The following is a 57,671-nucleotide window of genomic DNA, read 5'->3' as shown; positions in this document are numbered from 1 at the left end:
CTGCCACTCTTCCTTGGTTATCTTACCCATCTCGGTCATGTCCTCGTAGCAGCGGCCGTACTCATCGGCCTTCAGTCTGACCGCGATGCGCACCTTGTCGAACCTTATCGGTATCAGCGGGCGCAGCTTGTCCAATACATGCTGCACCTGTAGGTCCACCGGCTTGAAGGCGTCGATGTGGACCTTGGCCTCCTCCATGGCCATCTCTATCCTGGCCGGGGTGTGCGGCCCCCCGGTCTGGGGGTTGATGGCGTTCCGGGCGATGGTGGCTATGATCTGTAGCCGTTTGCTCTCCAGCATCTCCTTTCGCTGCTGGGCGGTGAGCTGCACCTCGCCCTTGAGGATGATGACCTTAGCGATCTCCACCGCATCGATGGTGCCGAAGGCCTCCTTCATCTTATCCTCGGAGGCCTTGGTCCCCTTGTGGGCGTTCTTAAAGATCTCGTCGATGACCATGTAGTCTATCAGGTCGACCTCCTTGCCCTCCTTGAGGTGGTTGACCACCTTGGGGTCTATGAGGACCTCAAAAGTCTCGCCGTGGGATTCAAGGCGGGCTACGATCGCCTCTTCCAAGTCTACCATCTACTCTCCAGGTCACTCCTTGTTGACCTTGGCGATGAAGGTTTCCACCTCAGCCTCGTCCAGGCGGCGGAAGTTGTCTCCGTGTCGAACCACGCCGATCTCCACGCCTTTGGGGTTGAGCTTTTCCTCTTCGGTGGCCTTCTTCAGGGCCTTGAGGCCCAGGGTCACGGCTTCCTCCATGGTCATACCTTCCTTGTAGTCCTCCTCGAAGACCTCCATGACCACGTTGCGTCCGGCTCCGATGCTCCCGGCCTTGTAGGACACGAGCGCCCCGCTGGGGTCGGTCTCGAAGAGATGTTCGCCTTGATCGTCGACCCCGGCGACCAGGAGCGCGGTCCCGAAGGGGCGCACTCCGCCGTATTGAGTGTAATTCTGCTTGTAGTCGCAGATCCTCTTCACCAAATCCTCGACCCCGGCCCTCTCATCGTAGGTGATCTTGTTGATCTGGGCCAGGACGCGGGCCTGGTCCACTAGGATGCGGGCATCAGCGACCAGACCGGAGGTAGCGCAACCGATGTGGTGGTCTATCTTGAATATCTTCTCGATGGATTTGGGCTCCATCAGTCGGCTGGCGATCCTCTTGTCCACGATGAGGACCACGCCATCCTTGAACTTCAAGCCGACGGTGGTGGTGCCGCGCTTGACCGCTTCTCGGGCGTACTCCACTTGGAAAAGGCGCCCGTCAGGAGAAAAAACCGTTATGGCCCTGTCATATGCCATCTGTCCTGGTTGCATCTAATCACTCTCCAATTATCCTCGATTCACGCCACCTAAGTTATCAAGACCTATATATTTCTTGGGGATTATTCGAAAAAATCTGTGAGCGGTCCAGTCATCCCCGCCGTTGCTCATCGGGGAAATATTTTTCCCGAAGGGTCCTCAGGGTCCCGGATGTGCTCAAGGTAACGATGGTGAATGGGGTGCCGGGCCTTGGTCCCAACGCCTTCAGTATAGAGTCCTTATCCACAGGAGGACAACGGAATATCCCCTTTCTTCCGTCGAACTGAATCATCTTGGGAGCTTTGATCCCTCGGGGGAATAGGGCGGATATTATGAACGACAGCAGCTCCTCGTCGGAGACGCGGTGGTCTGTCTCAAAGGCGATGTAACGGCGGCGTCCCCGTTTCTCCTTGACAACCATCAGGCCGTCCTCATCTGCCCTTGAACGATTCCACGATGCTATTGAACTTGACCCCGGTGAGCACGACCAGCACCCTCATGTCGCCCTTTATGTTGGGGTCGACGGCGCAGCCCCAGATGATGCGGGCGCGCGGGTCCACGGCCTCACTGACCAACAGGGCGGACTTCTCGGCCTCGGTGACGGTCACGTCCTCCCCTCCGACCACTCGGACCAGGGCACCCTTGGCCTGCTTGACGTCCACGTCGCCCAGCATGGGCGAGCCCAAGGCGTCCTCGATGCAGCGCTCGGCCCTCACACCGTATTCGTTGGACTCGCCGATCCCGATGAGGGCCATGCCCCCGTTCCTCATGATGGTCAGGAGATCGTTGAAATCGATGTTGACTAGGCCGGGTTTGGTCAGGGCGTCGGTGATGCCCCGGATGCTCTGCATGAGCACCTCGTCAGTGACCCGGAACGCCGCGTCGAGGGGAAGCTTGGGCACAAGTTCCAGCAACCGGTCGTTCTGCAGGACGATGGTGGTGTCACACTTCTCCTTCAATCTCTCCAGGCCCTTTATGGCGTTGTTCATGCGCACCGCGCCCTCCGCCTTGAAGGGCAGAGTTACCACGCCGATGGTGAGGGCCCCGGCCCTCTTGGCCATGTCCGCCACCACGGGTGCGGAACCGGTGCCGGTGCCGCCACCCAATCCGGCGACCACGAAGACTATGTTCTGCCCGTCCACGTACTTCCAGAGCTCGTTCTCCGACTCCTCGGCCGCTTTCTGACCCACCTCGGGGATGGCTCCGGAGCCCAATCCCTTGGTCATGCTCCGACCCATCAGGACCTTGTGGGGTGCTTGAATGGAAAGAAGGTGTCTGGCGTCAGTATTGCAGGCCACCAGGTTCACGCCCTCGACGTTGCCCTGGTACATCCGTCGTATGGTGTTGGAGCCGCCGCCTCCGCAGCCTATAATGGAGATCTTGATCTTGAGGGACTCCACCAACCTCGTCAGTTCATCATCATCGGCACAGGCCTGGCTCAGAGGCTTTTCCTCGGTCTCCGGTTTGAACAGATCATCGAATAAAGGGTAAATGGCATCCACCCGTTGATGAATATTCTATAAAGTATAAAAAGACAAGGAATACCAGTCGAAGGGCTATTCCCCATCGACCACTTCGAAGGTCACGCCGCAGGACGGACAGGTCCGGTCCTCTGGTTCAATATGCACCCCGCACTCGGGGCACACCTCTCCCAAGAATGTGCCGCACTCACACGAACCCCGGCTCTCGTCGAACACTTTTCCGCAAAACGGGCACTGTACCAGGTGCACATCCTCGAAGCTTTCATGACAATAAGGGCACTGTTTCTCTCCATTATCAATCTGAGTGCCGCAGCCGGGACAATAAAACTTCCCGTCCTCGTCGGCGATGATAGCGCCGCACTCGCAGCTGCTAGAATCCTTGTATACCAAACGGCCGCACATGGGGCATTCCATGCTCTCCATGTCTGGGTAGGTAGCGTTCACTTCAACCTCCTCGGGAGTGTACACCTTTTGACAGTAAGGGCAGAAACCTGTGCGCTTTAAACAAGTGATATGGAACACCTTACCGCATCCACATTTGATGTGAGGGAGCCCGGACTTCAGCTTGCCCATGCATATCTGGCAGACCACGCCTTCGGCCCTTACCGGGCGGATCTTCACCTTGGTGTCCGCCCGACTCAACGGTTCTAGGCGGTCCTCGTGAAAAGTCCAGTTACCCCTCGCATCCCTCCCTTTTTTTACTCCTTTTTTTACTATTATATAATACAGTGGGAACAAGGCGGAAACCCCCAGCGATCCCAGGAATAAGGTCAGGAGCACTTTGAATCGCATTACCTTACGATTTATATAACTTACCCTCTCATTATTTGTATCGGACATGTACAGGGAGTGGACATCCGCCGATGGCATTCTCCGTTTCCAATACACGCAATCTTTTTCTTCCGAAAGCCTTGTTGTAAAATTCAACCTTAAACTATGTTAGCCTAAGTAATTTTAATAATTATTAAATTATATTGTTAAAAATATTGTTTACAAAATATTTAAGTGCAATCCAATCCATTCATCAGCTGGCAATGACCAGGATGTCCCGGTCATTTTAATTTTGCATCAAGGCCTTCTTTTATTAACGTCCCAATTCGGACTCATCCAAAATCAATACAATCATTCACATGCATGATTTCCATAGGACTTGAGCACTTCACTTGTGATCCTAAAGCCCCAGTCTATTCGCCAAATATGTAATGTAATCCTCCATCGGGATATCTATGAGGGATTTGTCCACAGCTGTCTGCTTCGATACTGCGCAGTCGAGATGAATCCTGCACTTGGGGCAAGTTGTTAGGAGTCTCCTTGCGCCCGTCCCCTTCGCTTCTGTAAGCTTCTCAATCTGCATCTGTTTCGCTACATTCCCGCAAGAAAGCCAGGCACTAACTCCGCAACACGCTGACTTGTCTCTATTGTTTGCCATCTCTTTGATTTCCACTCCTGTCATCTTCAGCAGGTCTCTAGGAGCATCATAGACCCCCAGGTGTCTCCCTAGTCTGCAGGGATCGTGATAGGTGACAGTATCAGTGTCCTTCCCTTTAGTTTCAAGATTAATCTTACCCTCTTTCGCTTGTTCAGTTAAGAGCTCTGTAATGTGCATCATCTCATAATCCAAATCACCTGCAATGTCTTGGTAATCGATCTTCCATGTCCTGTAACATTCTGGACAAGCAAAGACTATTCTCTTGGCTCCAGACATCTTGACGGCTTCAAGGTTCCTGTCCATGAGCTTCTCGAAATTATCATTGTCCCCCGCCCAGTTCAAGTCATGCCCACAACACACCTCCTGATTTGAGACAACAGGAACTATGCCTGCATGATTCAGTAGCTTTATCGTGGAGATGCTTGATTGAATCAAGTTCAGATTTCTATCATAGAAAATGGCATCAAGATGCTGAGCGCATCCAACGAAAAATAACGTATCCCCCTTCTCTGCTATCTTAACATTCTCAGGCACCCATCCGAGCCGATCCTGCTTCTCCGTATTCGCCATTATTCTCATCATGCTATTGAGCAACCCTCCCTGTGAACACTCCGGTTGGTTGCCCAATCGAACTGCTTCCGCCCTAATTCCTTGAATGAACCCAGAATAATCCACCTCATATGGGCACATCGAATTGCACATTTCGCAGGTGATGCATTCCCAGATGTCCTTATCATTAGCCAGGTTGTCAGATATGCCCTCCAAAGCTCTTAATACGATGATCCTTGGGGAAAAATCCTTGTTGATTTTCGCAACAGGACAGACGCTAGTGCACTTCCCGCACTCAACACAATTATGTGCTTTCATGTCTGCAACAATGTTGTCGATTGCCCTTTTGCTAAACTGATTTTTTTCCCCTTCGATTATTTTCGGCATGGGGCTCGGCCCCATCGAGCTCAAATCCAGCGACATCGACTGCTCAAAAATGCGAAACTTGGACGTCTCGGAAGCGGAAATCCATTCGGTCCTTAATCTTCCCTCCCCTAGTCCAATGTACCTTAAGACCTTCTGCAGCGCCTCAACCCTCTCTTTGGCCTTCTTGTTGCCGTCGATGTATCGACAGTCATCCATCCTACAGCCAACCACGGCCACACCATCGGCTCCGTATTCAAATGTCTTCATTATAAAAGCGGGATCGACTCTTCCTGTGCATGGGACCCGCACGATTTTCACACTGGGAGGATAAGAGAGATGATGTAATCCTATTAGAGAAAGCGCAGGGTAGCTACACGAGTTACAAAGGAAAGCAATGATGGTCGGTTCGTATCGTCCAGAATCCATCATTCCATCTCCAAAACTAAAGAACGGACTGATGGCATTATCTGGTCCGAAACATAGTTAGTTACTTCGACCGCTTTGTTGCAACATGTAACGGCACAGACACCGCACCCCCTGCAAAGGATCTCATTTACCTTAGCTACTTTTTTGCCGCTCTTCTCGACGATCTCAATCGCTTTGAATGTGCATGCCTCTGCGCATCTCCCACATCCACGGCACCGCTCCTCGTTCACGAATGCCACATTTCTGTCCATCATGATATATCCAGTTTTCAGAATATCGATAACTTCGGCGGCGGCGCTCTTCGCATCTTCGATTGAATATCGAATACCCTTTGGACCCATGGCACATCCAGCGATGTATATACCCCTCCTTATGTCCGCTGGTAGCATCGGATTTACATCCTTGTAGAACATATCGATGTCGGTCGGGATATGGAGCATCTTGGACAGTTTCTCGGAGCCCACGCTCGGTTCTTGACCGACCGCAAGAATCACAAGATCGCTCTTGATGTTGAGGAGGCAACCGGCATCGGTGTCTTCTGCCCTGACGAAAAGTTGTCCATCCTCGTTTACGATCTCTGCAACCTTACCCCGAACGAATTGGATACCTATCTCCTTGGCTTCATTATATAATCTTTCAAATCCTCTATATGGACCGCGAAGATCAATATAATGGATATATACTGTTGTTTTGGGGTTGATCTGCTTGATTTCTTTTGCAGTCCCTATGGCATAAGTGCAACATACCAACGAACAATTAAGGCTCCCACGTACTAGGTCCCTAGAGCCGACACATAAGACAATATCAACAGTCTGTGGTTCTTTGCCATCTGAGGGTCTTTTAATACCCGTATTATATGCATCCTTCATCAATTTGACAAACTCCATCGTTGTCACGACGTCTTTGTTTGTATCATAATTATACTCTGGAATCTTGTTAGGATCAAAGGTTTTTGATCCGGTGGCAACGATAATAATGCCGACATCGAACTCCTTAATATTACCATTTTGGCTCACTCTGATTTGTCGATTACCAAAACAACCTGTGATTTGATCGATCTCCGAATTGAGTAGTAGCTCAATGTTAGGATTTTCTATAATTTCATCGATTTTCGGAGTAAAAATGCACCCCTTGCAGTACGCCATACAACAAATTCCACAGTTGTGAGTCGGGAAGGTGGTCTCAAGTTGATATGCTCTGCCACCAAGTTGCTGCGTTCTTTCTACAAGGTATACTTTAAAACCAGCGCTTGCTACATGAAGGGCTGCCGCCATTCCCGCCACCCCGCCTCCAATCACAAGCACGCTGTCTTTCACTGGAACTTTGATATCCTCGAGCGGTTCAAGCCTTCTGACTCTCTCTAGACCGGCCAGCATAATAGATTTGGCCTTTATAGTCGCTTCCTTCTTATCAGGAGTAACCCAAGCGCACTGCTCTTTAAGATTGACCATTTCGAATAGGTACTTATTCATACCTGCAAGAGTAAGACCATGTTGGATATACACACCCTGAATCGCTGGAACCCCTCCACCGATGAGAATGCGATCAAACTTCTTTTCAAGATATCTCCCGATGAGATATTCCAGACCTTCCTTTGATGAAAGCTCTTGATATATGCCAACATCTACAACATCCTCATATTGGCTAATGAACTTCGCTAAGGACTCGAGATCGATTCTTCTACTGATCTCGCCACGCCCACAGCACAAGAAGACACCGATTCTCTTACTTTTCTCCGGATTCATGCAATCCAACCTTTTTGTCAAGGAAAATTAAAACATCGCATTTCTTCGATAGTGATTTGAGTCATCAGGGAACTATTTCATCCCTAGCCTTACGCTCATTATCACTAACAGTCATACATACAAATTTCACTTATATTTTAGTCTTACTCCCTCCGAGAGGCGCCGATAATATATAATCAGCCTTGTATAAAATTCAACCTTACACTTTGTCGGCCTAAGTGATTTTAATAATTATTAAATTATATTGTTATAAATATTATTAATAAAATATTTAAATTTGGTCTAATCTATTCTCCAGCTGTTCAAGGAAGATGACTGGATTGGTTGCCACAGTCATTGAAGTCACGAGTCAGCAGTGAAAAATCGAAGTAATTATATGCGATAATGAGAAACGAGTAATCCGATGTTTATATTAAAATCATCGAAAAGAATTATAAAATGTCAAAATATAAACATTCTTATCGAGAACAAAATCGTTAATCATATATATGGTAAGGTTTCCTACCCCGGGTAAGCCGGTATTTCATGGTGAAGCAGATGATGTTTAAGACCAAAGTGCCCTTTGTATGCGAAGGAAATGGGGTATGGCGTTGGGCAAGCTCACATTATTTGCGACTGGATGAATTGTGGGGGGAGAAAAAGCTGATCCATGAAGGAAATGATTTAATGAACCAAAGGGTCGCAGAGAAAGGTTGTGCCCCATCGTTCCTTTTAAGGATACCACAGATAGAATTGCTTTCTATGGATCAAGACCAGAGAGGGAGGGAAGTGGAATGACCAATCAAGAAGGTGCAGTGATGGTGGTCGGCGGAGGCATCTCCGGCGTCCAGTCTGCCTTGGATTTAGCCGAATCTGGATTTAAGGTATATTTAATAGAAAGCAAAGCGAGCATAGGGGGAATCATGTCTCAGCTGGACAAGACGTTCCCGACGAATGACTGTTCCTTGTGCATCCTTTCTCCTAAGCTTGTCGAGGCCGGAAGGAACCCAATGATTAAGATGATGACGCTGACGGATGTGATCGCCGTCGAGGGGGAGGCGCCCAACTTCGTCGTCACATTAAGAAGGAACCCTCGTTATGTTCGTGAGGACCGATGCGTGGGTTGTGGGCTGTGTGTCGAGAAATGCCCGTCGAAAGTAGACAACGAGTACGATGTAGGCATGGTCCAGAGAAAGGCGATTTATGTCCCTTACGCGCAAGCCGTGCCGATGAAATATTCCATCGACGCCAAGAAGTGCTTTTACCTTATAAATAAAAAATGCGGCAACTGCAAGAAGGTATGCCCGGCGGACGCGGTCGATTTCGAGCAGAAAGAAACAATAGAGAAGATCCAAGTCGGGGCGATCGTCCTTGCTCCGGGCGGTGAGGTCTTCAACGCTAAGCTGAAGAAGGAGTACGGCTACGGTGAGTACAAGAACGTCGTCACCTCCCTCGAGTTTGAAAGGATTCTCTCGGCCACCGGTCCCTACCAGGGACATATTATCAGACCGTCGGACAACAAGACCCCCGCCAAGGTGGCGTTCCTGCAATGCGTCGGGTCGAGGGACGCGAAAGTGGGGAACAACTACTGCTCAAGTATTTGCTGCATGTCCGCCATCAAGCAGAGCATCATCGCCGGCGAGCACACCGCAGGCCTTAAGCCCACCATATTCTTCATGGACATTCGCGCCTACGGCAAGGAGTTCGAGGACTACCGGAACAGTGCGGAGAACGATTATGGCATAAGGATGCTGCGCAGCTCCAGGGTCGCCTCGGTCGAGGAGGTTCCCGAGACTAAGAACCTCATCGTCCACTACTCTCACGGCACGGAGAAGATATCAGAGGAGTTCGATTTGGTAGTGCTGTCCGTCGGCTTCAAACCGCCAGCTTCAGCGCAAGAGCTGTCCAAGGTCATGGGCATCAAACTGAACAAATACGGCTTCGCGGAGACCAGCGTCTCCAACCCCTTGGCCACTTCCCGGAAGGGTGTCTATGTGACCGGGACATTCGGTGCCCCGAAGGACATCCCTCAGTCAGTCGCTGAAGCTTCGGGCGCCGCTTCCAAGGCAGGAGCACACGTTTGCACGAATCGTGTCCACCATAAAAAGACCGAGATCGCTCAAATATCGGTTGAGGGAAAGGAACCAAGGATCGGCGTCTTTGTTTGCGATTGTGGTATTAACATCCTCGCCACAGTCGACGTACCAAGGGTGGTGGAATATGCCAAGACCCTGCCCAATGTCGTTCATGCGGAGGAAGGTAGGTACACCTGTTCCGCCGACTTCCAGGAGAGGATTAAGCAGAGGATCAAGGAGCTAAACTTGAACAGAGTGGTAGTCGCTTCCTGCACCCCCAGAACGCACGAGCCGTTGTTCCAGAGCACTATCGAGGAAGCGGGTCTGAACCCGTATTTGTTCGAGATGGCGAACATCCGGGACCATTGTTCTTGGGTGCACCGAAACGAACCGGAGAAGGCCACTCAGAAATCTATGGACCTGGTAAGAATGGCCGTGGCAAAATCCCGGCTCATCGGCCCTCTGAGTCGTTCTAAGTTCAATGTCGGACATACCGCAACGATCATCGGAGGGGGAATCGCTGGACTCACAGCGGCTTTGGACATCGCTGCCCAAGGTTTCAAAGTGGATCTTCTGGAGAGATCCGATGCCCTTGGTGGGAACGCCAAAAGACTGTACCTGGAGGAAGACGGAAAGACAGGCAGAATGATCGCAGAGGAGTTAATATCAAAAGTGACTTCGAACGATAAGATCACGGTCCATCTTGGCGCCAAGATTGATGACATTACAGGTTTCGTGGGTAACTTTAAGATCAAGATGCCAAGCGGAGAGATCGACACGGGCGCCATTGTAGTTGCCACTGGGGGAGAGGAGTACAAGCCAACTGAGTACTTGTACGGTCAGGACGAGCGAGTCATGACCCAGCTGGAGTTGGCAAAGCGTATGGCGGAGAAACCCCTGGATGCCAAGACCGTGGTCATGATCCAGTGCGTCGGTTCGAGGAACGAGCAAGTTCCTTACTGCAGCAGGGTTTGTTGCACGACGGCGATCAAGAACGCGATAAACATCAAGAAGAAAAGTCCTGGAACGGCAGTCTACATTCTCCACAAGGATATCCGAACTTACGGATTCAAAGAAGATTACTACACTATGGCTGGCAAGATGGGAGTGAAATTCATTCGTTTCCCTGAGGAAGGATACCCGCATGTGGAGAAACACGATAATACACTCTGTGTGCAGGTCAAGGACGTTATCCTAGGAGAAAAAGTCCAGTTGCATCCCGATGTGGTGGTACTGAGCACAGGTATCGGACAGCCAGATGGCAACATAGAACTGGCCAGGATACTCAAAATCCCCCTCAGCAAGGATAAGTTCTTCTTGGAAGCTCATATGAAGCTCAGGCCCGTGGACTTCGCCAAACAAGGAGTCTTCCTGGCTGGTCTGGCACACTGGCCCAAGTTCATGGAAGAGAGTATTGCCCAGGCGTCCGGAGCAGCTGCGAGAGCAATGACGGTGATATCCAAGGATGTCATGGAAAGCATAGCACACGTAAGCACGGTGGACGAGTCCAAGTGCAGGGGATGTGGCAGATGCGAGGCAGTGTGTAAGTTCTCGGCGGCAACAGTGCAGGAGGTCGCCCCTGGGGTTTTCAAATCAAGAATCAATCCAGCGCTGTGCAAGGGCTGTGGCGCCTGCGCCGTGGCTTGCTGTAACGGAGCAATCAGTTGTCAGAATTTCACCGACAAGCAGATTCTTGCAATGGTCGAGACCTGTCTCGTGGAGGCGGTAAAGTGATAACCGAAGTGGAACCGAAGATAGTCGCGTTCTGTTGTAATTGGTGCTCCTATGCCGGGGCCGACTTGGCTGGAGTGAGCAGGTTGCAATATCCTCCAAACGCAAGGATCATAAGGGTCATGTGCACCGGCAGGCTGGAGCCTGAGTTCGTATTGAGAGCGTTCGAGCTTGGCGCCGATGGAGTGCTCATAGCTGGATGTCACATTGGATGCTGTCACTACATTTCGGGAAACGAGAGGGCACAAGAAAAGGTCGCCATGACGAGCGAACTCCTGGACGTCCTGGGGATTGAGAAAAAGAGATTGAGATTGGAATGGATCTCTGCTTCCGAGGGACGAAAGTTCGCCGAGACCATGCATGAGTTCGTAAAGGAACTCAAGGCGATAGGCCCAAGTCCTCTGATGGGGGGAGCCAAATGACCAAGATTGAAACGATCATCGAGGACGCAGGTGCATTTGATTGTGTAGAGTGTGGAAAATGCACCAGCCTCTGCCCCGTGGCGAAGCTGAACCCCAACTTCGCGCCAAGACTAATCGTGGTCAAGGCTCAGGCGGGCATGGAAGCAGAGGTCAAGTCCGATAAGGACATCTGGTCCTGCATCACCTGTGAAATCTGCAATGACATGTGCCCGTATAAGGTGGACTTCTCAGGCTTCATCCAGAGGATGAGGGCAGAAGCTATCGAAATGGACAATATTCCGCTCTGCAGTGAGGCTGGGGCGATTCATACGATGCAACGCCTGACCGGGAAAGGGCAGAAGCAGAACAGGCTGGTCTGGCTGACGGATGATCTGAAGGTGAAGGACAAGGGAGAAGTCTATTACTTCACAGGGTGCACGTACCAGCTGGGTATCCAGTTCAAAGACAAGGCCGCGGAGCTGAAGAAGGTCCCGGCGAGCGTGGTCAAGATCCTCAATGCCGCAGGAATCGAGCCGGTGGTCAGCAATGACGAGGTCTGCTGCGGTCACGACCTTATATGGTCTGGTAATGAGGCCGTCTTCAAAGAACTAATGAAAAAGAATGTTGAGACGATAAGGGCGACGGGAGCAAAGACCGTGGTGTTCTCCTGTGCTGAGGGCTTCCGAACTTTCAGCATAGATTATAAGGACTTTTTAGGGGACTTGGGCTTCGAGGTCAAACATATTTCTGAATACCTGCTCGATTTGATTGAACAAGGTAAGCTGGATTTCAAGGAGTCCAATGTGAAGGTCACATATCACGATTCATGCAGGATGGGAAGGCACATGGGCTACTATGATGAGCCTCGGGAACTTCTCAAGGCAATGAACGTTGAACTTGTGGAAATGCCCAGCATCAGAGAAAAGGCAATCTGTTGCGGAGTCAGTGCCTTCGCGAGTTGCAGTGAAGTCTCCAGAAAAATGCAACTGGAAAGGCTGATAGAGGCCAAGGGTACGAATACTGGTGTAATGCTCACCTTCTGCCCGAAATGCCTCATTCACTACAATTGCATGCTATCGATGGAAAAGAAGCCTGCGGAACTCGAGAACGTCGAGTTAGTCGTTAGAGATTTCAATAATTTTATAGCCGAGCAACTGAAAGGGGCTACGGAGAAAATGTCCGTAGGACAAAATATAAGTCAAGTAGTTGGGAATCTCAGCAAAACGGAGAATATTAAGGGAGGCGAATAAAATGGGCGAAAAGATGATGAGTTCTGTACTAGTGATTGGAGGAGGAGTGGCAGGCATACAAGCCTCTTTGGACCTGGCGGACAAGGGTATAACTGTCTACTTGGTCGAGAAGGAGCCCAGCATCGGCGGCCGCATGGCCCAGCTGGACAAGACCTTTCCTACCAATGATTGTTCGATTTGCATCCTGGCCCCAAAGATGGCCGATTGCTTCGGTCATCCCAATATCAACGTCTTGACAATGTCAGAGTTGGTGGAGCTGGAGGGTTCCAGAGGGGATTTCAAAGCCAAGGTCCGCAAGAAGGCGAGATACGTCATTGAGGACAAATGCACCGGATGTGGGGATTGTCTAGAGAAGTGCCCCACTAAAGGGCTCACCAACACTTGGGAGCAGGGATTGACCACCCGGAGAGCGATATACATGCCCTTCATGCAAGCCGTTCCAAGGGTGGCCGTCATTGATCCTAATAACTGCAAATTCCTCACGGAGGGCAAATGCGGGGTCTGCAAGAAGATCTGCAAGCGCGAGGCCATCGATTATGAGATGAAGGACATCACGATGGAGCTCGACGTGGGCGCGGTCGTGGTGGCCACCGGGTTCGACGTATGGGACCCCACGCCATCGACAGAATACGGCTACGGGAAGTTCCCGAACGTGTTCACCGCCATGCAGTACGAGAGGATCATCAATGCAGCGGGCCCGACCCACGGGCACATCCAGAGGAGATCGGACAGTAAGGAACCCAAGACCATCGCCTATATCCAATGTGTGGGTTCCAGAAACCTGCAGACCGGGCATCCCTACTGCTGTTCCGTATGCTGCATGCATTCCACCAAGGAGTCCATGTTGGCCAGGGAGCACATCGAAGGGATAAAGTGCACGATTTTCTACAAGGACATGAGGGCCTGCGCCAAAGGATTCAACGAGTATGTGGAAAGGGCGAAGAAGGACTACGGCGTCGAATACGTCAACTCCGATGCCACTGTTCAAAGCCAGACCGAGGGCGGGAACCCAATAGTCTCTTTCGATATCGGAGGCAAATCGCAACAGAGGGAGGTCGACATGGTGGTGCTTGCCACTTCCCTGGTGCCTTCCGATAAGAACGTACCGTTGGCTAAAACTTTAGGAGTGGAACTAGACGAGTTCGGGTTCTTCAAGGTGCAGGACCACACCTTCAACCCTGTCAACTCATCCCGACCGGGAGTATATTTGGCCGGGTATTGCGCGGGTCCGATGGACATACCAGAATCAGTGACCACAGGCTCGGCCGCGGCGGCTAAAGCAACCGAAGATCTAATACAAAGGAAGGTAACCGCATGAACGACGAAGAGAAGCGAATCGGAGTATTCGTCTGCCACTGTGGCTCGAACATCGCCGGATTCGTAGATGTTCCAGCTATAGTGGAGTATGCCAAAACCCTGCCGGATGTGGTCTTCGCCACCCGCAATCTGTTTACTTGCGCAGAGGACGGTCTGAGTTGCATCAGGGATTCGATCAAGGAGCATAACCTGAATCGCGTAATAGTTGCGGCCTGCACCCCCAGGACGCATGCCCCCTTGTTCCAAGGCGTCTGTGAAGAGGCAGGCCTCAACAAGTATCTATTCACCTTCGTGAACATCCGGGACCAGTGCTCCTGGGTTCACATGAAGGAGAAGGATAAGGCTACGGAGAAGGCCAAGGACCTCATTAGAATGGGCGTGGCCAGGGCGGGCCTTCTGCAGAGTCAGAATGAGATTAAGGTCCCAGTCACACAATCCGCAGTAGTTATAGGGGGCGGAGTTGCAGGCCTATCGGCAGCCGCCGCCATAGCTGACCAGGGCTTCCCAGTAACATTAGTGGAGAAGCAGAACGAACTGGGAGGATTCGTCAAGAACTTGAGCTGCGTCTATCAGGGCAGGCAGGAAGCAGATGCGATGCTGAAGCCCATGATCGACCGGGTGAAGGGCAACCCGAACGTACAGGTGCTCACGAATTCGGAGGTCGTCAATGTGGAAGGGTTCGTAGGGAACTACGAGATCACCATCGACACCAAGGGCAAGTTGAAAAAGGAGGCCGTGGGAACCATCGTATTGGCATCGGGTGCACAGGAATACATCCCGGAAGGCCTTTACGGCTACAAAAAGTACGACAATGTGATAACCCTCACCGAGTTCGAGAAGTTGGCAAAGAGCAAGAAATTGCCCAAGATGAGCAGCGTTGCCTTCATTCAATGCGTGGGGTCCAGGGGACAGGTCAAATCCTACTGCTCCAGGATCTGCTGCAATGTGGCCATCAAGACTGCCTTGAACCTTGCTGAGAACCACGGGAACATTCTGGGCCTACCTGAGACTGGCAAGGTTGAGGAGGATCATGCCGAGAAGGTCGTCCCCGCCGAGGCTGGGGAGAAAAGACGTGGTAGGAGGGGAAGGCGCGGTGCTGAGGAGGAAGAGGGAGAGTCCGCTTCCGCCGGACCGAAGATGGATATCGTGATCTTCAACCGTGACATCATGTCCTATGGTGTGGAACACGAACTGATGTTCAACAAGACCAGGGAAAAGAAGGTCCGTTTCGTCAGATACACGCCTCAGAACATGCCCCAGGTGGGCATGGAGGACGGGAAGCTAACAATAGATTACTGGCACGAGACCTTACAGCTGCGAAGAAAGATGCCGGTGGACCTGATAGTGCTCTCCACACCACTGGTCGCCCAGTCCGACGCCTCTAAAATCTCCAAGATGCTCAAAGTACCTCTGGGGCAGGAAGGCTTCTTCCTGGAAGCGCATGTCAAACTAAGGCCGGTGGATTTCGCCACCGATGGTATCTATGTGGCCGGAACCTGCAAAGGACCAGCGGACATACCTGAAGCGGTTTGCCAAGGCATGGCAGCGGCATCAAGGGCATCCATCCCATTGATGCGTGGATTCGTCCAGCCTGAGGCCTTGGTCTCTTATGTCAATCCCGACAAGTGCAGCGGCTGCGGGACATGCATAGAGATCTGTCCCTACAGTGCCATAAGGAAGAACGAGTCAGGTAAGGCCGAAGTGACGTTGGCCGCCTGCAAAGGCTGCGGCAATTGCGGAGCTAGCTGTCCGGAGAACGCCATTTTCATGAACCACTACTCAGACGAGCAACTGCTGGCTGAAGGTAAGGCCGCCATCATGCAGGAGGTAAAAGGATGAGCGAATTCGAGCCGAAGATACTAGTCTTCCTATGTAACTGGTGTTCCTATGCCGGCGCCGATCTGGCCGGCGTTAGCAGATATCAATATCCGACCAACACCAGGGCCATACGGGTAATGTGCAGCACCAGGGTGTCCCCGCACATCGTGCTGGAGATGTTCAAGGAAGGGATCGACGGAGTGATAGTCTCCGGATGCCATATCGGTGACTGCCACTACATCAACGGCAATTACTATACCCAGAAGAGGTTCAATATGGCCAAGAAGCTGGTCGAGCTAGCGGGCATAGAACCCGAGCGGTTGGAACTTCAATGGGTCTCGGCCTCGGAGGGAGAGAAGTACTCCCACGTCATAACCGATTTTGTCAACAAGGTGAAGAATCTGGGCCCGACCCCGGTCAAGTCCAACCCCGACCTCGTCACCCGACTTGTAGCCGCTGTGGAGGCGGCCAAGCTCTTCAGATTGAAGGTCCTGACGAGCAAGGAGGTCAAGATCCTGGGCAAGGGCAATGTGTACGGGGATGTCCCGGATGAAGCCGCATACGAAAAGATGTTGGAGACGGCGGTTGAGGACGAGTACCAGAAATGCCTTCTCCTACAGTTGACCACTGGCAACGCGCGATCGGTGAAGGAATTGGCCCAAATGACCGGTCTCCCCACCGACAAGACGCTGGAGCAAGTGGTGAACCTCAGGTCCAAGAACCTACTGGCCCTGGACCATATCGAGGGCAAGAGTCCAAAATATAAAGCAATCGTGATCGGAGGTGCTTAAATGGCAGATGTTATCGGAGCTGTAATGGTCGTGGGAGCTGGAATTTCCGGCGTCCAGACCTCATTGGATCTTGCTGATTCCGGCTTCAAGGTGTATTTGGTAGAGAAGAAGCCCAGCATCGGCGGGGCCATGGCTCAGTTGGACAAGACCTTCCCGACCAACGACTGTTCTATGTGCATCATGGCACCAAAACTGGTCGAAGCGGGAAGGCATCGGAACATCAAGCTCATAACCAACGCCGAGGTCGAATCGATCGATGGCAAACCGGGCAACTTCATGGTCAAACTTAAGAAGAACACTCTTAGGGTGGATGACAAGAAGTGTACTGGCTGTGGTGAGTGCGCCATCAAATGCCCCGTAGAGACCAAGGACGAATATAACGAAGGATTGGCAAAGCGCAAGGCCATATTCGTCATGTATCCGCAGGCCGTTCCATTGGTGTACTCCATCGACAAGAACATCTGCATCGGCTGCGGCATCTGTTACGAGGAATGCAAGGCCAAGGCAGTAGTATACGACAAGAAAGATGAGTCCATGGACATCCAGGTAGGAGCCGTAGTGCTCTGCCCCGGGTTCGATGAGTTCAATGCCAAGCTGAAGAGGGAGTACGGCTACGGAGAGTTCAAGAACGTGGTGACGAGCATCGAGTTCGAGAGGATACTGAGCTCCACTGGCCCCTACTTCGGCACGGTGCTACGCCCCTCCGACGGTGAGGTGCCCCAGAAGGTGGCCTTCATCCAGTGCGTAGGCTCTAGGGACGAGAAGGTGGGCAACACCTATTGTTCCTCCGTTTGCTGCATGTATTCCATCAAGGAGGCCATAATCGCCGGGGAGCACACTGCTGGGCTTAAGCCCACCATATTCTTCATGGACGTCAGGGCCGTGGGAAAGGAGTTCGAGGACTATGTCAAGAGGGCCGAGGGTGAGTACGGTATCAAGATGCACCGCGGGACCCGCATAGCCTCCGTGGATGAGGTCGAGGGCAACAACCTGCTGCTACGCTACAGCGAAGGCGGCAACGTCAAGGCCGAGGAGTTCGACATGGTCGTCCTGGCCGTAGGACTGAAGCCGCCACAGGATGCGGGTAAATTGGCTGAACGGCTGGGCATCAAACTGAACAAGCACGGATTCTGCGACACCTCGATCTACGACCCGCTGAGCACCTCCCGTCCTGGCATATTCGTGAGCGGCGCCTTTGCTGCCCCCAAGGACATTCCCACGTCGGTGGCGGAGGCCTCCGGAGTAGCCTCGAAGGCCGGAACGATTATAGCTACCGCGAGGAACACCCTGGTCACTAAGGAAGATTATCCCAAGGAGCTGGAGGTTTTAGGACAGGAGCCGCGCATCGGAGTCTTCGTCTGCCACTGCGGCATCAATATAGGAGGTATAGTCGACGTACCATCCGTGGTGGAGTACGTCAAGACCTTGCCCAACGTGGTGTATTCCGAGGATAACAAGTACACCTGCTCCGCCGATACCCAGGAACGGATCAAGAAGATGATCAAGGAGCACAACCTGAACCGCGTGGTCGTAGCTTCCTGCACTCCCAGGACCCATGAGCCTCTGTTCCAGAACACCATCAGGGAAGCCGGGCTGAACCCCTTCCTCTTCGAGCTGGCCAACATCCGGGACCAGTGCTCTTGGATCCACATGCACGAGCCGGAGAAGGCTACCGTGAAGGCCAAGGACCTGACCCGCATGGCCGTCGCCAAGTCCAGGTTCCTGGAGCCACTGACCAAGGCACAGCTCAACGTCAATCATACTGCCACTGTCATAGGTGGCGGGCTGGCCGGGATGACCGCCGCCCTGGACATAGCCTTGCAAGGGTTCAAGGTAGACCTGTTAGAGGTAACCGGGGCCATGGGCGGACAGATGAACAACCTGTACACCGACGAGGGAGGTAAGTCCCCAAGGCAGTTCATCAAAGACCTAGAGGCCAAGGTGCGCGCCAACGACAAGATCACCGTGCACATGAACACCAAGGTGGAGGACGTTTCCGGCTTCGTCGGCAACTTCAAGGTGAAGGTGACCGGCGGCAAGGAGATAGAGACCGGCGTCATCGTGGTGGCCACCGGGGCCAAGCCCTACGAGCCCAAGGAGTACATGTACGGCAAGGCCAAGGGCGTCGTCACCCAGAACGAGCTGGAGAAGGCCTTGGTCGAGGGACACGTCCACGCCAAGACCGTGGTCATGATACAGTGCGTCGGGTCAAGGAACGACGAGGCGCCCTACTGCAGCAGGGTGTGCTGCGCCAAGGCGGTCAAGAACGCCATCGAGATCAAGAAGAAGGACCCCAAAACCCAGGTCTACATCCTGCACAAGGATATCAGGACCTACGGCTTCCGGGAGACCTTGTATAAAGAGGCCGGCGAGCTGGGCGTCAAGTTCATCCGCTTCCCGGAGAACAAGATGCCCGAGATGACCATGGACGGCAGCGCCATGAAGGTCCTGGTGGACGACACGGTGCTGAACGCCCCGGTGCAACTATCGCCGGACCTGCTGGTGCTCAGCGTGGGCATACGCCCCAACGAGGACAACGAAGAATTGGCCAAGATGTGCAAGGTGCCCCTGAGCAAGGACAAGTACTTCCTGGAGGCGCACATGAAGCTGCGGCCGGTGGACTTCGCCACCAGCGGAATATACCTGGCCGGACTGGCTCACTGGCCAAAGTTCATCGACGAGACCATCGGGCAGGCCTCCGGTGCTGCGGCCCGGGCCATGACCATAATATCGAAGCAGTACCTCGAGACCCAGGGCATCATCGCCGCGGTGAACGAGATGGTGTGCAACGGCTGCGGCATATGCGAGCCGGTCTGTGAGTACAAGGCCATCACCATCGTCGGTGACCCAGCCAACGCCGAGAAGCGCAAGGCCGTCATCAACGAGGGCCTGTGCATGGGTTGCGGAACCTGTGTGGCCGCTTGCCCGTCCGGCGCGCTAGAACAGAAAGGCTTCAAGAACAACCAGATCCTGGCGCAGATCGATGCCGCTCTTCTGGTCGGAGGTGGTAAGTGATGTCCAACCAAGCGCATGCCGAGAGCGCTCCTGCCACAGAGGCAGGGGTCTGGGAACCCAGCCTGCTGGTGTTCTGCTGCAACTGGTGCTCCTATGCCGGGGCTGACCTGGCCGGAGTGTCCCGCTTGCAGATGCCTACCAATTTCCGGGTCATCAGGACCATGTGCTCCGCCAGGGTGGACCCCGAGTTCGTCCTGAGGGCCTTCGCCAAGGGGGCCGATGGAGTGCTCGTCCTGGGCTGCCACCCCGCTGACTGCCATTATATCGGTGGCAACTACCGCACCAGGAGAAGAATCGCCCTGCTCCGCGTGCTGTTGGAGCAATACGGCTTTAACCCGGACCGCCTTCGATTGGAATGGGTTTCCGCATCTGAGGGTATGAAATTCCAGGAAACGATAAAGGGATTCGACCGCACCGTAAGGGAGCTTGGACCGAACCCGATCAAGGAGGAGTAAAATCCCCGTCCCCATTGGAGGTAAAGAAATGTCAAAGATAAAAATCGCACAATATTGGGGTGCCGGATGCGGAGGCTGTGACGTTGCCCTATTGGACATCGACGAGAAGATCCTCGGGGTGGCCGAAATGGCCGACATCGTCTTCTGGCCCATCGCCGTGGACGTCAAGCTCAAGGACGTCGAGGCCATGCCCGACGGATATATCACCGCCACCCTGTTCAACGGTGCCGTGAGGAACAGCGAGAACGAACACGTGGCCAAGCTGCTGAGGCAGAAGTCCCAGATTCTGGTCTCTTTCGGTTCTTGCGCCTGCTTCGGGGGAATTCCCGGACTGGCCAACATGACCAACAGGAAGGACATATTGGAATATGTCTACATCAAGACCCCCACCTCGGACAACGTGGAGAGGGTCTTCCCCACCCCGCACTACCAGGCACCCGAAGGGCTCATAGATCTGCCAGTGCTATATGACCAGGTGTTCACCTTGGACCAGGTCGTCGACGTCGACTACTACATGCCCGGATGCCCGCCCACCACCAACCTGATCAACGAGTTCCTCGGCATAGTCGAGAAGCATGTCAAGGAAGGCGCCCCGCTGCCCCCCAAGGGCTCCGTGATCGCCTCCAACAAGGCCCTCTGCGACGAGTGCCCCAGGACCAGGGCCGTCAAGAAGGTGGACAGGATATACATGCCTTACGAGATCGACATCGACCCCAAGAAGTGCATGCTGGAACAGGGAGTCATATGCCTCGGACCGTCCACCAGGGCGGGCTGCGGCGCCAAGTGCTTGGAAGGTAACCAGCCTTGCCGCGGATGCATGGGACCGACCGCCGAGGTGCTGGACCAAGGCGGCAGCATGCTGAGCGCGCTGGCTTCGATATTCTCCATTGGCACTGGTGAAAGCCAACTGTCCGAAGATAACATATTGGAGCTGATGGCGCAGGTCAAGGACCCCCTTGGAACCTTCTATGCGTTCACCATGCCTTCCTCGATCATCAAGCGGAAGGTTAAAGAGAAGAAAGCTACCACTGCTTCCAAGGAGGCCTGAACAAAATGTGTCCAATATTAATGGGTCAAGGTGCCGATAAACTGGTAAAGACCACCGAGAAGCGCATACCCATCGACCCCATCACCCGTTTGGAAGGCCATGGCAAGATCGAAATCTTCCTGGACGACAACGGCAACGTGGCCAACGCCTATTGGCAGGTGCCCGAGCTTAGAGGGTTCGAGAAGTTCTGCATCGGCAGGTCCGTCGACGAGCTCAACAAGCTGACCTCCAGGCTCTGCGGCGTTTGCCCCGGGGCGCACCACCTCTGCTCGACCAAGGCATTGGACGGTGTGTTCGGGGTCGAACCGCCAGAGACCGCCAAGAAGCTCCGTGAGCTCTTCTACATGGCGCACTACATACACAGCCACATCGCCCACTTCTACGCCCTGGCCGCCGCGGACTTCGTCCTCGGCCCCGGTGCCCCGAAGGCCGAGAGGAACATCCTCGGCGTCGTCGCCGCAGTCGGTGTGGAGATCGGCGGAGAAGTCATAAAGCACCGCTCCTACGCCCAGAAGATCCAAGAGATGCTGGGCGGAAAGGCCACGCACCCAGTGTGCGGCATTCCCGGCGGTTTCGCCAAGAGCATCAACGAGGAGGAGAGGGCCAAGATCGAGGCCATGGCCAAGTCCTGTGTGGAGTTCAGCAAGTTCACCAACCAACTGTTCGCCGATGTAGTGCTGAAGAACCAGGACTACCTGAACCTGATCGTGGACAAGAACATCTACTACAACGAGACCTACTACCTCGGTACCGTCGACAAGAACGACAAGATAAACTTCTACGACGGAACCCAGAAGATGATCTCGCCCACCGGGAAAGAGGTCGCCAGGTACACCGGGAAGGACTACCTGAAGTACATCTCCGAGCACACCCTGCCCTGGTCCTACGAGAAGTTCTGCTACTTCAAGCCGGTCGGCTGGAAGGGACTGGTGGACGGGAAGGACAGCGGCATATACCGCGCCACCCCGCTTTCCAGGCTGAACGTCTCCAAGGGCTTCACCACCCCGCTGGCGCAGGCCGAGTTCGAGAAGTACCACGGCACATTCCGCAGTCTGGGTGTCAAAGGACCGGTGCACTTCACCATGGCCACTCACTGGGCCAGGGTGATCGAGATGCTGTACGCTTCGGAGAAGCTGCTGGAACTGTCCCAGGACCCGGAGATAACCGGCAAGGACATACGCAACCCGAAGCTGCAGACCCCTGACGAGGGCGTGGGAATACTGGAGGCTCCTCGTGGAACCCTGGTGCACCACTACAGATCGGACAAGAACGGCATCACCACCGACGTGAACCTGGTCGTGGGTACCACCAACAACAACGCCCCCATGAACCTCAGCGTCCGCAAGGCCGCCACCGCTCTCATCAAGAACTGGATGGTGTCCGACGGTCTGCTCAACGCCGTGGAGATGGCCTACCGCGCCTACGACCCGTGCAACAGCTGCGCCACGCACACCCTGCCTGGCCAGATGCCTATGGACGCGGTCATCAGGAACCCGGATGGCTCGGTCTACAAGACCCTGTCCCGGAACTACTAAACCCCCTCGGTCCAACCTTTTTCCTTTTATTTTCTATTTTTATAAACAAGCCGAAGGGCTGCCCTGCCGAAGTTGAGGGCTTCCGAGCGACGATCAGTCTTCCAGGCGGAAGTAGCCCCTTCTCTTGACCCGTAAAGAAGATACCGTACCAAGGAAAAGCCCGTCCATGAGGTACACCTGTCCGTTCTCCAGGTCCAGCAGATCGTTGGAGAGCAACGGGCCCAGCATGCGCGGCCCTTCGAGGTTCACCGGGCCTCCGCCCAGCGTACGATTAAAAGCCGGGAGCATGATGGCCTCCTCCGGCATTTTGGTATAACGGGCGCTCGACCCCTTGAAGCGGCAGCGCAGCCAGCATCTTTCCACCTGGTTCTGGTGCAGACCGTCCTCGAATATGACGGCCGGATGATTGTGCCCCATGACCAGCAACCGGGCTTCCATGACCTCCGCGGACGGCCAGGCATGGCCGTGGGCGAATCCCACGTCCCCGAGGGTCATTCCCCCCTGTTCGTGGACGGTCACCCGGGAGGGCAGCATCCTTTCGATGTCCGTGTCGTGGTTGCCCTTGACCAGGTCTATACGGGGATAGAAGTTCAGCAGGCTGTTGAAGAAGCGAGGGACCTCCAGGTGTTCCTGCCTGGTGGAGCCAGGGGCCTGATGCTTGACGTCCCCCACGATGACCAGGCGGTCCACGCCCTTGGCCAGGTCCAGGAGCTCGCTCTCCATGCGATGGGTCTGCGAGGGTACGACGATGCCCCGGTAGCGCAGGTCCGCCTCGATCCCTATGTGCAGGTCGCCGACGCACAGCACCGTCTCCTCCCCCTCCAGGCGCAGCACCGGGCGGTCTGGTATGGGGTTGGCCTGAAAGGACATTCATGACCCCCGGAGCAGACGCTGCGCCAGCATCTCCGGCAATCCGTTCTTGGTGATACCTTTCATCACCGTCTCGACATCGTACTTCACCCGGACGATATGGAAGTTCTGCTCTGACGTGTCCAAGAGGGCATAGGAGGCCCTGGTGTCGCCGTCCCTCGGCTGACCGACGGAACCGGGGTTGACGACCGTCCCGCTGGGGAACTGCACCAGGTAGGGCATGTGCGTATGACCCAGTACCAGAAGCTTGGCCCCGGCGATGTCCAGCAGTTCGCTGCTCACGTGCTCCTCGAAGACGTATTCCGATACGAAGCGGGGGGAGCCGTGATGCACCGCGGTCATCACCCCTTCCACCGGCCGGTGCAGGGAGTTGGGCAGCTCCCTGATGTACTCGTAGGCCGAGGGCGAGAGGACGTCCCGCGTCCAGCTGATGGCCGCGGCGGCGATGCTGTTCATGTTCTTTACCCCTACCAGCACCGCCCGGTCGTGGTTCCCGGCGATGCAGTTGACGTTCTTCGCCCTGAGCATGTCCACGGTCTCGTTGGGGAAGGTGTAGTAGCCCAATATGTCCCCGGCGCAGAAAACGGTCCGGACCCCGCGGTCGGACATGTCGTCCATGACCGCTTCCAGCGCCGGAAGGTTCGAGTGCACATCGGATATGAACGCGATCAGCATCTTTCTCTCCTCAGCGGGTGCGCGAAAGGCTCTTCCTCAACACCTGCGGTATCCTATCCAGAAGGTCGGTGGCCATCAGCCCGTAGCTGAACTTCTCGAATGCCAGGTCCCCGGCCGCCCCGTTCACGAAGGTGGCCATCCTGGCGGCGTTGTAAGGCGAGGCGCCCTTGGCCAACAGCCCGGCGGTGATGCCGGCCAGGACATCGCCGGTCCCGCCCACGGTCATCCCGGCGTTGCCGGTGCGGTTGAGCTTGATATTGTTACCGTCCGTCACCAGGTCCACCCGTCCCTTGACCACCACGGTCCAGCCGCTGGCCGCGGCCATGTTCGCCGCTGCCTCGCTGAGCCCCTTGGTCTCCTCAGGGACCGCCGAGCCCACGATGACCTCCATCTCACGATGATGCGGTGTCAGCACTCCCTTCTTTCCCCGCAGCAGGTCCAGGCGGCCGGCCACGGCCTTCAGTCCGTCGGCGTCCAGCACCATGGGTCTGGAGCATCTCTCTATCAACACCCGGACCGCTCGGAGCGTTCCAGGGTCATCGCCTAGGCCTGGTCCGATGAGCACGGTGTCCACCTTCTCCATTAGCGGCAAGACCCTCTCCACCGAAGCCTCGGTGAGGCGGTCGCCCGGGTAGGGTATGGTGATCAGATTGGGGGAGTATGAGGCGATGGTGCTGCGGACGCTTTCCGGGCAGGCCACGAAGACCAGGTCCGCCCCGATGCGATAGGAGGCTAGCCCGGCCAGGGCCGGCGCCCCGGTATAAGGGCCTCCGCCGACCACCAGCACCCGGCCGTTCTGTCCCTTGTGGGTGTCCGGGGCGGGAATGGGATAGTGCAACAGATCACCGGGGCCCAGATAGTTCTCGGCGTCCGCCGGTATGCCGATGTCCTTCACCACGATCTCCCCGCAGCTGTCCGCGCTCATCCCGGCCTTCAGGGCGTGGAAGGTGACGGTGACCATCGGGCGCACCGCGGTCTTGCTACCCAATCCCGAGGGGACGTCCACAGATACCACGGGACGGCCGCTCTCGTTGATAGCCGCGATCATGTCGGCCAAGCGCCCTTTCGGCTCCCCCTGGGAACCGATGCCGATCAGGGCGTCCACCAGGAGGTCATAGGTCTTCAGATCGTCCTCGGCGTAGACCCGGTGCAGCTCCTCCACCTTTTCGAAATTAACCCTGGCCTCCGGCGTCCTGATGTCTGCTGGGGGCGATGCCAATAATATCCTCACCCGATTGCTCTTGGTCAAGACCCTGGCGGCCACGAAACCGTCACCACCATTGTTGCCCGAGCCGCAGAGCATGGCCACATGCAACCCCTCTCCATAGCGGGAAGTAATCTCCTGGGCCAACGCCCAGCCGGCATTTTCCATGAGCGTCTCGGTCGGAACCCCCAGGTATTTCGCGTTCACGTCGAGCACCCGGACCTCTTCCCATTTCATCATGAAAACCATATGCCCCTGGATGTGAATAATGGTTTCCAGGCACCAACAAGCAATTTATACCAGGAGTCCATTTTAACGGTGGAACCTATAATGTCCGAGATCAAGAGGCTCGTCCTGGACGTGCTCAAGCCCCATCACCCTTCCATCATCGACCTGGCAGGTCGATTGAGCGTGGTCGAAGGCGTCTCCGGCGTCAACTGCACCCTAAACGAGGTGGACCAGGAGACGGAGAGCATCAAGATAACCATCGAAGGCGTCGCCATCAACTATGAGGATGTCGAAGAAGTGATAATCGAATCCGGCGCCGTCATCCATTCCGTCGACAGCGTCTCCGCCGGCAAGAAGCTGGTTGAAGAAGTGGAGACCCCTCAAGACCGCTGATTCTTGCTCAGGGCGTCCCCGACCGTCTGCATCAATTTGGTCTTGGGCATGGTCTTGGCGACCAGCACCCGACCGCCCTTGGAGGACCAGTTCGCGGGATAGCTCTTGTCCCGCTCCACCTTGTGCTCCAGCCCCATCTGTTTAAGGATGCTGGAGATGAGGTCCACGTCGGGACCTATTATGGTTTGCGCCTTTTTCACCTTGCGGCCTTGGGACCGGGGCCTAGCCCGGTCAAAATACTCCGGCCAGAGAACCCAAGCGGTGTCCTCATCCAAGGCCATGGCAAGCCCTTCCGGCCTACTCTTTCATAAGGATGGCGTTGATGGCGCCGTCCTGTCCGGGCCTGGAGGTGACCTTGGCCAGCCCCAGCTCGGTCTGGATGACCGCTCCCTTGGTTATGATGTTGCGCTGAACGTAGTTGGGGTTGGAGGGGCTCTCTTTGACAGTGATGATCTTGGCCTTCTGGGCCTTGTTGGTGGCAGGGTCGACCACGTTGGCGAACTGGGCCTTAAGCAGGCGCACCTTGACGTTTGCGCCGCGCACCCTGGATACCTGGCGCTTCTCGCTGCCGACGAAGGTGTAGACCGGCTCCTTCCCGATCTCGAACCTGCGCTTCTTCCTAGACAGCGTCAACCTTCCGCCAGTGGGCTTTCTCTTAGACCTTCCTTGCCATAATGCCATAGCTATCCTTTGGCACCTAATTGGCCATGTGTATAAAAACCTTAGCTTCAGACCTAGAGGTCCAGTAGGCTGAGCGAGACGCCGTCCCCCAGCTCCATGAGCCCGGCGTAGTGGTCCTTGGCCGCCCCCGGATTCATGTACCAGACCCCGTCCACATGGGATATACCGCGGTCCTCGTGGATGTGACCGGAGAGAACCACCAGCGGTCTCGTCCTCAAGATCAGGTTCCGCACGGCGGTGCTGCCGACATGCTGCCCAGTGTACGTGGCGTCCCAGGTCCCGTGCGGTGGGCAGTGCAGGACCAGAACCATCCCCGGTTCCATCAGCGGGGCCAGGATCTTTTCGATATCCTTCTCCGGCATCTCGAAGGGCGTCTGGAAGATGGTGGGGTTCGAACCGCCCAGTCCGGCCCAGGTCATACCGTCCACCTGCACCTTTCGGCCGTGCAGGGAAACAGCGCTCTTTTCGATGAAGGCCAGAGTGCCCGGCGGATCGCAGTTGCCAGGAACGACGTAGCACTTGACCCCCAGGTCCCCAATGAACTTCTCGGCGAACTGCGGGGGGCCAAAGTGGGTGATGTCACCGAGCAGAACGACCCCGTCCATGGCATGCTCTTTTACAAGGTCTCTGGCCCGCTCGGCCACCCATGCGCGGCGATGCACGTCCGATAGCACAAGGTACTTTGCGCCCACGTCCGGCGATTATGAAGGGAGGGATACTATTATTTTGCCCTCAACCGAAACCGAACCCCAGGTCCTGATACACTAGAAAGTAGGACATAGCGAATCCGATTATGGCCGAACCGTTCAGGAAGGGCAGCCCAGCCTGGGGGCGCCCCTTGGCTATGAGGAACATGAGAGAGAGGAAACCGATCAGTATGGCGAGCAGGGTCATCACCGCCACCAGCATAGCCGGCTGCGGCCAGCCAGTGGAGCTCAGCGCCGGCAGGTTGGCGGCGGCGGAGATGACCAGCACCGAGGGGATTATGGTGTCGCCCAGGCCCATCAGCATGACCTCGCGGTCCTGGTCCTTGCTGCGGTCCTTCAGGTCCAGCTTCTTCCTCTCCGCCCCCTTGTTTCCGGGGACCACCAGCACTATGGGTAGGCCCAGGTCGCTGACCCCTTCGGCCAGGGTGAGCATGTGCTTGGTGACGTAGACCGAGAGGGCGTCATAAACCGCCAGGGCGGTCAGCAGTATGAGGGAGGGCAGTATGCCTAGGGACAGGCCCAGTATCAGGGCGGCGCCGACCCCGATCACCAGCCCCGCGCCGTTCACCACGTACCATCTAGGATATTTAACGAGCAGGTAGAGAAGTGATCCGGAAATAATCGCTCCCAGCACCATCGACACCAGCTCTTCGGTGCTGGCGAGCATGAGGAACAATGAGACCACGGAGAAGAGCCCCAAACCCATGGCCCCGAATATCACTGCCTTCAGCAGGCCCAGGCGGGAGCGCTTGATGAGCACCAGCAGCACGGCGGTGGTGACCAGGACCAGGACGACGTACAGCAAAGGGTTCGTCGGGTCGTTCTGGTCCGAGAAGGCCCGGTAACCAGAGGGGACCGTTGGCACCAAGGTCAGAGCGGCCAGGGGAACGGCCAGGAACATGACCGTGAGGACCAGGTACTGCCGGGCGGTGCGCATGCCGGTCGATGGGCACCAGGGCATAAATCGTTGCCGATTCGAACATCGGAAGCGATATCAAAAGAAAAATGAAAAAATGCCGGGCTGAGCGGACCCGGAAAGTGAGCTAATTAAGGTGATTCGATGAATACGTTCCCGTAGGCCACCTTACCGGTTATCTTGGCCACCTTCACCTTCACCCGGGAGCCCTTGGCGGTCCCCGGGATGTAGATGATGTAGTCAAACATGCGGGCCACTCCGTCACCTTTCTTACCCACGTCCTCAATCATCATCTCATAGACGTTTCCCTCACGCAACCCTTCCTCGGAGGGCTTCTGCATCTTGCGAACATTGACGGGGCGGTGCGCACCGCAGGCCTCACACTCTAGAATCATCACGCGGCCCTCTTTGTTTATGTGGGTGTCAGGGCGGCCGCACTCCGAGCACAGGACGAAGGTGTCGATGTAGTTCTGCAGCTTGTCAGAGACCTGGGTGGGGGTCAGCCTGGTCTTGAACACCACGCGCCTGCCCTCCATGGTGCCGGGTGTACCCAGCTCTCTGAGCATGTACTGCAGGATGTGCTCGGGTTCTCGCCTCAGGGTGTCGACGATGTCCCCGAAGTTACGGAACACGGTGGTCTTCCCTTCCTGGAACACATCCGGATCGGGGACCACGAAACGTTCGTGCTTCTCGATGGTCTCCGGCAACTGCATCTTGGCCCGGTCCAGGAGTGAAAGGTAATCGTCATTGGACATGTCTATCGGCCCTCCAAGTCCACCATGCCTTATAAACCTTATTGGCTCCCGTACTTGCGCTTGACCGCCGCCCTAACCAGACCCAGGTGCAGTGGGGATGGCTTGGTGGGCCGGGACTTGAACTCCGGATGGAACTGGGAGGCCACATAGTATTCGTATCCTTTCAGTTCCCCGATCTCCATCTTCACGCCGTCCGCGGAGCGTCCAGTAAACTTCCAGCCGCCCTCCTCCAGCGCTTCGATGTGCTTGGGATTGACCTCGTAGCGGTGCCGGTGCCTTTCCATGATCAGGGCCTTGCCGTATAGCTCGAAGGCCTTGGAGCCTTCCTCCACCATGACCGGCTGTGCTCCCAGTCTCATAGTGGCGCCCATCTTCTTGACCGTCTTCTGTTCCGGCAGCAGATCGACGACGGGGAAGGGCGTCTCTGGGTCGAACTCAGTGCTGTTGGCCTTGTCCATCCCCAGGACGTTCCTGGCGAACTCGATGGTGGCGATTTGGAATCCCAGGCATACGCCCAGGAACGGTATGTGGTTCTCCCGGGCGAACTTGGCCGTGGCTATCTTGCCTTCGATACCACGCACCCCGAACCCTCCCGGAATGAGTATGCCGTCGGCGTTCAGCAGCTCCTCGGTGATGCCATACTGCTGCACCACCTCCGAATCGACGAAGACCAACTGGACCTTGGTGCCGGCCTCGGCCCCGGCATGATGGAAGGCTTCGAAATGGGAGATGTAGGAATCGGCCAGGTTGGTGTACTTGCCCACGCAGGCGATGCGCACGGTCCGCTCCTGATCGTTTATGCGGCTGGCGAAGGCCTTCCAGCCCTCAAGGTCGTGAGCCTTCTCCGTGAATCCCAAACGCTGCATGACGTATTCGGTGAGCCCCTGCGCCTCCAAGGCCATCGGCACGTCGTAGATGGAACGGGCGTCCGCGGCCGTGACCACCGCTTCTATGGGAACGTCGCAGAACAGGGAGATCTTTCGTTTTATCGACTCCTCAAGCGGGTCCTTGGACCTGGCTACAATGATATCGGGCTGAATGCCTATGGCCCTGAGCTCCTTGACCGAGTGCTGGGTGGGCTTAGTCTTCTGCTCCCCCACCGTGCCCATGACCGGGACCAGAGTAGTGTGCACGAAAAGGCAATTACGCCCTTTTCCCAGCTCCATGTTCATCTGACGAACCGCTTCGAGGAAGGGCATGGACTCGATGTCACCGACGGTCCCCCCCAGCTCGACGATGCAAACGTCGGCCCCGGTGGCCTCGGCCACGTTGACGATGTGGGCCTTGATCTCGTTGGTGATGTGGGGGATGATCTGAACGGTCTTACCGAGGTACTCCCCGGTGCGCTCCTTCTCGATGACCGACTTGTAGACCTTGCCGGTGGTGATGTTGTGGGCGCTGGTAAGGCTGATGTCCAGGAACCTCTCGTAGTTGCCAAGGTCCAAGTCCACCTCCCCTCCGTCTTCGAGAACGTAAACTTCCCCATGTTCGAAGGGGTTCATGGTCCCGGCGTCGACGTTCAGGTAGGGGTCGATTTTAATGGCCGTGACCTTGATCCCCCGCGACTTGAGAAGACGACCGATGGAGGACGCGGTTATTCCCTTGCCCAACCCAGAAATGACTCCGCCCGTGACAAAAATATATTTCATGCCTTCACGGGAACTCTCCATATCCTGGGATGATATTTATGATTTATGATTATGTCCGCTAGAGAAAGCTTTCGCCTTTTGTAGAGTTCATTGAAAAAAATATAAGCTAGAATGGGGGCGCTCGATGTTGTTTTTAGTGCTTGGTAACCCTGCCGGAATTGGTGGAGGAAACACACGTAATGCCATAAGCTTCACAGTGTTTCCCCTTGCGTAGGAGGTGATCCATCTGCAGGTTCCCCTACAGATACCTTGTTACGACTTAACCCTCCTTGCTGAATCTCAGTTCGAAGACCCCAAAATGAGATATCCTTACTGAAACCCAACTCGGGTGGTTTGACGGGCGGTGTGTGCAAGGAGCAGGGGCATATTCACCGCGGATTGTTGATCCGCGATTACTACGGAATCCAGCTTCATGAGGGTGAGTTACAACCCTCAATCCGAACTACGATTGGGTTTCGAGATTACCTTCACCTTTCGATGTCGGAGCCCATTGTCCCAACCTTTGTAGCGCGCGTGTAGCCCAGGAGATTCGGGGCATACGGACCTACCGTTGACCTCTCCTTCCTCTGTCTTAGCGACAGCGGTCCCGTTAATGTGCGTGCCCTCCGGAGAGAACACTAGCAATTAGCGGTGAGGGTCTCGTTCGTTATCTCACTTAAGAGAACGCCTTACGGTACGAACTGACGACGGCCATGCACCACCTCTCGGAAAATCAGGCAAGGTCATCAGCCTGGCCTTCATGTAACCGTCGCTCCTGGTGAGTTGTCCGGTGTTGAATCCAATTGAACCGCACGCTCCTCCCGTTGCGGTGCTCCCCCGCCAATTCCTTTAAGTTTCATCCTTGCGGACGTACTCCCCAAGCAGCAGGCTTAACAACTTCTCTCCGGCACTGGGCGCCCTCAAAGGACCCCCAACACCAAGCCCGCAGCGTTTACACCCTGGACTACCGGGGTATCTAATCCCGTTTGCGCCCCAGGGCTTCGTCCCTCACCGTCGGATTCGTTCTAGTCAGACGCCTTCGCCACCGGTGGTCCTTCTAGGATTACAGGATTTTACCCCTACCCCAGAAGTACCTCTGACCTCTCCCGATCCCAAGTTTTGCAGTCTCCCCGGACTTCGAACAGTTAAGCTGGTCGATTTACCCAAGGATTTACAAAACCGGCTACGGACGTTTTAGGCTCAATAATATCGACCACCACTCGGGCCGCGGGTATTACCGCGGCGGCTGGCACCCGTCTTACCCGGCCCTTACTTCTCCGGTTTTTTAGACCAGAGAACAGCCAACACAATGTGCTGGCACTTGGAATTCCCTCATCGGGGTTTCCCCCATTGTGAAGTTTTCGCGACTGCTGCGCCCCGTAGGGCCTGGACTCATGTCTCAGAGTCCATCTCAGGGCTCCCTCTCTCAAGGCCCTTACGCGTCATAGGCTAGGGGGTACGTTACACCCACTACAACCTGATACGCCGCAGACCAATCCTTGGGCACCGGAGTTTTCGACCACGAAGCATTCCAGCTTTCAAGGTCTATGGGGTATTATTCTCAGTTTCCCGAGGTTATCCCCCACCCAAGGGCATGTTATCCGCGTGTTACTGAGCGGTCCGCCGAGTCCTTGCGACTCTCGACTCGCATGTCTTAATCGAATTCCAATAGCGGTGGCCGCCGGCAGGATCAACCGGAATTGATCCTTCGACGACTCATTATTAATTGATCGCCTAGGATGTGTATTTAAGAAATTGGCAGAGTTACCAAGTTTCACCAGCAGTACCATTTCGTTAGAAACAGTAACTGCCATCGAGCGTCAGAACCAAGAGAGCACGTCGACGCCTTTCGACGGAGATCTCGGTTCTCCATTCTAAACGCCGCCGAATGCAAGCATCCAGTTTGGCGTTTTTGTCGCTGTGTTTCAGCGCAGAATCCCCTTAACTTCGGTCTTATATATAACCGTTTCGGGGGGTTCTTTGCCCGAAAACATGACTACCTCTCTATTTGGCACCCCCCTATATGACCTTTGCTGTGACACATCATATCATGTTACCGTCCACCGAAGCAGATAATGTCAAGGGCCGATCGCATTTTTCCAATGCTGGTATAGGCGTTGACGTCCATATTACGAAACATTTAATAGAGATTGTCCATTAAGCAACGGAAAAGCGGAGGTGGCCCAGCCCGGCAAGGCGATGGATTGCTAATCCATTGTCCGCAAGGACCCGGGGGTTCAAATCCCCCCCTTCGCGCCATTCTCTTATTTATTCAATATTGAACTATTTGCTGGAACCTATGTTATTTGATGATTTCAAGCTCGATAGCCACTTTGATCTACTAGAATTTTTATTCGTCAGAACATTGATCATTTCCATTTTATAACTCAAAATATCCTTAAAAAGTAACTTATAATCCCCTCTACTTTCGAATCTCAATTCATAATGTACGTTCAAGCGGACCGAACGGATTTACAAACTATCAACAAAGATGAGACAATGGCGCTTTACATCAACATGAAGGTCTTTGAGAACGAGGGTGGCAGTGGCAAGCTCGAACTCTGGAAAAGAGGATCCATCACTTGCACGCATATCATGGGAACGCTCGAGTATGACAACAAGGAAGAGCGCGACGTCCTATTGGACATGCTGATGAAAGGTCATCCGGAGGTCAGCTTCATGGAGAAGGACTACCCCACCGGATGCTTCGTTGATAACTATTACAAATGGCCTCAAAGGAAATCGACGGTGGAATGATGAAATGCTGATCACCCTGACGGTCAAGAACGAAGCCGAAGACGGGCACATCCACCTGAAGAAGGTGGACATGAACGGCGAGAAGGAGATCGGGGAGATCCATTATGAGAACAACCAGGACAAGGACTGGTTGCTCATGGTGCTCATGGAAGGTCACCCGAACGTTACGTTGATGGGCGGCAATGAAAAGAGCAATGAGGCAGCCGAACAGGAGTACAAGCCCTGCTGCTTCTTCGGGGCGATGATCGACGCCCTGGCCGAACAGGAAGCAAAGAAAAGCTCCTGATACCGTCTAAGCAGCGATCGGTCATACTTGCTCCATGGAGCCCGCTTGTTCATGATACGAGATAGGCCGATCCATCAAGCACTAGCGACATATCCATCATCAACGGGTCAGGGCCCCAAACCTTCCTGACTATCTATAATAAATAGATGACCTATCACGCGGCGTGAAGTTCTTCGTCGAGACCTATGGCTGCACCATGAACCAGGGCGAGTCAGCTGAGCTGAGCTCGTACCTGAGGCGCATGGGACATCAACAGGTCGAGGACGAGAAGGACGCCACCGTGGCCCTCATAAACACTTGCGTGGTGATCGCCCCTACAGAAAGGAAGATCTGGCGCCGTCTCGTCTCCCTTCGCGATTCCGGCAAGAAGCTCATCATCGTCGGATGCATGGCCTCGGTGGACCGCGAGCGGCTCATCAAGGAGTTTCCCGGGGCCATGGTCTGCGGGACGGCCGACTATCCACGCTTCCATCTAATACTCAATGGGGCATTTCCAGGTAAGGCCGTTCCAATCGTACCATTCTCACGGGATGTACCTTTCGTCCTGCCGATCGCCCAAGGGTGCAACGGTTCCTGCACCTATTGCATAACCAAGCTTGCCCGGGGCGACCTAATCAGTTATCCTATCAATGAGCTGATAGAAAGGTCCAAGAAGGCCCTTGAGCAAGGTGTAAAGGAGATACTGGTCACCTCCCAGGACACCGCCGCCTACGGCATGGATGGCAAGGACCGCCTTCCCGATCTGCTAAAGGCGATCTGCGATATTCCCGGTGATTTCCGCATACGCGTCGGCATGATGAACCCTGACAATCTTAAGGAGATAATGGATGGGATGGCAGAAGCGTACCAGCATTCCAAGGTCTACCGTTTCCTCCATCTTCCGGTGCAGAGCGGCAGCGACCGCGTAATTCGTGATATGGGCCGGGCTTACTCGATCAAGGATTACCTCCGTATGGTCGGAAGGATGCGGGAAGCGGTTCCAGAGCTAACGCTCTCCACGGATGTCATCACCGGTTTCCCTGGAGAGACCATAGATGATCACATGTCCACCGTGGCGCTCATGAAGGAGCTACGGCCGAACATAATCAACGTCACCAGGTTCTCTCCCCGCCCGGGGACGGTAGCAGAAAAGATGAAGAAGCAGATTCCGGGCTGGATGTCCAAGGAACGGTCCCGCGAGCTCACTTCCCTGCGCTTCCAGATATCCTCGGACATCAACTCGTCGAAGATAGGCCGACAGTACTCGGTCCTTATCGACGAGAAAGGGAAGGGGAACAGCGTCATGGCTCGCACCGATGATTATCTGCCAGTGGTAATTATTGGGGACCACGCCCTTTGGCAGAGGGTGGACGTGAAGATCACGGCCGCCGCCCGCACCCATCTCTACGGAGTCATCGCTCAGGACATGGAAAATTAAATAGGGGATACCGCATCGAGGTTTCCGATAGCCCCGTAGTGTAGTGGTCAATCATGCTGGCCTTTGGAGCCGGTGACTCCAGTTCGAATCTGGACGGGGCTACCATCCCTCTTTTCATTTTTATCCATTAAACACGAGCAAAGAGGTTTTATCCACCCGCGGTCATAGGCCGCTCGTGCAAGCTAGCTGCTTTCTTGAGCTGGACATGGGTACGGCGGATAGGGCCAAGAACGTCAACCGCTCCCTCGAGCTGGACCACGGCGACCATGCCAAATCCTGGGTGGAAGGTTCCATCATAAAGGTCGAGTGCGAGGCCAAGAGCCTGATGTCATTATTGCACACCATCGAGGACCTCATGGCCTGCCTGAAGGTGGCCAACGACATCACCGATCTGGAATCGGACTAGGCGCCTTCCCGGACCTTCACCGCAATGCCCTTCTTGAAGACCAGCATCTCCTCACGGACCAGCTGGGCGCGGCCGATCGCTACCAGAGCATCGTTCTTGTCCACCACCATCACCTCGTCATGCAGGCGGATGTCCGGGTCGGCGTCGGTGACAAAGGTGCAGAAGACGTTCTTGCCCTGCTTGTTGAACTCCACTGCATCGTCGCTGACGGTCACCCTCATGCGCGGCGCCGGCAGTCCCTTCAGCAATCTCCGCGCCCCGGCCGGCCTCAAGGTGAAGAAACCGTCCTCAGCCCTCACGGAAATGACGTGCTCGCCGTCCACCAGGACGTTGCGGATGCGGTCCACGTTCTTGGACTTGACCAGGGAGACGCTCCCGCTGAACAAAGCCTCGGCGGCACCCTTGCCGAACTGGTAGTCGGCGACCGCCCTAATCCTGGCCTGGTCGATGTCGAACGTGCCCTTGCCCTGGGAGAACATCTTGAGGAACTCGATGGTCTCGTCACCGTCCCACATGGCCCCCATTTTGTAGGTGTGGCGATGGGCCAGGTCCTCCATCAATCGGGTGGTCCTCTCCTTGGTCTGCTGGTCGCGTTCCTTGGGGAACAGGGATTGGGATATGGGATAGATCTCGTCCAACTCGATGGGCACCGGGCCGAAGGGGGAAACCACTTGGAAGTGGGCGTCGCTCACTGCCAGCACCGCGTCCATGGCCGGGTGCATCGTACGGGAATAGGGCTTTTCCGGCTCGTCGAAGATGATGCCGACCTCCGTACTCGGGTGGACGTAACGCTCCTCCAGGCGCCTCTGGTACCTCAGGAAGGCCGGACGGTTCAAGGACTCCGCGCTTGTGTAGAACAGGGCGTGCTCCCTGGACAACGGCTCGTACCTCTCCAGGAACTCCTGGTGCTTGCCCAAGGTTCGCAGGGCGTCCAGCAGGGCGGGGTGGGAACGGCAGCGCCTCTCCACTAGCTCCCAGAGGTCGCCCTCCAGTATGGCCCGCTTGACTCGCTCCAGCTCCATCTTGGATATCCAGAGGTTGTGCCGGGCGATGAGCTCGGTCCTCTGGCCGTCCGGCATCTTGCGTATCTCCTCCAGATCATGCCCCAGGCAGGCGGGGCAGTTGCATTCCAAGGCCTTCATGTCCTGCAGGCGAAACGTCCCTTCCAGGAACATGAAGCGGTCGTCCCGGGCGAACTTGGCATAGGAGGCGGAATCGAACATGTCGCACCCCAACAGCACCGCCAGGGCGAAGAGCATGGGATGGCCGGCGCCGAACAGGTGCACTGGCCGGTCCGGTCTCAGCCCTTTCTTGACCGCCACGATCACGTCCACCAGCTCAGCGAAACGATACGTCTCCATCAGCGGCACCACGCCTCCGACGGGGCTCACGTCCACGCCCATCTCGGATAGGCGGCGGGCGCAGTTCTCCCGGAGATCGGGGTAGATGGACCCTTGCACCACACCGGCCAGCAGCATCTCGCCCTTGAGCGAGGCAGCCTCCTCCGTCCGGCTTAAAGTAACTTCGATGGACTCCGCGGTGCGCTCCTTGCTCCAGTCCGGCTCGGCGAATATGTCCAGCACGGTGCCAATATCGGAACCGATGTCCCGCTGGAACTCCACTATCTCCCGGTTGACCAGGTCCACCTCGCCGTACATGTGCGACTGGAAGGTCCCGGAGTCGGTCATGATGACCCCGGGGAAATCCAAAAGCTCGTGCAACCCCTTGCTCAAGGCCATCTCCTTTATCTTCGGGTCGTTGCGGATGATGTATGAATTGGTGATGAGAGCGCGGAACCCGAACACGTCATAGAGCTCCCGCGGCCTGATGGTCACCAGGCGGGGGTTGATCACTGGCAGGAGGCAGGGGGTCTCCAGCTCTCCTCGACGGGTATGCAGACGGCAGATTCGTGCCAGGCCGTCCCGGCGTACGAGTTCCAACATAATCGCCTCATTTCCTCTCGCTATATTAAAGGTGATATGCGCAGGCGACGGGAAAGGGATATATTGCCGACAGGAAATGGTGGAACGCTGTTCCCATGGAATCACTTATCATGTGTTGCCCGCTCTGCGAAATACTCATAACGGTCAAGGTGCAGGAATGCGCCGAGGGAAGGGAGTTCCCCTGCCCCATATGCGGAAAAGAGATCTGCTTCAAGTTCACCCCTGAGGAATTGGAGAGGTTGATCGACATAGCCAAGAAGAACCAAGAGCGGGCGTTCCGCCGGCAGTTCCCCATGGCGTTCGGGGATGTGTGAGGCCCTTATCATGGAATTCGACAACAAGATGGTCATCGTGGTGCGCAAGGACCTGAAGCTCTCCCCGGGGAAATTGGCCGCCCAGGTGGCCCACGCCGCGGTGAACTGTGCGTTGGCGAGCAAGAAGCGCAAACCGGTGCAGTTCGACCGCTGGTACAACGAAGGACAGAAGAAGGTGGTGGTCAAGGTGCAGGACCTGAACGAGCTCTATGTCATCAAGCAGGCGGCCGAGGACGCCGGTCTGGTCACCTCGCTGATAACCGACGCCGGGATGACCGAGCTGCCGCCGAACACCACCACCTGCCTGGGCATCGGCCCGGCCCCCAACGCCGAGGTGGACCGGGTAACCGGACACCTGGGGCTGATGTGAGTGAAGGACCAGGCCCGCGTGCTCGGCATCGACGATGGTCCGTTCGTCAAAGGGCAGAGCACCGTTCCGTTGGTGGGCGTGCTGGTCTGCCCCCCGAACTACGTGGAGGGCGTGATATTATCCGAATGCAACGTGGATGGGGATGATGCCGACCGTGCCATCATCGGCATGGTCAACGGGTCAAGGTTTCGCGAACAGGTCCGGGCCATCATGATCGACGGGGCGGCCCTGGGCGGTTTCAACGTAGTGGACATTAAAGCTTTGAGCAAAACCCTGGGCATGCCGGTCATGACCGTCTCGCGGGACGATCCAGACATGACATCCATCGCCTCCGCCCTCAAAGCTCACTTTCCCGATTGGGAGAGGCGGTTCAAGATTATAGAGGAGAACAAAGTGAGGGCGGTCGAGCTACCTGAAGGCCGGGTGTTCATCGCCTCCGCCGGCCTCGAGGAGAGGGACGCCGATGCCCTGGTCAGGAGGTGCACGGTGCGCGGATGCCTGCCGGAGCCAGTACGTCTGGCGCATCTAACGGCCACTGCCCTGGTGCGCGGGGAGTCCAAGGGCAAGGCCTGAGGTGGCCTGGGAAACGTTATAATCCCGTTCCTGCTCTTCCTTCTCGCATGGTCAAGGACCTCGTCTTTAAAGTGGCGAAGCGGAGGATGCGGGAGATCGCTGAGGAGCTGCCGCACCCCGACATCGCCACGCACTTCTCGATAGATAAGGAAGGGAGGGGGCTGATTGACGTCTTCTATCGGGGAGAGCTCATCGGGCAGGAGATCATAGAGACGCCGAGCTCATGGAGAGAGAAAGACCGCCTTTTTACCTACCGGGAAGTGCTAAGAAAGAAGATCCGCCTGGTGGTCATGGCCCCCCGGGCCGACGCCATGAAGGTCCGGATGATGATGCTAGAGCTCAACAACTGGTGGCTATTCTACTATATGGTCTATGGATACGATTCCCAAGGCCGATTGGTACGGGTCCTGAGGCCATCACCGCCGGAACGGGACGTGCCATATGTCATCTGACCTCGAACAAGGCAATCGAGCCTGCGGCCGTGCCATGTCCAGTATACTATTTGACTCTGCCTCACAATCCCATATTCTTATATACAAAATCGGTAATAGAGGGCCTGCTCCAGAATTTGAGGTGAATTAATTTGGCTAGAGGATTATACACTGCCAGAAAGCTGAGGAACGATCGGCAGAAGTCTCGGTGGAGCGACAGGTCTTACAAGAAAAGGCTGTTGAAGCTCAAAGAAAGGTCCGACCCGCTCGAGGGCGCCCCCCAAGCAAAGGGCATCGTCCTGGAGAAGGTAGGTATTGAGGCTAAACAGCCCAACTCCGCCATCAGAAAGTGCGTCAAGGTCCAATTGATAAAGAACGGCCGCCAGATCACCGCCTTCGCGGTGGGCGACGGTGCTATCAACTTCATTGACGAGCACGACGAGGTACTGGTGGAAGGAATTGGCGGTAGGATGGGTCGTTCATACGGTGACATTCCCGGTGTCAGGTACAAGGTCATCCAAGTGAACAGCGTCTCCCTGAACGAACTGGTCAGGGGCAGAAAAGAGAAGCCGGTCAGGTGATTCCAATGGAAGAAGGCAGTTTCAAATTTGACAATATCCTGCTTTTCGGCAAGTATGCGAGCGGCGAAGTAATAGTGAAGGACGGGGGATTGGCCAAGTACATCAACTTGACCCCCACCGCCGTGCCGCACACCAACGCCCGCCACGCTAACAAATGGTTCGGAAAGTCTAAGGTCAACATCGTCGAGCGCTTGATCAACAACATGATGAGGACCGAGGTCTTCACCGGCAAGAAGCTCAAGGCCTACAACGTCACCAAGAAGGCTTTCGACATAATCGAGCAGCGCACAAAGAAGAACCCCATACAGGTTCTGGTGGAGGCTCTCGAGAACGCCGCTCCTCGGGAGGAGATCACCCGCCTGCAGTTCGGAGGTATATCCGTACCCAAGGCCGTGGACGTTGCCCCCTCGCGCCGGCTGGACATCGCCCTGCGCAACATATCCAAGGGAACGATCAACGCCTCCTTCAAGAACACCAAGCCCATAGAGCAATGTCTGGCCGAGGAGCTCATTCTGGCCTCCAAGGGGGACATGAACAGCTTCTCCGTGGCCAAGAAGGAAGAGATCGAGAGGGTTGCTTCCTCCGCTCGTTAGATAAAAGGTGGGGACCATGGGCAGAAAAGAGGACAACATCAAGAGGGCTCAGTCTATAATGATGACGCCCGAGTTCATCAGGAACATCGGGACCGCCGCACATATCGACCACGGGAAGACCACCCTGAGCGACAATCTCATCGCCGGGGCGGGAATGATGTCGGAGAACCTGGCCGGCAAGCAGCTGATGCTGGACTACGACGAGCAGGAGCAAGCCCGCGGCATCACCATCAACGCGGCCAACGCCTCGATGGTGCACACCTGGCATGGAGACGGTAAGGACTACCTGATCAACCTCATCGACACTCCCGGCCACGTCGATTTCGGCGGGGACGTCACCAGGGCCATGAGAGCCCTGGACGGCTGCATCATCCTGGTCTGCGCGGTCGAGGGCATCATGCCCCAGACCGAGACCGTCATCCGCCAGGCCCTGAAGGAAAGGGTCAGGCCAGTGCTTTTCGTCAACAAGGTGGACCGCCTGGTCAACGAGCTGAAGGTCACTGAGCAGGAGATGCAGCAGCGCTTCATCCAGATCATCACCGAGGTCAACAAGAGGATCGCGGCCAATCTGCCCGAGGACCTTAGGAAGAAATGGCAGGTCAGGGTCGAGGACGGCTCGGTCGCCTTCGGCTCCGCCTTCAATAACTGGGCTATCTCCGCTCCCTACATGAAGAAGAGCGGTATCTCCTTCAAGGACGTCTACAATTATTGCAAGAACGGAGACCAGAAGACCCTGGCCAAGATGTCCCCGGTGCACGAGGTCCTTCTGGACATGGTCATCAACCATGTCCCCAACCCATTGGAAGCACAGAAGATCCGTATCCCGGTCATCTGGAAGGGAGACCTGCAATCCGAGGTCGGCAAGGCCATGATGACCTGCGACCGGCAGGGCCCGACCACTTTCATGTGCACGAAGATCATCATGGACCCCCACGCGGGCGAGGTTGCCGTGGGCAGGCTGTTCTCCGGTAAGGTCATTCGTGGCCAAGAAATGTTCATCCTGGGCATGCCCAACCCCAACCGCGTGCAGACCGTGGCCATGAGCGTCGGCGCTGACCGCATCGCCGTGGAAGAGGTCGAGGCGGGCAACATCGTCGCTCTGACCGGACTGAAGGACGCCATCTCCGGGGCCACCTGCTCCTCCGAAAAGGACATGGAGCCCTTTGAGAAGATATCCCACTACACTGAACCGGTGGTCACCGTGGCCATCGAGGCCAAGCACATGAAGGACCTGCCCAAGCTGGTCGAGGTGCTGAGGTCCATCGGGAAGGCCGACCCATCCATCGTGGTACAGATCAACCAGGAGACCGGGGAGAACCTGCTTTCCGGCATGGGCGAGCTCCACCTGGAGATCACCATCTACCGCATCGTGAACGACCACAAGGTGGAGATAAAGTCTTCCGCCCCTATCGTCGTATACCGCGAGTGCATAAAGGACAGGGGCGGTCCGTTCGAGGGCAAGTCCCCCAACAAGCACAACAAGTTCTACTTTATCGTCGAGCCCCTGGAACAGGCGATAGTTGATGCTATCAAGAATAACGAGATCAAGACCGAAGGGAAGATCAAGGACCCCAAGGCCTTGGCCAAGCAGCTGAGCGACCTGGGCATGGACAAGGACCAGGCCAAGGGCGTGGTGTCCTTCAAGTACAACAACATCCTAATCGACACCACCAAAGGTATCCAGAACCTGCACGAGACCATGGACCTGTGCAAGCAGGCCTTCGACGAGGCCATGGACATCGGTCCTCTGGCCGGCGAGCGCGTGGCCGGTGTCAAGGTCATGCTCGTCGATGCCAAGCTTCACGAGGACTCCATACACCGCGGGCCCGGCCAGGTAATCCCGGCCACCCGCTCCGGCATATACGGCGCCATGTGCCAGGCCGGAAGGGTGCTGCTGGAGCCCTTGACGAAGGTCTACATCAACTGCCCCCAGGACATGATGGGCGACGTCACCCGCGAGCTGCAGGGACGCCGGTCCACCATCGAGGAAATCCACCAGGACCACGACGCCACGGTCATATCGGCGAAGGCCCCGGTGGCCGAGATGTTCGGCTTCGCAAGCGCGATCCGCGGAGCTACTCAGGGCCGCGCACTGTGGTCCACTGAGAACTCCGGCTTTGTTATACTGCCGAGGGAAATTCAGGAGAAAGTAGTAGGTGACATAAGGAAGAGGAAGGGACTGAACCCCCAGCCTTACGACGCAGGATACTACTCCGGCTGAACATGAAAAACCGTTATATAGAACAAATAATATCGAGAGGCAATCAACTCATATTTAAGGAAAAATTGGAGGGAAAAAAATGGCTGACAAACCTCACATGAATCTAGTGTTCATAGGTCACGTCGATCACGGCAAGTCCACTACCGTCGGCAGAATGCTGCTCGACACTGGCGCCATCGACGCCTATGTGATTGAAAAGTTCAAGAAGCAGGCCGAGGAGAAGGGGAAGGCTACCTTCGAGTTCGCCTGGGTAATGGATAACCTGAAAGAAGAGAGGGAGCGCGGTGTGACCATCGACGTTTCCCACAAGCGGTTCGACACCGACAAGTACTACTTCACCGTCATTGACGCCCCTGGCCACAGGGACTTCGTCAAGAACATGATCACCGGTACCAGCCAGGCCGACGCCGCTGTCGTCGTCGTCTCTGGTATCGAGGGCCCCCAGGCCCAGACCAAGGAGCACATCTTCCTGGCCAAGACCTTGGGTGTCAAGCAGATCATCATCGCCGTCAACAAGATGGACGCCGTCAAGCCGGCCTACGACGAGGCCGCCTACAAGAAGACCGTGACCGAGGTCAGTGCCCTGTTGAAGGCCGTCGGCTTCAAGCTCGAGGATGTACCCTTCATACCCATCAGCGCCTACAAGGGCGACAACTGCGGTAAGAAGTCCACCAACATGCCCTGGTACAAGGGAGACAACCTGCTCGAGGCCCTGAACAAGCTGAAAGTGCCCGCCTCCACCGAGGGACTGGCCCTGCGCCTGCCCATCCAGGACGTCTATACCATCACCGGCATCGGGACCGTCCCGGTCGGCCGTGTCGAGACCGGTATCCTGAGGCCGGACATGAAGATCATATTCATGCCCTCCAACAAGATCGGAGAGGTGAAGAGCATCGAGATGCACCACGAGAACCTGCCCATGGCCAAGCCCGGCGACAACGTCGGCTTCAACGTCAGGGGCATCGCCAAGAACGATATTCACCGGGGAGATGTCGCCGGACCCGTCGACAACCCGCCCACCGTGGCCAAGACCTTCATCGCCCAGATCGTCGTGCTGAACCACCCCACCGCCATACCCGTCGGTTACACCCCGGTCTTCCACTGCCACACCGCTCAGGTCGCCTGCACCTTCATCGAGCTGCAGAAGAAGATTGACCCCAAGACCGGACAGACGAAGGAAGAGAATCCAACCTTCCTGAAGACCGGTGACGTCGCTATCGTCAAGATCATGCCCACCAAGCCCTTCGTCGTAGAAAGGGCCAAGGACTTCCCGCAGTTGGGAAGGTTCGCCATCCGCGATATGGGTCAGACCGTGGCGGCCGGCATGTGCATCGACGTCGAAAAGAAGGAGATGTAAACCCCTTCCCTTTCCATTTTTTGGGGACTGACACATGGCACAGAGAGCAAGGATATCATTGAGCGGGACCGACCCGGAGAAGGTGGACAGCGTCTGCACCCAGATAAAGCAGATATCCACCCGAACTGGTGTGGCCATCCGCGGACCGATCCCGCTGCCCACCAAGAGGTTGCATGTACCCTGCCGTAAAAGCCCGGACGGAGAAGGCTCCGAGACCTGGGACAGGTGGGAGATGCGCATACACAAGCGCCTCATCGACCTGGACGCGGACGAGAGGGCTTTGAGACAATTGATGAGGATCCAGGTCCCTGACGGGGTCAACATCGAGATCGTTCTCAGGTCCTGAACGGAAATCTCTTACCCAGCATCTTTCATTTTTTGATTTCAGGATTTTTGTAATGCTTTTTTATATCAAATTGGACACGGGCCAGTTTAAACCAAAGATGCTGGTCAACGAGATCACTACCCACCGAACCACCTTGAACGCGAAGATCTGGATATGCGAATTGCAGTACCGGGACCACACAGTCTCTGAGGTCCTGAACGAGATGCTGGACAGATTTGAGGCCTTGGGATTCAAACCGAACTGATGTGAACGTTCGCGTTCTATCTGTCACCTGTCGGGCAAAGAACTTATTTTAAGGGATTGAGCATAACCGGTCCTGATGCGAAGCGACGCAGTGAAGAAAGGGGTGGACCGGGCCCCCCAGCGCAGCCTGCTGCGCGCCACCGGCCTGACCGATGCGGACATGGAGAAGCCGCTGATAGGCATAGCCAATTCCTGGAACGACGTGGTCCCAGGGCACATCCATCTGAACATTTTGGCCGAGGAGGTGCGGAAGGGCATAATCGAGGCGGGTGGAGTACCGCTGATGTTCGGTGTGCCAGGTGTGTGCGACGGCGTGGCCATGGGGCATGCGGGCATGCGCTACTCGCTGGTCTCCCGGGACGTCATCTCCGATTGCGTGGAGATCATGGTCCAGGCCCACTGCATGGACGGTTGGGTCGGGGTCACCAATTGCGACAAGATCACCCCCGGGATGCTCATGGCCGCCGGAAGGCTGGACATCCCGACGATAATTTTGACCGGCGGTCCGATGGAGCCGGGAAAGAGAGGCAACGATGGCCTGGACCTGCAGAGCGTGTTCGAGGCGCTGGGGGCCAACAAGGCCGGTAAGATGACCGAGGATGAGGTGCTGGAGATCGAGAAATGCGCCTGCCCCGGTCAAGGAGCCTGCTCCGGTCTGTTCACCGCCAACACCATGGCCTGCCTCACCGAGGCGTTGGGGCTGAGCCTCACCGGCTGCGGGTCCATGCTGGCCACCGATCCCAAGAAGAAGGAGCTGGCCCGGGCCACCGGACGCCGCGTCGTGGAACTGGTCAAAGAGGGGATGACCGCCCGCAAGATCGTGAAGAAGGGTTCGATATTGAACGCCATCACCCTGGACATGGCCATCGGCGGCTCCAGCAACACCGCCCTGCACATACCGGCCATCGCCGCTGACTTCGGCATCGAGGTGGACCTGGGGACCTTCGATGAGATATCCAAGAAGGTGCCACACCTCACCAGCATCAAGCCTAGCGGACCCTATTACATGAAGGACTTCGACGCAGCTGGCGGAGTTCCAGGTATGTTGAATAGGTTGCAGGACGACCTGTTCGACGAGATGACCGTGAACGGAATAAGCATCAAGGCCGTGGCCAAGAAGGCCAAGGTGAAGAACGAGGAGATAATCCGGCCCAGATCACGGCCGTTCCACCAGGAGGGCGGGATAGCCGTGCTGTATGGCAACCTGGCCCCCAAGGGGTCGGTGGTCAAGCAGGCGGCGGTATCGCCGGAGATGATGAAGTTCGTGGGAACGGCCAAGGTGTTCGACTCCGAGCAGGAGGCCTTCGAGGCCATATCCGCCAGGAAGATCGTGGCCGGCGACGTGGTGGTCATCCGGTACGAAGGGCCCAAGGGCGGTCCCGGCATGCCGGAGATGCTCTCTCCCACCAGCCTCATAGCTGGCATGGGCCTCTCCAACAGCGTGGCACTGATCACCGACGGAAGATTCTCCGGAGCCACCAGGGGGCCTTGCATCGGTCATGTCTCCCCGGAAGCGTTCGACAAAGGTCCTATCGCCGCCATAGTCAACGGCGACCGGATATCCATCGATATCCCTGGTCGGAAGTTGGAACTGCTGGTGCCGGAAGCGGAGATAAAAAAGCGCTTGGCCAAGGTCAAGCCGGTCGACAGAAAACCAACCGGGGTCCTGGCGAAGTACCGCCACCAAGTGGGGGAGGCGTCAACCGGCGCCATCTGCCGTTGAGCGCGAAACCTTTTTATTCAAACTTCTTTTATGCGGCCACACTGGGCGGGTAAATCAGCTCGGAAGATTGCCTGCTTTGCAAGCAGGAAGCCCCGGGTTCAAATCCCGGCCCGTCCATCCTTCTTTCGATTATCGTCAATAGGTCCAGCTTTCGTTTTAATCAGTCAATATCCTCATGGGCATACAGGGCTTCACCGCTTCGTTCATAGAATATAAACGCAAACGATCTCACTCAGAGCGGTCTGATGGGATGCGTGTCCATGGTTCCTGGCAATGCTCCACCTTGATGGATAAATTTGGTTTGATGCCAGCCAGTGCAGGCAGGACGTGATTCAGGACCTGCTCGGCGGTGGCCCGGAACCTTCGGCCGTGTGCGCTCACCTTCAACCAGCCGTTCTCATCTCGAAAATAATATTCGGTGAAGTTCTTGGTACTGATCGCGATCAGATAGCTCTCATTTGTCAAATCCACATTACCGCCCGTACATGAATTCACATCAAGGTAATGAAGATGTTATTTGACCGCAGCTGGCGTCCATACAAAACGATACCCGATTCCAAGGTGGTCGTTTATAGAAAAGAATGGGAAAAGGTTTGATGGAACAGGTTTCAGTTGCGTTCCGAAGCATCCAAGGAGACCTTGGTGTGGGCCTTGACGGCCTCGGCCTCCTTTCTCTCCGCGGCCATGGTCGCTTCCAGTTCCTTCATGTCCCGACGGAGCTCTTCCTGTGTGGGGATTGGACCGAGAATGATATCGGCCGTGCCGACGATTCTCTCGATGTCCTCGGGTTTGGAGATCTCCCTTTCCGGGATCGAACGGGTGCCACCGACGTATTCAGTGATGCCCTCCATCAACCTGGTGATCTCGAACGGCAGCACGATCTTGGTCGCCGCTCCCGCTCCCAGCTGCTTGACCGCATTCAAGGAAAGGACGGTCAAGGCCTTGGCGTCCAGGGTGCTGGCGCCCACGCTCAGGATCCTCAACTTCTGGGACTCACCTTGACTCTCTAGGATGATGGCCAGCCGTTCACCCTCGGCCTCCAGGATCTTGGCTTGCCTCAATCCTTCGGCCTGAAGGATACGGGACCTCTTCTCACCCTCGGCGTTCAGGATGGCCGCGGTCTTGGCGCCGTCGGCCTTCAGGATGGCCGCGCGCCTCAACCTCTCGGCCGAGGTCTGCTCTTCCATGGCCTGTTTGACCTTGGGGGCCGGGTCTATCTCCCTGATTTCGACCGCTTCCACCTTGACGCCCCACTGGTCGGTGGCCTCATCGAGTATGTCCCGCAGTTTGAGGTTGATCTTCTCACGGTTGGAAAGGATCTCGTCCAGCTCCATGTCACCGATGATAGACCTGAGCGTCGTCTGGGCCAGATATATAGTCGCCGCTCGGAAGTCGGTCACTTCGAAGAAGGCCTTCTTGGGGTCGATCACCTTGATGTAGATGATGGCGTCAACATTTACCGGGGAGTTGTCCTTGGTGATGACCTCCTGTCGGGGAATGTCCAATACCTGTGTTCTTAGATCTATCTTAACGGTCTCGTTGATCAGCGGGGCGACGTAGTTGAAACCCGGATTAAGGATCCTGATGAACATACCCAGACGGATGTAGACCGCCTGCTCGTATGGTCTGATGATCTTCACTCCATTGACCAATATGACGACAGCCGCGATGATGGCCAGCATCAACAAGCCCAACACTTCGACTCCTATTGCCATGATTACCTTCTCCTTGAATCGAGCCTCAGATCTCCTTCACGATCACGTGGACGCCTTCGCTATGCATAACCTTGACCTTCTTCCCCACTGGAATTGTCTGCTCCGATGTGGCGCTCCAGATAACATTGGATATCCTGACCTTCCCCCTCATGGTGCCCGCGACCACCTCGACCTCGACCACGCCCTCCTTGCCTATCAGCGACGTGGCCACAGTGGTCTCGGGTGGACCCGGTGGGGCCAGTTTCTGGTACATCTTGATAGTGAGCAAGGTGGTCGGGACCAGGATGATCACCGCAATTATTGGGGACCATATGCTCAACAGCAGATCTGGGAAGATCAATCCGATACCGCCCAAGGCCAAGAGCACCGTGGCCGGTACCAATAGGAACGACCCCGGGGCGTGAAGCTCAAACAAGAGCATCATCACTCCGAAGACGATGAACGCCAACGAAAGGTCAGTGGCTAATGTCATGATTGCTACAATGTTCGTTTGCATATTTAGCATTTATTTTCCTTAAGGGATTATAGTGACACAAATAGGTTAGTTAGGGTCCCAAGTTGCCGAAAAGTACCCCCCTGCGAACTTGCAGGCCAGTAGTACGACGGTTCGCCCTAATTAAAAAAAACATTAAATAATGCAGGGTATGTTCTTCACTTAGTGATATCAATGTGCGACGACATGGATGATAGCATGGGGTTGCCCCTGATAGGGGACAGATTCCCGGAAATGGTGGTAAATACCACTCACGGTAAGATGGAGCTCCCGAAGGACGTGGCGGGCAAGTGGATGGTCCTGTTCAGCCATCCAGCGGACTTCACTCCGACCTGCACCACTGAGTTCATCGGATTTTCGAAGAGGGCCGCGGAGTTCGAAAAGATGAACACCAAGCTGATCGGGCTGTCCGTCGATCAGGTCTTCTCCCACATGAAGTGGGTAGAGTGGATAGAGGACAACCTGAAGGTCAAGGTCCCATTCCCCATTATCGCCGACAACGGTGCAGTGGCCATGCAACTGGGAATGATACACCCGAACAAAGGCAACAACACCGTCAGGGCCGTGTTCATCGTGGACCCCGAGGCCACGATCCGGTTGATAATCTACTACCCGCAAGAGATTGGTCGCAGCGTCGATGAGATCATGCGCGCTCTCAAGGCGCTGCAGTACAGCGACAAGAACGACGCGGCCACTCCCGAGAACTGGCCGAACAACGCCTTCTTGAAGGACCGGGTCATCCTGCACCCGCCAAGGGACCTTAAGACGGCTGCGGAGAGGAAGAAGCTGGTCGGCAAGGAAGAGCATTGCTACGACTGGTGGTTCTGCACCAAGAAGGCCTAAAAACCTAACCTCCAAACCCTTTACTTTTTCATTTTTTTTATATTCCCAGATACAGGACGGACATTAGTAGGGTAACCAGGGTCACCGGCAGTCCGGCCTTCACGAAATCGCGCAGGCGTACCTCCACCCCCATGCCCAGTCCCTTCTCCACCACGATTATGTTGGCCGCCGCCCCCAGTATGGTGGCGTTCCCAGCCAGGGTGGAGCTGGAGGCCAAGGCCAGCCAGAGCGTGTTGCTGCCGGCGGGTATCGCCGGGGCTAACAGCATGACGGCCGGGACGTTGCTGATCAAGTTCGAGAGCACGGCGGAGATGGTCGAAAGGCCAGCGACCCCAGCGACCCCCGCCCCCAGGCCTTCGAACGAATTCAGCATCAGCTCCATGAGCCCGGAGGTCTCCACCCCCTTCAGCACGATGAACAGCCCGACGAAGAACAGCAGCAAGGTCCAATCGACCCCCCGTAGTATGGGCTGGGTCCCGGTGTCCCTCTTGATAAGGGGAAGAACTAAAAGCAGAAAGCAGCCGCCAAGGAAGGCGATGAGGGAGATGGGCGCGTCCAGCCAGGGGGAGGCGATGAAGCCGATGAACACCGTCAGCAGCACGGCGATGACCAGGAAGAAGGGCGCCTCCATCTTGGTACGGTGCATGCCGTTCATGACTAGCTTCCGGTCGATGACCTTGGGATTGCCCAGGTTCCCGTCGAAAAGGTCCTTCTTGAACACCAGGGCCACGATGACCACCGCCACCAACAGGGATGCCAAGGCCAGAGGTGTTAGCACTAGGGCAAAGTCGGGGAAGGATATTCCGGACTGGATGACGATGTAAGCGTTCTGGGGATTTCCTACGCCGGTGGCTACGCTGCCGATGTTGGCCGCCAGGGCCTCCCCCACCAGGAAAGGAACGGGGTTGGCGTCCATGGAGCGACAGACCTTGATGATGATGGGGGTGAACATCAGCACCACGGTGTCGTTGAGGATGAGCGCTGATAGAAGCGCCGTCACCCCCATGCTGACCCAGAGGAAGGTGAAGAGGTCCCCGCATTTCTCCACCAGCAGGTAGGAGACCCGGTCGAACAGTCCGGTTATCTCCAGGCAGGAAACGATGATCATCATGCCCAACAGCAGGCCGATGATGTCCAGATTGATGGCGGAGAAGACCTGGTCTACCGGTAGCAGTCCGAGGACAATCATCAGGACCGCACCAAACAGGGCCGCCGCCGGGCGGTCGATGCTCACGCTACGCACCCTGCGAACCGAGATCAGGGCGTAGGTTAGAAGGAACACCAACAATGCCAACAAAGTGGCGGTCTGCATTCTGATAGTAAAGAAAATATGGTATAATTAAGGCAGCGCCATCAAACGAAACCGGGGTACCTGACGGTGCGGTCGAGCACCAGCCGGACGTCCAAGCGCCGGAACCCCAGAGGACGGACGTTCTTGTCCAGGTACCTGAGGAGCTCCTTGTGGTCCGCGGCCTGCACCCGGAACATCAAACGCGGTTCCCCGGTGACCTTCATGACCTCGCTGACGCTCTCCAAGGCCATGAGGGCGCTGATGGCCTTCCCCTCGTGCTCAGCGTCTATCTCCGCGAGAACCACGGCCTCGGCGTCCACGTCAAGCCGCTCCTGGTCCACGATGGTCGAATAGCCCAGGATCAGCCTCTCCTCCTCCATGCGTCGTACACGGTCCCTGATGGTGGACGGGGAGCGGTCCAGCATGGCGGCTATCTCCTCGATGCTGATCTTGCCGTTCCCCTGAAGGATGCGAAGGATGTTCTGGTCCAGGTCGTCCTGCCCCATCGCCACCGGTATCCTTCCCCCGGACTATAAATCATCTTCCGGAGAGAGGTCAACAGCCTTCTTTATGAGCAGCGAATGGTCAAAGGCCAGGGGCGGTAGGTCGTCAAGAGGGAAGAACCCCGCCGATTCCGCATCATCACTATCTACGACCTCGCCACCCAGTACTTCGAGCTCATAGATCAGGGTCACGAAATGCCCTCGCGGGTCACGGTCCGGGGAGGATAGCACGCCCAACAGCCGTATCACCCTGGTCCTCAACCCGGTCTCCTCCATGACCTCCCGCACCACGCATTCTTCGGTGCTCTCGCCGTATTCGACGATCCCTCCTGGCAAGGCGTAGCGGCCCTTGAACGGGTCCCTCCCCCTTCTGACCAGCAGGACCTCCTTCCCCCGCCTAACGAGACCGTCGCAGGTCAGGGTGGGCTTCTTCCAGAGGTGCTCCATCTGCTCCTGCAGAAGACGGCTATGCCGTTCCATCTGCTCCAAAATCTCCTGGCCCAGCGAGGTTAGTTCCCCGTTACGAAAGACCTGACCGTTAAGGCGCCTTCCCAGGTCCCGCAAGCGGCGGCGGACGGTGGAAGGGGAAACGCATAGTTCCTCGGCCGCCCCTTCGATCCCATGTAAACCGACGGAACGCAAGGTACGATAGGCGGTCTGATCGGCGACATCAAACCCACCGCGGGTCAGCACCGCTTCCGCCCGAAGGCCGTATCCCATGGACTTGGCCATGTTTTATAAAGTACCTCTACTTTGTGACGGTCCGTGCACAATCTCAGGAAACGCATTCCCACCATTCTCACCTCGGAGGAGATACTTGACAAGGCCTTCCGCAAGGTAAACAAGATAGATAAGGAGGGGCAGGTGAAGTCCGACATGGTCAAGCGCAAGTCCATGGCTCGCATCGCTTCGGCCACTGATGTCATATCCTCCACCTTACAGAAGTACGTCAAGGCTTTTCCCAGCATCAACGAGCGCGACGATTTCCTGGCCGAGATGATCGAGGTCACCGTGGGCGTCGACCCGCTAAAGAAGGCGCTTTCCAACCTGGACTGGGCTGGCCACAAGGTCAAGGAGCTACAGAAGCAGTACACCAGCAAGGTCATGACCTCCTCGTCGGTGCAGTCGGCCGACACCGCCCGCAAGGCCTTCTACGGTCGCGCCTCGTCCGTGGTCAAAAAGGTCGCTCCGGACCTCAAGTTCTTGGCCTACGCCCGCGACGAGTTCCGGAAAGTGCCCGATTTCGACGACAACATGATCACCATGGTCATCGCCGGCTTTCCCAACGTCGGCAAGAGCCAGTTCCTAAGGAAGGTGTCATCGGCCGAACCGATCGTGGCCGCCTATCCGTTCACCACCAAGGGCATCGAGGTGGGCATACACCAAGCGGGCTATCGCCGCTACCAAGTGATCGACACCCCCGGCCTGCTGGACCGCGAGCTGAGCGACCGCAACCGCATCGAGATGCAGGCGGTCACCGCCCTCAAGCACCTGGCCAACGCCGTTCTGTTCATTTTGGACCCCTCGGAGACCTGCGGTTACGGCATGGACGGGCAGCTCCGGTTGCTGGACGCCGTCCGTGAGCTGTTCCCCGCCGTGCCCATACTGGTAGTGGAGAACAAGGTCGACCTGATCAACACCGGTTCCGAACGTCTCAAGATGTGCGCGGCCAGCGGGGAGGGCGTTCCCGAAGTAATGACCGCCTTGCTGCAATTGGTCAAACCTCTGGAGAAATCGGATGCGCTGTTCTGAGGCAAACGTTTTTTATTCACCCCTCCCTTAGTCCAGAAGGGGTGCTCTTTGCAAGAACTGGCCTGTAGCGATTCCATGCGCCGATATTTCTCTGAGCTGTTCAGAGAGAACGAGCGCTGCTACGCCGTGGCCACTGAGGCGCGCTCCCGGGGGTTGGACCCCAGCCTGAAGGTGGAGATACCACCGGCCGAGGACCTGGCGGACCGGGTGGAGAAGCAGCTCTCCGACTGGCATGTCGATGGCGTGGCCGAGCGCATCAGGGAGATATCCCGGCGGATCGAGAGCCGCGAGGAGGTCTCCCTGCTCATCGCCAAGGAGCTGGTCTTGGAGGCGATCGGCGACCAGGAAGGCCGGGAACTGGCTATCGAGAGGGCGGTGCGCGTGGGTCTATCGGTCCTCACCGAAGGGATACTGGTCGCACCGATCGTGGGAATCGCCGGAGTTAAGATCAACCAGAACACGGACGGCACCGAGTATCTCTCACTTTTCTTCAACGGCCCCATCCGGTCCGCAGGGGGAACTGCGCAGGCCATGAGCGTGCTCATCGCTGACGTGGTGCGCCGGGAGTTCGGGATCGGGGCCTATCAGCCCACCCGCGGAGAGGTGGAGCGTCTCAAAGAAGAGATACCTCTGTACAAGCAATGCCAGCATCTTCAATACACCCCCAGCAACGAGGAGATCGACCTCATCTACAGCCATTGCCCGGTCTGCGTGGACGGGGAGAAGACCGAGGACAAGGAGATATCCGGGTTCCGCGACCTGCCCCGGATCAAGACCAACTCCGTGCGCGGGGGCGTGTGCCTGGTCATCGCCGAAGGACTATGTCTCAAGGCCCCCAAGATTGAGAAGCACGTCAAGAAGCTCGGCCTGGAGGGTTGGGAGTTCATAACCGAGTACTTGCGCCTGAAGAAGGGCGACAGCAAGGACGACAAGGGTCCCAAGGTGGTCCCGGACTACAAGTACCTCAAGGACATCGTGGCCGGACGGCCGGTCATCGGCCACCCCTCCCGCCCCGGCGGCCTCCGCCTCCGCTACGGACGGGGGAGGACCACCGGCCTGGCAGCTATCGCCCTGAACCCGGCCACCATGTATGCCCTGGACAACTTCCTGGCCATCGGCACCCAGATCAAGCTGGAGAGGCCTGGCAAGGCTGGAGCGGTGACCCCCTGCGACCGTCTAGAGGGACCGATACTGCTGCTGGAGAACGGCAATCTGGTGCAGACCAACACTGTCGAGGAGTTCCTCCCCTGCAAGGGAAAGGTCAGGGAGATCGTGGACGTGGGGCAGATACTGCTGCCATTCGGCGAGTTCGTGGAGAACAATCACATCCTGGTGCCCGGGGATTACGATCTGGAATGGCACCGGGCGGAACTGCGGGCGGTCTGCGGTGACGAGCTTCCGGATGGCTGGGAGGACCCTGGGGACTTCCAGGCGGCCTGGCTCATGTCCCAAAAGCACAACGTCCCCCTCCATCCCAAGTACAACCTGTTCTGGTACGACCTTCCGCTCACAGAGCTCAGGGCTCTGAGGGCCTTCGTCCTGGCCAACGGACGGCTCGAAGGAGGACACCTCATCATACCAGCCGACGTGGCGACCAAGCGCACCCTTGAACTGCTGGGAGCCTTGCACACCGTCACCGAGGGAGAGGTGGTGCTGGAGAGATATTCCCTGCCATTGTTGGCCGGGCTAGGACTTTTGCACGACGGCCAGATCATCGATTCGGTCCAGATGGAAGACCTTCCAGTGATGGATGTCGTATCGAAGTGCACCGGGGTCAGGGTCAATCCTCGCTCGGTGACCAGGATAGGCTCGCGCATGGCCCGTCCGGAGAAGGCCAAGGACCGTAGCATGAAGGCTCCCTCCCACACCATATTCCCCATCGGCATGGCCGGCGGTCCTCAGAGGTTGATGGAGAAGGCCGCAGAGAAAGGGACCATCAGTGTCAAGATGGGAGTGAGGAAGTGCGAACAGTGCGGTAACAAACCTTACCTCTATTACAATTGCTCGTGTGGAGGGCACACGATACCGATCGGCGAGGCCCAGGAGATATCCCTCGATGTCAAGGACATGCTGGAGCAGGCCCGCATCTCTTTGGGTGAGAAGAGCCTATTAACAAAGCTCAAAGGGGAGAAGGAGCTGAAGTCCAAGGACCTCAACCCCGAGCCCCTGGAAAAGGGCATCCTACGTCGCAAGCACGAGATCTACGTCAACAAGGACGGCACCATCCGCTTCGACCTGACCGACGTCCCGCTCACCCATTTCCGGCCCCGGGAGATCGGACTAAGCGTGGAGAGAGCGCGTGAGCTGGGATACGAGTTCGACGTGCACGACCAGCCCCTGACCGACCCCGAACAGCTGTGCGAGCTGAAGGTCCAGGACATCGTTCCGTCGATCTCCTGCGGGGACTTCATGGTGCGGGTTTCCAATTTCGTGGATGACCTGCTGGACAAGTTCTACGGTCTGCCCAGATATTACAACGCCAAGAGTAAGGAGGACCTTATCGGACAACTGACCATGGGTCTGGCGCCCCACACCTCTGGCGGCATACTTTGCCGCATGATCGGGTTCACTCGGGCCAGTGTGTGCTTCGGGCACCCTTTCTTCCACGCGGCCAAGAGGCGGAACGCCGACGGGGACGAGGACAGCGTAGTGCTTTTGTTGGACGGTCTGCTCAACTTCTCCCGTTCCTACCTTCCGGACAGCCGGGGCGGGCTCATGGACGCCCCTCTGGTGCTGGGCATTCGCTTGGACCCCAACGAGGTGGACAAGGAGGCCCAGAACATCGACGTGCTCTGGGAATACCCCCTCGAGTTCTACCGGGCCAGCGTGGAGATGAAACATCCCAAGGAAGTGCAAGGGCGCATGGACCTGGTCTCCGAGCGCATCAAGTCCCTGCTGCAATACGAGGGCTTCGGCATCACCCACGATACCAACGACATCGCCGAAGGGCCGCCGGAATCGGCCTACAAGACCCTCGAGACCATGATGGACAAGATGACAGCCCAGGTGGAGCTGGCCAAGCGCATAAGGGCGGTGGACGAGGGGGATGTCGTTTCCAGGGTCATCACCAAGCACTTCCTTCCTGACCTTATCGGCAACCTCAACAGCTTCTCCGGGCAGAAGTTCCGCTGCACCAAGTGCGGTGAGAGCTATCGCCGGGTGCCCCTCAGCGGCCACTGCTACTGCGGGCACAAGCTGAACCTGACGGTTTACGAGGCCAGCGTCAAGAAGTACCTCGAGGTAACCAGCAGGATAGGCCGGGACTTCGCCGTCTCCGACTACACCCAGCAGCGCATCCGTCTCATTGAGGAATCCATCATCTCCATATTCGGCAAGGAGGAGAGCGCGGCCACATTGGACTCCTTCGATGAAGGCGGGGAGGAGGGTCCAGAGGAGATCTGGCCGAGATCGGACCCCGACGCCCCGGAGGAGGACCAGGAGCTAACGGAGGAAACGGCCGCCCCGGTCAAGAAGACCATCTGCCTGGACGATTTCTGAGCATGCCGTCCGCTATTGACAAATGAAAAAATGGAAAGGATGGCGGGCACTGCCGCCTTGCTAACGTTTCAACCTTCGAGGGAGGCGATCTTCTCGCGGAACTCGTCGAAGGTCTGCTCCAAAGATTCGAGGGCCTTGACCAGGGCGACCCTGGCGCTCAGGGAGCCGTCGGTCTCGAACTCGAAGATGAAGGTGTTCTCGGAGCCCTTGATGGATATGGCACCGATGCGGCAGACCTTCACGCAATCCTTGCAGAGGATGCAGGCATTGTTGTCCACTACCTGCACCTTCTTGTCCTTGAAGGCCATGACGTGCTTGGGGCAGATCGCGATGCAGCTTCCGCCGTTATCGCACTTCTTCGGGTCGATGGTGACCGTGGGCATGTACTTGTAGCCCACTCCGTGGGTGGCCTGCCATTTGGCGTGAATCCTTCCCGTGCCCAGCTCGGCGGTGGCGTAGGCCAGTATGCCCTGCCGATCGCCCAGGCGCACGATGGGGATGAGCTCGTCCTTGGGCCGATAAGCGTCTCCGCCCAGGGAATCCAGGTCCCCGGAATAGACCTCACAGGGTCCGCGTTTCTCCAGCTTGTACAAGATGGTGCAGCTAGGGCAGCCCTCGCCGCCGCAGGAGCACTTCTTACGGAAACCGAAAAGCTCAAGGTCGGTGGGTATGGGAACGAGGCCGAGGCGGTGGGCCACGATCTCGTCGAACACCGGGCTGATGCTCTCGTACTCGTTTCCTTCCTCATCCCTTATCGAGCCGAGCAGGAACTCGACGTCATCGATGGCCATCTTGGGGATGTCCATGATGAGAGCCCGGCGCAGGGCGTTGACCTTCTCCGGACTGGCATCGCTCACCACGAACTTGATGCTGGTCTCGGTCTCCTGGTCCTTCATCAGCTTTATGTGCATAAAGGCGCCCCTTTACACCCTTCTGCCCCGGCGTCCACCCTTCTTCTTGGTTCCGTCGTGGGGGATAGGGGTAACATCTTCAATGCGACCGATCCTGAGGCCGGCACGGGCCAAGGCCCTTATGGCGGCCTGAGCGCCCGGTCCAGGGGAGGTGGCGCGATTACCGCCCGGTGCGCGCACCTTGACGTGGATGCCCTCGATACCCTTTTCCTTGGCGATCTCGGCCACCTTCTCCGCAGCCCTCATGGCTGCGTAGGGGGACGACTCATCCTTGGCCGCCTTGACCACCATTCCACCAGTGCACTTGGTTATGGTCTCGGCACCGGTGACATCG

Annotated in this window: 52 protein-coding genes, 3 tRNA genes, 1 rRNA gene and 1 pseudogene (2 of these 57 only partly in view); 32 read left to right on the top strand and 25 right to left on the bottom strand. The window is 56.4% G+C overall.

What is annotated here, in order from left to right; all coding sequences use genetic code 11:
* From NT131_05725 to NT131_05695, 7 genes are all read right to left on the bottom strand, one after another.
* Positions 1-582 carry the 5' portion of a ribosome assembly factor SBDS gene (locus NT131_05725; GenBank protein ID MCX6651134.1) on the bottom strand. Its footprint begins 114 nt before the window's first position, so only the first 582 of its 696 coding nucleotides appear in the window; the start codon lies at positions 580-582; its stop codon lies beyond the left edge, outside the window.
* Positions 583-594: 12 nt separating this feature from the next.
* On the bottom strand, positions 595-1,317 hold the full coding sequence (psmA, locus tag NT131_05720) for an archaeal proteasome endopeptidase complex subunit alpha (GenBank protein ID MCX6651133.1): 723 nt from the start codon (positions 1,315-1,317) through the stop codon (positions 595-597).
* Between the two features lie 97 nt (positions 1,318-1,414).
* Positions 1,415-1,723, bottom strand: a complete 309-nt coding sequence (locus tag NT131_05715) for a hypothetical protein (GenBank protein MCX6651132.1) — start codon at positions 1,721-1,723, stop codon at positions 1,415-1,417.
* A 10-nt stretch (positions 1,724-1,733) separates the two neighbouring features.
* Complete coding sequence (gene ftsZ / locus NT131_05710) at positions 1,734-2,804, bottom strand: cell division protein FtsZ (GenBank protein MCX6651131.1); 1,071 nt, start codon at positions 2,802-2,804, stop codon at positions 1,734-1,736.
* 54 nt (positions 2,805-2,858) lie between these two features.
* The gene (locus NT131_05705; protein MCX6651130.1) at positions 2,859-3,563 is read right to left on the bottom strand and encodes a hypothetical protein; all 705 of its coding nucleotides are present in this window, start codon (positions 3,561-3,563) and stop codon (positions 2,859-2,861) included.
* 391 nt (positions 3,564-3,954) lie between these two features.
* A complete protein-coding gene (locus NT131_05700) occupies positions 3,955-5,553 on the bottom strand; it encodes a hydrogenase iron-sulfur subunit (GenBank protein MCX6651129.1) in 1,599 nt (532 codons plus the stop codon).
* Positions 5,553-7,298: an FAD-dependent oxidoreductase gene (locus tag NT131_05695; protein MCX6651128.1), complete on the bottom strand. Its 1,746-nt coding sequence runs from the start codon at positions 7,296-7,298 to the stop codon at positions 5,553-5,555. The genes NT131_05700 and NT131_05695 overlap by 1 nt, the downstream gene beginning before the upstream one ends.
* 773 nt (positions 7,299-8,071) lie before the next feature.
* Here NT131_05695 and NT131_05690 point away from each other — a divergent pair.
* The 10 genes and pseudogenes from NT131_05690 to NT131_05645 all read left to right on the top strand — a co-directional run bounded on the left by NT131_05690 (position 8,072) and on the right by NT131_05645 (position 22,713).
* Positions 8,072-11,086 carry a CoB--CoM heterodisulfide reductase iron-sulfur subunit A family protein gene (locus NT131_05690; protein MCX6651127.1) on the top strand — a complete coding sequence of 1,005 codons (3,015 nt, stop codon included), beginning with the start codon at positions 8,072-8,074 and terminating at the stop codon, positions 11,084-11,086.
* Positions 11,083-11,505 (top strand): hydrogenase iron-sulfur subunit, encoded by a 423-nt coding sequence (locus tag NT131_05685; protein MCX6651126.1) that lies wholly within the window; start codon positions 11,083-11,085, stop codon positions 11,503-11,505. The genes NT131_05690 and NT131_05685 overlap by 4 nt, the downstream gene beginning before the upstream one ends.
* Positions 11,502-12,734: a (Fe-S)-binding protein gene (locus NT131_05680; protein MCX6651125.1), complete on the top strand. Its 1,233-nt coding sequence runs from the start codon at positions 11,502-11,504 to the stop codon at positions 12,732-12,734. The genes NT131_05685 and NT131_05680 overlap by 4 nt, the downstream gene beginning before the upstream one ends.
* A gap of 1 nt (position 12,735) precedes the next feature.
* Entirely contained in the window at positions 12,736-14,052 is a 1,317-nt protein-coding gene (locus NT131_05675; GenBank protein MCX6651124.1) for a CoB--CoM heterodisulfide reductase iron-sulfur subunit A family protein, read from the top strand.
* Positions 14,049-15,890: a CoB--CoM heterodisulfide reductase iron-sulfur subunit A family protein gene (locus NT131_05670; protein MCX6651123.1), complete on the top strand. Its 1,842-nt coding sequence runs from the start codon at positions 14,049-14,051 to the stop codon at positions 15,888-15,890. The genes NT131_05675 and NT131_05670 overlap by 4 nt, the downstream gene beginning before the upstream one ends.
* Positions 15,887-16,279 (top strand): annotated as a pseudogene (locus NT131_05665) (hydrogenase iron-sulfur subunit). The gene NT131_05670 and the pseudogene NT131_05665 overlap by 4 nt, the downstream one beginning before the upstream one ends.
* 381 nt (positions 16,280-16,660) lie before the next feature.
* Positions 16,661-19,675: a CoB--CoM heterodisulfide reductase iron-sulfur subunit A family protein gene (locus tag NT131_05660; GenBank protein ID MCX6651122.1), complete on the top strand. Its 3,015-nt coding sequence runs from the start codon at positions 16,661-16,663 to the stop codon at positions 19,673-19,675.
* A complete protein-coding gene (locus NT131_05655; GenBank protein MCX6651121.1) occupies positions 19,675-20,130 on the top strand; it encodes a hydrogenase iron-sulfur subunit in 456 nt (151 codons plus the stop codon). Before NT131_05660 ends, NT131_05655 begins: the two co-directional genes overlap by 1 nt.
* A gap of 28 nt (positions 20,131-20,158) precedes the next feature.
* Positions 20,159-21,178 (top strand): oxidoreductase, encoded by a 1,020-nt coding sequence (locus tag NT131_05650; protein MCX6651120.1) that lies wholly within the window; start codon positions 20,159-20,161, stop codon positions 21,176-21,178.
* Between the two features lie 20 nt (positions 21,179-21,198).
* On the top strand, positions 21,199-22,713 hold the full coding sequence (locus NT131_05645) for a Ni/Fe hydrogenase subunit alpha (GenBank protein MCX6651119.1): 1,515 nt from the start codon (positions 21,199-21,201) through the stop codon (positions 22,711-22,713).
* A 93-nt stretch (positions 22,714-22,806) separates the two neighbouring features.
* Here NT131_05645 and NT131_05640 read toward each other — a convergent pair whose 3' ends face one another.
* From NT131_05640 to NT131_05630, 3 genes are read right to left on the bottom strand one after another with little or no spacing between them, the layout of a single operon-like run.
* The gene (locus NT131_05640) at positions 22,807-23,583 is read right to left on the bottom strand and encodes a metallophosphoesterase (protein ID MCX6651118.1); all 777 of its coding nucleotides are present in this window, start codon (positions 23,581-23,583) and stop codon (positions 22,807-22,809) included.
* Positions 23,584-24,258 (bottom strand): metallophosphoesterase family protein, encoded by a 675-nt coding sequence (locus NT131_05635; GenBank protein ID MCX6651117.1) that lies wholly within the window; start codon positions 24,256-24,258, stop codon positions 23,584-23,586.
* Positions 24,259-24,268: 10 nt separating this feature from the next.
* On the bottom strand, positions 24,269-25,702 hold the full coding sequence (locus NT131_05630) for an NAD(P)H-hydrate dehydratase (protein MCX6651116.1): 1,434 nt from the start codon (positions 25,700-25,702) through the stop codon (positions 24,269-24,271).
* 90 nt (positions 25,703-25,792) lie between these two features.
* Between NT131_05630 and NT131_05625 the strand changes: the two genes are divergently transcribed.
* Complete coding sequence (locus tag NT131_05625; GenBank protein MCX6651115.1) at positions 25,793-26,083, top strand: DUF211 domain-containing protein; 291 nt, start codon at positions 25,793-25,795, stop codon at positions 26,081-26,083.
* Here NT131_05625 and NT131_05620 read toward each other — a convergent pair.
* The 7 genes from NT131_05620 to NT131_05590 form a co-directional block, all read right to left on the bottom strand.
* Positions 26,071-26,364 carry a hypothetical protein gene (locus NT131_05620; protein MCX6651114.1) on the bottom strand — a complete coding sequence of 98 codons (294 nt, stop codon included), beginning with the start codon at positions 26,362-26,364 and terminating at the stop codon, positions 26,071-26,073. The two genes, NT131_05625 and NT131_05620, sit on opposite strands and share 13 nt — an antisense overlap.
* 16 nt (positions 26,365-26,380) lie before the next feature.
* A complete protein-coding gene (locus tag NT131_05615) occupies positions 26,381-26,764 on the bottom strand; it encodes a 30S ribosomal protein S8e (protein ID MCX6651113.1) in 384 nt (127 codons plus the stop codon).
* Positions 26,765-26,817: 53 nt separating this feature from the next.
* On the bottom strand, positions 26,818-27,456 hold the full coding sequence (locus tag NT131_05610; protein MCX6651112.1) for a metallophosphoesterase family protein: 639 nt from the start codon (positions 27,454-27,456) through the stop codon (positions 26,818-26,820).
* 40 nt (positions 27,457-27,496) lie between these two features.
* Positions 27,497-28,432 carry a presenilin family intramembrane aspartyl protease gene (locus NT131_05605; GenBank protein MCX6651111.1) on the bottom strand — a complete coding sequence of 312 codons (936 nt, stop codon included), beginning with the start codon at positions 28,430-28,432 and terminating at the stop codon, positions 27,497-27,499.
* An 86-nt stretch (positions 28,433-28,518) separates the two neighbouring features.
* Positions 28,519-29,142 carry a translation initiation factor IF-2 subunit beta gene (locus NT131_05600; GenBank protein ID MCX6651110.1) on the bottom strand — a complete coding sequence of 208 codons (624 nt, stop codon included), beginning with the start codon at positions 29,140-29,142 and terminating at the stop codon, positions 28,519-28,521.
* A 38-nt stretch (positions 29,143-29,180) separates the two neighbouring features.
* Positions 29,181-30,791 (bottom strand): CTP synthase (glutamine hydrolyzing), encoded by a 1,611-nt coding sequence (gene pyrG, locus NT131_05595; protein ID MCX6651109.1) that lies wholly within the window; start codon positions 30,789-30,791, stop codon positions 29,181-29,183.
* Between the two features lie 212 nt (positions 30,792-31,003).
* Positions 31,004-32,471 (bottom strand): 16S ribosomal RNA (locus tag NT131_05590).
* Positions 32,472-32,942: 471 nt separating this feature from the next.
* Here NT131_05590 and NT131_05585 point away from each other — a divergent pair.
* The 6 genes from NT131_05585 to NT131_05560 all read left to right on the top strand — a co-directional run bounded on the left by NT131_05585 (position 32,943) and on the right by NT131_05560 (position 35,636).
* Positions 32,943-33,029 (top strand) — tRNA-Ser (locus NT131_05585).
* Between the two features lie 258 nt (positions 33,030-33,287).
* Positions 33,288-33,527: a hypothetical protein gene (locus tag NT131_05580; protein MCX6651108.1), complete on the top strand. Its 240-nt coding sequence runs from the start codon at positions 33,288-33,290 to the stop codon at positions 33,525-33,527.
* A gap of 4 nt (positions 33,528-33,531) precedes the next feature.
* Positions 33,532-33,813 carry a hypothetical protein gene (locus NT131_05575; GenBank protein ID MCX6651107.1) on the top strand — a complete coding sequence of 94 codons (282 nt, stop codon included), beginning with the start codon at positions 33,532-33,534 and terminating at the stop codon, positions 33,811-33,813.
* Between the two features lie 163 nt (positions 33,814-33,976).
* A complete protein-coding gene (locus tag NT131_05570; GenBank protein ID MCX6651106.1) occupies positions 33,977-35,230 on the top strand; it encodes a tRNA (N(6)-L-threonylcarbamoyladenosine(37)-C(2))-methylthiotransferase in 1,254 nt (417 codons plus the stop codon).
* 29 nt (positions 35,231-35,259) lie between these two features.
* A tRNA-Gln gene (locus tag NT131_05565) sits at positions 35,260-35,335 on the top strand.
* 70 nt (positions 35,336-35,405) lie between these two features.
* Positions 35,406-35,636, top strand: a complete 231-nt coding sequence (locus tag NT131_05560; GenBank protein ID MCX6651105.1) for a KEOPS complex subunit Pcc1 — start codon at positions 35,406-35,408, stop codon at positions 35,634-35,636.
* Here the strand turns inward: NT131_05560 and tgtA are convergent.
* Entirely contained in the window at positions 35,633-37,579 is a 1,947-nt protein-coding gene (gene tgtA / locus NT131_05555; GenBank protein ID MCX6651104.1) for a tRNA guanosine(15) transglycosylase TgtA, read from the bottom strand. The genes NT131_05560 and tgtA overlap by 4 nt on opposite strands.
* 95 nt (positions 37,580-37,674) lie before the next feature.
* Here tgtA and NT131_05550 point away from each other — a divergent pair, with 95 nt between their 5' ends.
* The 12 genes from NT131_05550 (at position 37,675) to NT131_05495 (ending at position 46,448) form a co-directional block, all read left to right on the top strand.
* Positions 37,675-37,893: a hypothetical protein gene (locus tag NT131_05550; GenBank protein ID MCX6651103.1), complete on the top strand. Its 219-nt coding sequence runs from the start codon at positions 37,675-37,677 to the stop codon at positions 37,891-37,893.
* A gap of 10 nt (positions 37,894-37,903) precedes the next feature.
* Complete coding sequence (gene pth2 / locus NT131_05545) at positions 37,904-38,263, top strand: peptidyl-tRNA hydrolase Pth2 (protein MCX6651102.1); 360 nt, start codon at positions 37,904-37,906, stop codon at positions 38,261-38,263.
* Positions 38,264-38,836, top strand: a complete 573-nt coding sequence (locus tag NT131_05540) for a DUF99 family protein (GenBank protein ID MCX6651101.1) — start codon at positions 38,264-38,266, stop codon at positions 38,834-38,836.
* 47 nt (positions 38,837-38,883) lie between these two features.
* Positions 38,884-39,288: a hypothetical protein gene (locus NT131_05535; protein ID MCX6651100.1), complete on the top strand. Its 405-nt coding sequence runs from the start codon at positions 38,884-38,886 to the stop codon at positions 39,286-39,288.
* Between the two features lie 131 nt (positions 39,289-39,419).
* On the top strand, positions 39,420-39,848 hold the full coding sequence (locus NT131_05530) for a 30S ribosomal protein S12 (GenBank protein MCX6651099.1): 429 nt from the start codon (positions 39,420-39,422) through the stop codon (positions 39,846-39,848).
* A gap of 5 nt (positions 39,849-39,853) precedes the next feature.
* On the top strand, positions 39,854-40,441 hold the full coding sequence (locus NT131_05525; protein ID MCX6651098.1) for a 30S ribosomal protein S7: 588 nt from the start codon (positions 39,854-39,856) through the stop codon (positions 40,439-40,441).
* A gap of 16 nt (positions 40,442-40,457) precedes the next feature.
* The gene (locus NT131_05520; protein ID MCX6651097.1) at positions 40,458-42,662 is read left to right on the top strand and encodes an elongation factor EF-2; all 2,205 of its coding nucleotides are present in this window, start codon (positions 40,458-40,460) and stop codon (positions 42,660-42,662) included.
* A gap of 79 nt (positions 42,663-42,741) precedes the next feature.
* Positions 42,742-44,019 (top strand): translation elongation factor EF-1 subunit alpha, encoded by a 1,278-nt coding sequence (gene tuf, locus NT131_05515; GenBank protein MCX6651096.1) that lies wholly within the window; start codon positions 42,742-42,744, stop codon positions 44,017-44,019.
* Between the two features lie 34 nt (positions 44,020-44,053).
* Positions 44,054-44,365, top strand: coding sequence for a 30S ribosomal protein S10 (gene rpsJ / locus NT131_05510; protein ID MCX6651095.1), 312 nt, complete (start codon positions 44,054-44,056; stop codon positions 44,363-44,365).
* 97 nt (positions 44,366-44,462) lie between these two features.
* The gene (locus NT131_05505) at positions 44,463-44,609 is read left to right on the top strand and encodes a hypothetical protein (GenBank protein MCX6651094.1); all 147 of its coding nucleotides are present in this window, start codon (positions 44,463-44,465) and stop codon (positions 44,607-44,609) included.
* A gap of 75 nt (positions 44,610-44,684) precedes the next feature.
* Positions 44,685-46,331, top strand: coding sequence for a dihydroxy-acid dehydratase (gene ilvD, locus NT131_05500; protein ID MCX6651093.1), 1,647 nt, complete (start codon positions 44,685-44,687; stop codon positions 46,329-46,331).
* A gap of 43 nt (positions 46,332-46,374) precedes the next feature.
* Positions 46,375-46,448: transfer RNA gene (locus tag NT131_05495), tRNA-Ala, on the top strand.
* 491 nt (positions 46,449-46,939) lie between these two features.
* Here the strand turns inward: NT131_05495 and NT131_05490 are convergent.
* Together NT131_05490 and NT131_05485 are read right to left on the bottom strand one after the other, a co-directional pair.
* A complete protein-coding gene (locus NT131_05490) occupies positions 46,940-48,046 on the bottom strand; it encodes an SPFH domain-containing protein (protein ID MCX6651092.1) in 1,107 nt (368 codons plus the stop codon).
* A gap of 25 nt (positions 48,047-48,071) precedes the next feature.
* Entirely contained in the window at positions 48,072-48,518 is a 447-nt protein-coding gene (locus NT131_05485) for an NfeD family protein (GenBank protein MCX6651091.1), read from the bottom strand.
* Positions 48,519-48,713: 195 nt separating this feature from the next.
* Here NT131_05485 and NT131_05480 point away from each other — a divergent pair, with 195 nt between their 5' ends.
* Complete coding sequence (locus NT131_05480; protein MCX6651090.1) at positions 48,714-49,382, top strand: peroxiredoxin; 669 nt, start codon at positions 48,714-48,716, stop codon at positions 49,380-49,382.
* A gap of 37 nt (positions 49,383-49,419) precedes the next feature.
* On the opposite strand, the gene NT131_05475 is transcribed toward NT131_05480, so the two are convergent.
* Genes NT131_05475 through NT131_05465 form a run of 3 tightly spaced genes read right to left on the bottom strand, consistent with a single transcriptional unit; the run spans position 49,420 to position 51,908 of the window.
* On the bottom strand, positions 49,420-50,694 hold the full coding sequence (locus tag NT131_05475; GenBank protein MCX6651089.1) for an SLC13 family permease: 1,275 nt from the start codon (positions 50,692-50,694) through the stop codon (positions 49,420-49,422).
* A gap of 41 nt (positions 50,695-50,735) precedes the next feature.
* Positions 50,736-51,179, bottom strand: coding sequence for a winged helix-turn-helix transcriptional regulator (locus tag NT131_05470; protein MCX6651088.1), 444 nt, complete (start codon positions 51,177-51,179; stop codon positions 50,736-50,738).
* 24 nt (positions 51,180-51,203) lie between these two features.
* Positions 51,204-51,908 (bottom strand): NUDIX hydrolase, encoded by a 705-nt coding sequence (locus NT131_05465; protein MCX6651087.1) that lies wholly within the window; start codon positions 51,906-51,908, stop codon positions 51,204-51,206.
* Between the two features lie 33 nt (positions 51,909-51,941).
* Between NT131_05465 and NT131_05460 the strand changes: the two genes are divergently transcribed.
* Both NT131_05460 and NT131_05455 read left to right on the top strand, forming a co-directional pair.
* Positions 51,942-52,928 carry a 50S ribosome-binding GTPase gene (locus tag NT131_05460; GenBank protein MCX6651086.1) on the top strand — a complete coding sequence of 329 codons (987 nt, stop codon included), beginning with the start codon at positions 51,942-51,944 and terminating at the stop codon, positions 52,926-52,928.
* A gap of 48 nt (positions 52,929-52,976) precedes the next feature.
* Positions 52,977-56,426, top strand: a complete 3,450-nt coding sequence (locus tag NT131_05455; GenBank protein MCX6651085.1) for a DNA polymerase II large subunit — start codon at positions 52,977-52,979, stop codon at positions 56,424-56,426.
* A 68-nt stretch (positions 56,427-56,494) separates the two neighbouring features.
* Here NT131_05455 and NT131_05450 read toward each other — a convergent pair whose 3' ends face one another.
* A complete protein-coding gene (locus tag NT131_05450) occupies positions 56,495-57,337 on the bottom strand; it encodes a DNA-directed RNA polymerase subunit D (GenBank protein ID MCX6651084.1) in 843 nt (280 codons plus the stop codon).
* A gap of 12 nt (positions 57,338-57,349) precedes the next feature.
* Positions 57,350-57,671, bottom strand: partial view of a 30S ribosomal protein S11 gene (locus NT131_05445; GenBank protein MCX6651083.1) — the 3' portion only. 62 nt of this gene lie beyond the right edge of the window; 322 of the gene's 384 nt are visible here — the last part of the coding sequence; its start codon lies beyond the right edge, outside the window — the gene reads right to left on this strand; its stop codon occupies positions 57,350-57,352.

This window comes from Methanomassiliicoccales archaeon, from assembly GCA_026394395.1.
GTDB lineage: Archaea > Thermoplasmatota > Thermoplasmata > Methanomassiliicoccales > UBA472 > UBA472.
The sequence above is the reverse complement of the archived record's forward strand: the minus strand, read 5'-3'. Positions and strand labels throughout refer to the sequence as shown.

What these genes read in the sequence shown, in the direction of transcription:
- ilvD (MCX6651093.1), top strand. Translation starts at nt 44,685, where the DNA reads ATGCGAAGCGACGCAGTGAAGAAAGGGGTGGACCGGGCCCCCCAGCGC.
- NT131_05550 (MCX6651103.1), top strand. Translation starts at nt 37,675, where the DNA reads ATGGAATCACTTATCATGTGTTGCCCGCTCTGCGAAATACTCATAACG.
- NT131_05450 (MCX6651084.1), bottom strand. Translation starts at nt 57,337, where the DNA reads ATGCACATAAAGCTGATGAAGGACCAGGAGACCGAGACCAGCATCAAG.
- pyrG (MCX6651109.1), bottom strand. Translation starts at nt 30,791, where the DNA reads ATGAAATATATTTTTGTCACGGGCGGAGTCATTTCTGGGTTGGGCAAG.
- NT131_05615 (MCX6651113.1), bottom strand. Translation starts at nt 26,764, where the DNA reads ATGGCATTATGGCAAGGAAGGTCTAAGAGAAAGCCCACTGGCGGAAGG.
- NT131_05675 (MCX6651124.1), top strand. Translation starts at nt 12,736, where the DNA reads ATGGGCGAAAAGATGATGAGTTCTGTACTAGTGATTGGAGGAGGAGTG.
- NT131_05715 (MCX6651132.1), bottom strand. Translation starts at nt 1,723, where the DNA reads ATGGTTGTCAAGGAGAAACGGGGACGCCGCCGTTACATCGCCTTTGAG.
- NT131_05490 (MCX6651092.1), bottom strand. Translation starts at nt 48,046, where the DNA reads ATGGCAATAGGAGTCGAAGTGTTGGGCTTGTTGATGCTGGCCATCATC.
- NT131_05480 (MCX6651090.1), top strand. Translation starts at nt 48,714, where the DNA reads ATGTGCGACGACATGGATGATAGCATGGGGTTGCCCCTGATAGGGGAC.
- NT131_05680 (MCX6651125.1), top strand. Translation starts at nt 11,502, where the DNA reads ATGACCAAGATTGAAACGATCATCGAGGACGCAGGTGCATTTGATTGT.
- NT131_05580 (MCX6651108.1), top strand. Translation starts at nt 33,288, where the DNA reads ATGAAGGTCTTTGAGAACGAGGGTGGCAGTGGCAAGCTCGAACTCTGG.
- NT131_05600 (MCX6651110.1), bottom strand. Translation starts at nt 29,142, where the DNA reads ATGTCCAATGACGATTACCTTTCACTCCTGGACCGGGCCAAGATGCAG.
- tgtA (MCX6651104.1), bottom strand. Translation starts at nt 37,579, where the DNA reads ATGTTGGAACTCGTACGCCGGGACGGCCTGGCACGAATCTGCCGTCTG.
- NT131_05670 (MCX6651123.1), top strand. Translation starts at nt 14,049, where the DNA reads ATGAACGACGAAGAGAAGCGAATCGGAGTATTCGTCTGCCACTGTGGC.
- rpsJ (MCX6651095.1), top strand. Translation starts at nt 44,054, where the DNA reads ATGGCACAGAGAGCAAGGATATCATTGAGCGGGACCGACCCGGAGAAG.
- NT131_05635 (MCX6651117.1), bottom strand. Translation starts at nt 24,258, where the DNA reads ATGCTGATCGCGTTCATATCCGATGTGCACTCGAACCTTCCGGCGCTG.
- pth2 (MCX6651102.1), top strand. Translation starts at nt 37,904, where the DNA reads ATGGAATTCGACAACAAGATGGTCATCGTGGTGCGCAAGGACCTGAAG.
- NT131_05475 (MCX6651089.1), bottom strand. Translation starts at nt 50,694, where the DNA reads ATGCAGACCGCCACTTTGTTGGCATTGTTGGTGTTCCTTCTAACCTAC.
- NT131_05575 (MCX6651107.1), top strand. Translation starts at nt 33,532, where the DNA reads ATGCTGATCACCCTGACGGTCAAGAACGAAGCCGAAGACGGGCACATC.
- NT131_05640 (MCX6651118.1), bottom strand. Translation starts at nt 23,583, where the DNA reads ATGTCCTTTCAGGCCAACCCCATACCAGACCGCCCGGTGCTGCGCCTG.
- NT131_05525 (MCX6651098.1), top strand. Translation starts at nt 39,854, where the DNA reads ATGGAAGAAGGCAGTTTCAAATTTGACAATATCCTGCTTTTCGGCAAG.
- tuf (MCX6651096.1), top strand. Translation starts at nt 42,742, where the DNA reads ATGGCTGACAAACCTCACATGAATCTAGTGTTCATAGGTCACGTCGAT.
- NT131_05505 (MCX6651094.1), top strand. Translation starts at nt 44,463, where the DNA reads ATGCTGGTCAACGAGATCACTACCCACCGAACCACCTTGAACGCGAAG.
- NT131_05470 (MCX6651088.1), bottom strand. Translation starts at nt 51,179, where the DNA reads ATGGGGCAGGACGACCTGGACCAGAACATCCTTCGCATCCTTCAGGGG.
- NT131_05625 (MCX6651115.1), top strand. Translation starts at nt 25,793, where the DNA reads ATGTCCGAGATCAAGAGGCTCGTCCTGGACGTGCTCAAGCCCCATCAC.
- NT131_05485 (MCX6651091.1), bottom strand. Translation starts at nt 48,518, where the DNA reads ATGACATTAGCCACTGACCTTTCGTTGGCGTTCATCGTCTTCGGAGTG.
- NT131_05655 (MCX6651121.1), top strand. Translation starts at nt 19,675, where the DNA reads ATGTCCAACCAAGCGCATGCCGAGAGCGCTCCTGCCACAGAGGCAGGG.
- NT131_05650 (MCX6651120.1), top strand. Translation starts at nt 20,159, where the DNA reads ATGTCAAAGATAAAAATCGCACAATATTGGGGTGCCGGATGCGGAGGC.
- NT131_05700 (MCX6651129.1), bottom strand. Translation starts at nt 5,553, where the DNA reads ATGGATTCTGGACGATACGAACCGACCATCATTGCTTTCCTTTGTAAC.
- NT131_05690 (MCX6651127.1), top strand. Translation starts at nt 8,072, where the DNA reads ATGACCAATCAAGAAGGTGCAGTGATGGTGGTCGGCGGAGGCATCTCC.
- NT131_05520 (MCX6651097.1), top strand. Translation starts at nt 40,458, where the DNA reads ATGGGCAGAAAAGAGGACAACATCAAGAGGGCTCAGTCTATAATGATG.
- NT131_05465 (MCX6651087.1), bottom strand. Translation starts at nt 51,908, where the DNA reads ATGGCCAAGTCCATGGGATACGGCCTTCGGGCGGAAGCGGTGCTGACC.
- NT131_05535 (MCX6651100.1), top strand. Translation starts at nt 38,884, where the DNA reads ATGGTCAAGGACCTCGTCTTTAAAGTGGCGAAGCGGAGGATGCGGGAG.
- psmA (MCX6651133.1), bottom strand. Translation starts at nt 1,317, where the DNA reads ATGCAACCAGGACAGATGGCATATGACAGGGCCATAACGGTTTTTTCT.
- NT131_05605 (MCX6651111.1), bottom strand. Translation starts at nt 28,432, where the DNA reads ATGCCCTGGTGCCCATCGACCGGCATGCGCACCGCCCGGCAGTACCTG.
- NT131_05620 (MCX6651114.1), bottom strand. Translation starts at nt 26,364, where the DNA reads ATGGCCTTGGATGAGGACACCGCTTGGGTTCTCTGGCCGGAGTATTTT.
- NT131_05645 (MCX6651119.1), top strand. Translation starts at nt 21,199, where the DNA reads ATGGGTCAAGGTGCCGATAAACTGGTAAAGACCACCGAGAAGCGCATA.
- NT131_05630 (MCX6651116.1), bottom strand. Translation starts at nt 25,702, where the DNA reads ATGATGAAATGGGAAGAGGTCCGGGTGCTCGACGTGAACGCGAAATAC.
- NT131_05695 (MCX6651128.1), bottom strand. Translation starts at nt 7,298, where the DNA reads ATGAATCCGGAGAAAAGTAAGAGAATCGGTGTCTTCTTGTGCTGTGGG.
- NT131_05660 (MCX6651122.1), top strand. Translation starts at nt 16,661, where the DNA reads ATGGCAGATGTTATCGGAGCTGTAATGGTCGTGGGAGCTGGAATTTCC.